Here is a 57333-nt window from a genome sequence, read left to right on the forward strand (position 1 = left end):
ATCACAGGACGTTCACTCACCCAAATCGGCTGGCCACTAGTGGACCAGCAGCGCACCGAGGTGTCAAGGTCGATCGACATACCCGGGAACTATCACCCCGATAGACATTTTCGGTTGCTCGTATACCCCCGGGATGCGATTCTCACCTCATGAGAGATTCTGTGTTGCAACGGCATCCAACTCGGAGTTTCATGCGCCTTCTTCGTCGGACCCGATAGTTCGCGCACAGTTGCCTCCGCTCCCCCGAACTGATCCGTAAAGGAACTGACATTGCACCAAGCACTGAGATCCAATGTGCCTGTCGCCGCCGCCGATGTCGAGTACGGCCGACTTCTCCGGTTGGACGGACATCGGATTGTCGTACTCGGGGCCGGAAGTGGCATCGGGGAACACACCAGTCGCATGTTGGCCTCCATGGGCGCCGAATTGGTATGCGTCGACGTCGACCCCGCGGGCGCGAAGTCGATCAGCCGAACCCTGAACTGCCCTTCGCTCTGTGCCGACGTGACGTCCGAGTCCGGCGTCGCGGAACTCGTGAAGTTCATCGAAGACGAAGTCGGGGAGATCCACGGATTTGTCGACGTCGTCGGCAGGACGACTCCGAAGCCGTTGGCGGAGTTCACCTTGGCCGACTGGGAAGACGACTTCCGTGTCAATACCCGGCACGCGTTTCTTCTCGGGCAAGCGCTTTGTCCGCTGATCGCCCGCAGCGGCGGCGGATCCATTGTCTTCGTCTCCAGCTCGTGGTCCCAGTACGCCAGCCCGGCCGCCCCCGGTTACGGTCCCGCAAAGGCGGCGCTGAACACCTGGATCAAGCAACTCGCGGCCGCATACGGTCCGGCGGGCGTCCGAGTCAACGGCGTTACCCCGGGGTTCTTCCTGACCGCCCGCATGGTCGAGACGCTCGACCGGATCGGCCGGACAGCAGCAGAATCGATCGTCAACCAGGCTCTGCTCGAGCGCTTGGGGCAGGCGTACGAGGTGGCAGGTACCATCGGATTCCTGCTGTCACCGGCGGCCGGCTACATCACCGGCAGCCTGATTCCGGTCGAGGGCGGTGCGACCTCCCGAGACCCGCTCGGGTTCGCTCGGCGCGAGTGAAATCGACAGCAGCATAACCACTTCAACCAAGTGCACCGTCGTCGACGTCACGTCGACGGCGGTGCACCCGATTCCACTGCCTCGACCGAGGCCGAGCGAAACCAGTTTTCCCAGTCAGCTTTCCAGACCTATCGAGGTGCAGATTTGAAATCGAATGAAGTATCGAGCGGCAGTAGTCAGAGGTGCCTGGTCGGTGTCCCTCGAGAATCGAGTGACGGTGAGCGCCGGGTGGCTCTGGTGCCGAAAATTGTGTCCGCTCTGATCGGCAAGGGCGTCGACGTGGTAGTCGAGTCCGGGGCCGGTATGGGGGCGTTGATTCCCGACGAGCTGTACACCGCTGCCGGGGCGAAGATCGGCGATCCGTGGACCGCTGATGTAGTGGTGAAGGTTGCACCACCGTCCACGGACGAGATCAGCCGGATCAGCGCGGGGACGAGGCTGATCGGCTTCTTGAATCCGCGCAATGCGGATAATCGGATTGCCGAGCTCGAGGCTGCCGGAATCGAGGGATACGCCATGGAGGCGATTCCACGTATTTCGCGCGCCCAGGTGATGGATGCGCTGTCCTCGCAGGCGAACGTGTCCGGATACAAGGCTGTTCTGTTGGCGGCGTCGGAGTCGACACGGTTCTTCCCGATGCTCACCACGGCTGCGGGCACGGTGAAGCCTGCGACGGTCCTGGTGCTCGGTGTCGGTGTCGCAGGTCTGCAGGCGTTGGCGACGGCGAAGCGTCTCGGTGGCCGCGCAACCGGATACGACGTGCGTCCCGAGGTCGCGGACCAGGTGCGGTCGGTGGGCGCGCAATGGCTCGACCTCGGAATCGACGCGGCCGGTGAGGGTGGATACGCCCGCGAGCTGACCGAGGACGAGCGCGCGAAGCAGCAACGGGCTCTCGAAGATGCGATCAAAGGCTTCGACGTCGTGATCACCACGGCCCTGGTGCCGGGTCGTCCCGCCCCGCGTCTGGTGACTGCTGCCGCCGTCGAAGGAATGAAGCCCGGCAGTGTCGTCGTCGACCTCGCGGGTGAAACCGGTGGCAACTGCGAGCTCACCGAACCGGGTCAGACCGTCGTCAAACACGGCGTGACCATCTGCTCGCCGCTGAATCTGCCGGCGTCCATGCCCGAGCACGGGTCCGAGTTGTACGCGAAGAACATTTCCGCGCTGATCGAACTGATGCTCCTCGACGGCGGTGCCGGCGAAGGAACGGGGAAGGTCCCCGTCCTGGCTCCGGACTTCTCCGATGAGGTTCTGGCCGGCGCGTGCGTCACCCGTGAAGAGAAGGGCGCCTGATGTACACATCGCTTCTGGCGAACATCGCGATCCTGGTGCTGTCCGGGTTCGTCGGTTTCGCTGTGATCTCCAAGGTTCCGAACACCCTGCACACTCCGCTGATGTCGGGTACGAACGCCATCCACGGCATCGTCGTGCTGGGTGCGTTGGTCGTCCTGGGCAAGGTGCACGATCCGTCGCTCGGGTTGCAGATCATCTTGTTCGTCGCGCTCGTCTTCGGAACCGTGAACGTTGTCGGTGGCTTCGTGGTCACCGACCGCATGTTGGCGATGTTCAAGGCCAAGCCGGCCGCCGCGTCTGTGTCGAAGGATGGTGACCGGTAATGGAATACCTGGTCAATGGTTTGTACATCGTCGCGTTCGCGATGTTCATCTACGGTCTCATGGGCCTGACGGGCCCGAAGACCGCGGTGCGCGGCAACCAGATCGCCGCGGTCGGCATGGTCGTCGCTGTCGTCGCGACGCTGATCTCCATTCGCGACGCGCAGATGGGGAACTGGATCCTGATCGCCTCCGGCCTCGTGATCGGTGTCTGTCTGGGTGTTCCGCCGGCACTGCGCACGAAGATGACGGCAATGCCGCAGTTGGTCGCACTGTTCAACGGTGTCGGCGGCGGCACGGTCGCGTTGATCGCGTACGCGGAATTCCTGGACTCGGACGGGTTCACCGCATTTCAGCACGGCGAATCGCCGACGGTCCACATCGTCGTCGCCTCGCTCTTCGCTGCGGTGATCGGCTCGATCTCGTTCTGGGGCAGTGTGATCGCGTTCCTGAAACTGCAGGAGACCCTGCCCGGTCGCCCGATCGGAATCGGAAGGCTCCAGCAGCCGCTCAATGCTCTGCTGCTCATCACCGCAGTCGCGTTCTCGGTGGTCATCGGCATAAGGGCGATTTCGCCGGAAGGCCCGACCGGCTCGCTGTGGATCGTGGGGGTTCTGGTGCTGTCGGGCATCCTCGGCCTGATGGTCGTCCTGCCCATCGGCGGCGCCGACATGCCCGTCGTCATCTCTCTGCTCAATGCGCTGACCGGGTTATCTGCCGCTGCAGCAGGTTTGGCACTGAACAACCAGGCGATGATCGTCGCAGGCATGATCGTCGGCGCTTCGGGCACCATCCTGACCAACCTCATGGCCAAGGCCATGAACCGATCCATCCCCGCCATCGTCGCCGGTGGATTCGGTGGCGGCGGCGGAGACGTGGCAGCATCGGACGGCGTCGTGCGCACGGCCAAGGCGACGTCGGCCGCCGACGCCGCAATCCAGATGGCCTACGCCAACCAGGTCATCGTCGTACCCGGATACGGATTGGCTGTCGCGCAGGCCCAGCACGCCGTCAAGGACATGGCGAAGTTGCTCGAAACGAGGGGCGTCGAGGTCAAATACGCCATTCACCCCGTCGCCGGGCGTATGCCCGGTCACATGAACGTTCTTCTCGCCGAGGCAGATGTCTCCTACGACGCGATGAAGGAAATGGACGACATCAACGACGAGTTCGCTCGCACCGATGTCACCCTGGTGATCGGCGCGAACGACGTCACCAACCCGGCAGCGCGCAACGATCCGAGTTCACCGATTCACGGGATGCCGATCCTCAACGTCGACCAGTCGAAGTCCGTCGTCGTGCTCAAGCGTTCGATGAACTCCGGGTTCGCCGGTATCGAGAACCCGCTCTTCTTCGCCGAGGGCACGTCGATGCTCTTCGGTGATGCCAAGAAGTCGGTCGCCGAAGTGACCGAAGAACTCAAGGCGCTGTAGCGCTCGACCTAGGACGTCCACGCGTACCGGAAGCGTTGCGCGACCTCGTCGACCGGTTTGTCCCGGTACTCGGCGTGCTCGTAGCGCTTGACCGCCGCCAGCGCTTCCACGATGAGCGGACCGAACAGGTCCCGCGCGAGTGCCGAGGACTCGAATGCCCCGAGCACGTCGGACGGCAGGGTCGGGAGGAGGTCGACGGCGTGCGCGCCTGCGAGGTTCGCCGGGTCGACCGACACCTCGTCCGGTAGTGGAAACGCACCGACGATCCCGTCGTGGGCGGCGCCGAGAATGGCGGCGCCGCTCAGGTACGGGTTCGCGGAGGGGTCGACGGGTTTGATCTCGAGGTTCGCGCCGTGCGGGTTCCCGGCGGTGTCCGTGCACAGGCGGACCGCTGCCTCGCGGTTCTCCAGCCCCCAGCAGCGCGACACCCCCGACCACATCCCCGGGCGCAACCGCAGATGCGACAGCGCCGACCCGGCGAGAACCGCCGTGAACTCGGGTAGCGCCCGCAGGATCCCGGCGACCGCGGCGCCACCGGCGGCCGTCAGCCCGTGTGGGCCCGGACCTCCGGACAGGATCGGCCGATCGTCCTCGGCGAACGACACGTGCTGGTGGGCGCCGTTTCCCGCACCGCCCGCGACGGGCATGGGCGAGAACGACGCCCGCATCCCCTGGGCACGCGCGGTCCGGCTGATCAGTGCGCGGGCCAGCACCACGTCGTCGGCCGCCGTGACGGGGTCGGCGGGGGCGAGCGACACCTCGACCTGGTTGAGCCCGGCCTCGGCGTGGACCTGTTCGACAGGCAGCCCGGCCGTCGCTGCCGCGGCGAGCAGTCGTGCGAAGAATTCGTCGTGCGCGAGAACGGCGTTCAGTCCGTACGCGGACCATTCGTCGGCCGTCGCCGCGTCGAACAGCGTGAACTCGATCTCGTGGCCGGTCCGCGCGCTCAGCCCGGATTCCTCCAGCCGCGCCGTCACCCGCCGCAGCGCATCCCGGGTGCAGGCGAGCGACGGCGTTCCGTCCTGCTCGGTGAGGCACGCCGGCGCCCAGTACGTGCCGTCGCCCAGATTTCTCACGTCGTCGGCGTCGATCCGCAGCCGAAGGTCGCCCACCACGGAGAAGGACGGCGTGAACGCGAGGTGGTCGTCGACGCAGAACACACTCCAGCTCGGCGAGGCGCCCGCACCGGCGTCGACGAACGTGGACAGCCTCGCGATGGGCAGCATCTTCGCCCGGGAGACCCCGGCCATGTCGACGATCGAGCCGACGATGCGGTCGGTGGGGGCGAAGTCGTTCCCTGCGCCGCGCATCAGTGCCTCGCCACCGCCCCGGTCACGAACCGAGCAGCTGGTGCGCCCGCAGACCGACGTACAGTTCGGCGGCGTCGATGGGGTCGGAGAAATCGCGTCCCGTGAGGGTGTGAATTCGGCGCAGCCGGTACAGGACGGTGTTGCGGTGGTAGTGCAATTGGGTGGCCGCCGCCGTCGTGGAGCCGCGGCAGGAGAACCAGGCGTCGAGAGTGGCGAGCAGGCTTTCCTGTTCCTCCGTGGGCAGGGCCAGCACCGGTCCGAGTATCTGGTTCGACGCGAGCTTCCCGGCGTCGGGAACACTGACCAGCAGCAGCGACACCGGCACCGACTCGTAGCGGGTGACGGTGCACCCGCCGTGCCCCGCGCAGCGGCGGGCGATCCGCGCCTGCTCCACGGCCCGGCTCGTCCCACCCGGACGTCCGAACGCCGAGCTGACGCCGATCCGTCCGTGACCGGTGCGGCCGAGGACGTCCAGCGCCGAATCGAGGACCTCGGCGGTGGCGGCCCACAGCAGCCCGACCCGGCCGTCGACCTCCGAGTCCCACACCGAGTCGACCCCCGCACCGCGAAGGTCCGACTGGACGACGTCCGCTGCGGACGGGGACGCCGCCGCCTCGGCGGACACGACGAGGAACGTGCTGTTCTCCGGAATCCGGAACGTGCGGAGCGCGTCGGCGGCGCCGGCCGGGTTGGCGGCATGGTCACCGAAGAGGGTGCGGATCAGCCGGCCCCGCGACTCGGCGTCCTCGCGGGCGCGCAGGTCGGCGGTCTCCCGGTAGGCCTCCGCGGCGCTGTCCGAGTAGACGTCCACCAGCGCCCACACCTGGGCGGCCATGTCGAGCAGCGCGTTGGTGGCGCGGCCCTCCGAGCGGTTCATCAGTTCGTCCCAGATCAGGCGACCACCGAGCCGGAACGCGTGGAGCAGCGCCGCGAGCGGCACCCCCTGTTCGGCCTTCAACTGTCCGGCCGCACGCGCCGCCTCCAGCCGGATCGGCGCACTGCCCGCGAGGTTGCCCAGCATCGCCGTGAGGTTGTCGACGCACGCCGCGTACAACTGCTCCGGGGTGAGGAGTGTCGCCTCCACGTAGCCGTGTTCGGCCGACAGGATGCGCGAGACGAGTTCCTCGGACAACTGGTCCACCGACTCCAGCATCGAGCCCAGAAGATCGGTGGGCGACGGCGCGACATCCGGGCTGACAGTCATCCGGCAAGACTATCCACCGGATGAAGTCGGCGCCATCCCCCGTTTGTGCGACGGCATAGCCCCGGTGCGCTACATTCACAGCCGCTGCCTATGGCGCGGCGCCCGCAACGGGGACGAGAATCGGTGTTCTACGCCACAGAAATCTTCCAATTCTGTGGCGCGGTCCACCATGTACTCGACCCGAGCGGAGCTGTCCACCGTGAGCACTTCAGAACCCGAGGTCACCTCCAACACCACCTCGCCGCACCCGGAGGTCGACGCGGCCCTCGCCGACCTCGCCGAGGGCGAGAAGACCTGGGCCGACCTCTCCCTCACCGACCGCAGGACACTCCTCGACAAGGTGCACGACCTCACCGTGCAGCATGCCGCCGACTGGGTGGACGCCGCGGTCGCGATCAAGGGCCTGGACCCGAAGTCGCCGCTGGTCGGCGAGGAATGGATGTCCGGACCGTACCCGCTGGCCACCGGCACCGCGGCACTGTCCGCGAGTCTGGCGAAGCTCGACGCCGGCACCAGCCCACTGGACGGCGCCACGTTCGGCACCGCGCCGGGCGGCCGCACCACGGTCAAGGCGTTGCCCCTGAACATCTTCGACAAGTTGCTGCTCAGCGGATTCAGCGCGGACGTGTGGCTGCAGCCGGGAATCGATCGTGCGACGGCACAGCGTGACGCCGGCCTCGCCCAGCGCGACCCGTCGCGGACGCAGGGCGTCGGCGTGGTCCTGGGCGCCGGAAACATCACCTCGATCGCCCCGCTCGACACCCTGTACGAACTGATCGCGCACAACCGCGTCGTCGCCCTCAAGCTCAACCCCGTCACCGACCGCCTGCTGCCCGTGCTGACGCGGGTCCTCGAACCGCTCATCTCGATCGGCGCGGTCCGGTTGCTGACCGGCGGCGCGGACGTCGGAACATACCTGGTGCACCACGACCTGGTCGACCACGTGCACATGACGGGCAGCGCACTCACCCACGACGCGATCGTGTTCGGGACCGGCGAGGACGGTGCGCGGCGCAAGGCGGCGAACGAACCCCTCCTCGGCAAGGCCATCTCGAGCGAACTCGGCGGCGTGTCCCCCACCATCGTGCTGCCCGGCGAATGGAGCCGCGCCGACATCAAGTTCCAGGCCGAACACATTGCGACGCAACGACTGCACAACGGCGGCTACAACTGCGTCGCGGCGCAGGCGGTGGTCGTGTCGTCCGAGTGGAAGCAGCGCGACGAGTTCGTGGCCGCCCTGAAGCAGGCGCTCGACAAGGCACCGGAACGCACCGCGTACTACCCCGGCAGCGACGCCCGGGTCGCCGGCGCCGTCGCGTCGTTCCCCACCGCGGCCCGGCTGGGCGAGAACGGCGGACGCGTCCTGGTCAGCGATCTCGAGCCCGGCGCCTACGCCCCGCTCCTGCAGACCGAGTACTTCGCGCCGGTGCTCGGCGTGATCGACCTTCCCCACGGCGGCGCCGAGTTCGCGGCCCACGCCGCCGACCTCGTCAACGCGGACTTCGTCGGCACACTCGGGATCAACATCGTCGCGGCGCCGCACACCATCCACGAGATGGGTGCGGAGTTCGACTCGCTGCTCGAGAGCCTCCGCTACGGGACCATCGCAGTCAACGCGTGGACCGGCGTCGGCTACCTCACCGCCACCGCCACCTGGGGAGCCTTCCCCGGCCACACCCTGAACGACGTGCAGAGCGGCATCGGCGTGGTGCACAACGCGCTCCTCATCGACCGGCCGGAACGCACCGTCGTCCGCGGCCCTTTCCGGCCGTCGCCGCGGTCCATCCTGAACCGCGAGATGTCCATCTCGCCCAAACCCCCATGGTTCGTCACCAACCGAACCGCCGCCACGACGGGCCGATTGCTGACAGGATTTGCCGGTGCACCCTCATGGACCCGCCTGCCGGCGATCTTCGCGTCCGCGCTGCGTGGGTGAGGGCTGCGAGTCCTCGTCCCGTCACCCCCGTCGAAGTGGAGATGAACGATGAATCAGGAACTGTCTGTGGCCGACTACGTGATCGTGGGGTCGGGTTCGGCAGGTGCGGTGCTCGCCGACCGGCTCAGCGCCGACTCCGGCAGCGAGGTCGTGGTCCTCGAGGCGGGCGGTGAGGACAAGGACAAGTTCGCGCACATCCCCGCCGCCTTCTCGAAACTGTTTCGCAGTGAACTGGATTGGGACTACCTGACGGAGCCGCAACCCGGGCTCGGCGGGCGTACGATCTACTGGCCGCGCGGCAAGATGCTCGGCGGCTCGTCGTCGATGAACGCGATGATGTGGGTGCGCGGATTCGCCGCCGACTACGACGAGTGGGCCGAACTCGCCGACGACACGTGGTCGTTCAGGGAAGTGGTCAAATACTTCCGCCGCATCGAGAACGTGCAGGACGCGTCGGACGCCGACAGCGGCACGGGCGGACCGATCGTCGTCTCGCACCAGCGGAGCCCCCGCGCCCTCACCGCGTCGTTCCTCGCGGCCGCCGAGGAGACCGGCTACCCCGTCGAACGGGCGAACACCACTCGGCCCGAAGGCTTCTCACAGACCCTGGTCACGCAGAAACGGGGCGCGCGGTGGAGTACGGCCGACGCCTACCTGCGGCCGGCACTGAAGCGGAAGAACCTGACCGTCCTCACCGGCGCCCAGGCCACCCGGGTGCTGCTCGAGGGCTCCGCCGCCGTCGGCGTCGAGTACGAGAAGGACGGGGTGCGACGCACCGTCCGCGCCGCGAAGGAAGTGATCCTCGCCGGCGGGGCGATCAACTCGCCGCAACTCCTCATGCTGTCGGGCATCGGCGACGAGGCGCAGTTGCGGGCGCACGGCGTCGCGGTGCAGCAGCACCTGCCGGAGGTCGGGAAGAATCTGCTCGACCACCTGGTGTCGTTCCTCGGCTACAGCGTCGACTCGGACTCGCTGTTCGCCGCGGAGAAGATCCCGGAACTGCTCAACTACCTGACCCGCCGCCGCGGCATGCTGACGTCGAATGTGGCCGAGGCGTACGGTTTCACGCGCAGCCGGGACGATCTGGCACTGCCCGATCTCGAGATGATCTTCGGGCCGGCGCCGTTCTTCGACGAGGGCCTCATCCCTGCGACCGGGCACGCCGCGGTGATCGGCACCATCCTCGTCAAACCCGAGAGTCGCGGCGAGATCTCGCTGAAGTCGGCGAATCCCCTCGCCAAGCCGATCATCGATCCCCGCTATCTCAGCGACAGCGGCGGAGTCGACCGACGGGCGATGCTCGAAGGACTGCGCCTGTGCGACGCCCTCGCGTCCGCGCCCGCGCTGAAGTCGCGGCTCGGCAATCTGATTCGCCCGGCAGTGGAACCGAGCACCCCGATCGACGAGATCCTCGAGCGGGCACTCCAGGAGAACGCGCACACGCTCTACCACCCGGTCGGGACGTGCCGCATGGGCAACGACGACGCGAGTGTCGTCACACCCGACCTGCGGGTTCGTGGGGTCGACAAACTGCGCGTCGCGGACGCGTCGATCATGCCCGCCATCATCCGCGGGCACACCCACGCACCGTCGGTCCTCATCGGTGAGCGGGCGTCGGATCTGATCCGCAACTCGTAGGGCGCTTCGCGCCCCGTGCGTGGTTTGCGAGTGCAGAGACTCGTTAACCACGCACGGGCGGCGGAGCCGCCTAGTAGCGGCGCGCCGCGTAGAACGGCATCGAATCGAGCGGCGACTGCTTGACGGGCTGCCCGGCGGTGGGCGCGTGGACGACCGTGCCGTTCCCGGCGTAGAGCCCGACGTGCTCCGCCCCGTTGAACAGGACCAGGTCACCCGGTTGCAGGCTGCCCTTGTCGACGGGCGATCCCCCGTTCAACTGGTCGTAGGTGGTACGGGGCACCGAGATGCCCACCTGCTTGTACGCCCACTGCACGAGGCCCGAGCAATCGAAGGAGTTCGGCCCGGTGGCGCCCCAGACGTACGGCGAGCCGATCTTCGACTCGGCGGCGGCGAGAGCCTGAGCGCCGTGGGTGGCCGGCATCGCCGGCGGGGCCGGGACCGGTCCCGGCAGTGGCCCGGGGTTCGGAGCCGGAGCGGATGGAACCGGAGGCACTGGCGGTACACCCGGTACCTCGAATGTCCCAATTCCTGGGATGGTGATCGGCTCCGCTGCAGCGGGAGCGACGGGAAGCAGGAACGCTCCCACTCCCACACCGGCGGCGATCAGAAGACCGCCGGTCGAAAACTGCAGACGATTGCCCCGACGCAATCTATGCTTGGCCATTGAGCTGAGTCCTTCAATTTTTGAGAGTCCGGCGACTTCCGTGCCGTTCGGACGAGACGTTAGATAACATCCCGGTCACGGACTCAGCGGACAACGGCCGATCGGCCCATACACATACCTGTTTTTGCAATACAGGTAGATAACGATTCGATATCGAACCGACCGGTCCGGCACGAAACACCAGAAACAGGTATGCGTTCGGGTAAATCGGCCCGTTACCGACGGCATCCCCGTCGTCCACGCTGTGTGCGTGTCACTGACCCAGAACTCAGAACCCGAGATCTTCGGGGAACCCGCAGATGCGGACGCCACGACCCTCACCGTCGTGGGTGCAGGCTCGCCCGTCGTCTTCCTGCACGGATGGGGACTCACCCCGCGGGTGTACGACCGCAGCCTCGCGATGCTCGCTCAACACGGGCATCGCGTCGTCACGCCGACGCTCCCCGGCTTCGGCGGCACCCCCGACCACGCGCCCGAGGACCGCACCTTCGCCGGTTACGCGGCCTGGCTCGGACGGTTCCTCGACGACGCGGGAATCAGTGAACCGGTCACCCTGGTCGGCCACTCGTTCGGCGGCGGCGTCGCCATCCAGGCTGCCCACGACCTTCCGGAGCGGGTCGCGCGCCTGGTCCTGGTCAACTCCGTCGGCGGCGGCGCCTGGTCGTCCGACGGCTGGCACACCCGGCCCATCGACGAGCGACCACTGTGGGACTGGGGCGCCTCGGCCCTGGGTGAGGCGCTGTCGATCCGGACCATCGCGCACACGACGGCATCGCTCGTCAACGGTTTTCTGCCCAACGCGCTACGGGATCCGGGTGCGGTCTGGCGAACGGCACACCTGGCCAGACGGGCGGATCTGCGCCACGAACTCGGCGTCCTCGCCGACCGTGGCCTACCGGTGTCCCTCCTGTGGGGTCGCGGGGACCGGACAATTCCCCTCGCCAGCTTCGAGTCGATGAGGAAGGCGCTACGCAATCCTCGCGTCATTACCGTGACAGGCAACCACGGCTGGCTGATCCACGACCCCACCTCTTTCGCCGACGCCGTCCGCCGGGCACTCCACCGCCCGTGAGTGGTCGGCGAGTGTAGGGACTCGCTCACCACGCACGGGCGGCGGAGCCGCTCAGCCTGCAGCGACCACCGGGTTTCCGTCGGCGTCACTGCCGGGCGGATACGTGCCGTTCGCGTACGGGTTGTAGTCGTTGGTGAACAGGCCCTCCGCCGTCGTCCCGCCCGGTTTCAGCACCCCCAACCGCACGCCCTGGTCGATCCAGATCTGGAATTCCCCGGGATCGATCACTCCCCCGGCCGCGGGCACGCCGGCACTCTTCCACTGCCGGACGAACTCCGTCGACTCGTTACGCCCACGACCCTCGACGATCTTCACGAAACGATCGACCACCTCCTCCTTCGGCACCGTCTGCGTCCACCGCACGGCGCGCGCGACGCCCTGCACGAAGTCGCGGACGGCGTCCTCGTTCTTCGAGATGAAATCGTTCCGGAACACCACCGCCCCGATCCCCAGCGGGCCGGTGAGATCGACATCCGTGAACAGCGGCGTCAACCCGCCCCGGCCGAGCGCGGCATCCTTGACGATCCCCCCGAGATTCCCCACGTCGATCTGCCCCGACCGCAGTGCCTGTTCCGTGTTGTTCGGCGGCACCACGGTCAGCTCCACCTGGTTGATCTCGTCGTTGGTCAGGCCGGCACGGAACAGCCATTCCTTGATGACGTACTCGTGGTAGGCGCCGAGGGTGTTGATTCCCACCTTCTTCCCGATCAGATCGCGGGCCGTCCGGATGGGACTGCCGTCGAGGACGTAGTAGCCGTTGAAGCTGTCGGCCTCGGTGTCGCCGTCCGATCCGTATACCGACACGACCCCGGTCAGCGGTGCCCCGGCATCGACGAGTTTGGCGATGGCGCCATTGAAGGCCGCCCCGAAGTCGGTCTCCCCGGTGGCCGCGGACTGAATGCTCTGCGGCCCACTCGTCGTGTCCCCCAACCACTCCAGTTGCACCTTCTCGAAGAACCCGAGATCCTCCGCAAGCTCGGGGAAGGTGACACTGGCCGGGCTGCCCTCGTACCGCAGCACCGTCTTGCCGTCCTCCGTCGTCCCGCCGCCCGAGGACGACCCACCACATGCCGCGACCACCAGCGCCACGGCCGTGACCAGCACCGCGGCGGCAAACGATCTGTTACGGCGCAACCCGATCGGCGACTCAGCCCTCATGTCGTCGTCCCCCTGGCTCAGTCGGAGCCGTGGAACGCGGTGCCGGCCACCGACCGCGACGGCTGACCGTCGACGCCGACCGGAACATCACCTTCGACCGTGGTGCGGTACAGCACCCGCACGACGTCGAGATGATCGAGATCCGCCGGCGCGAGGTGCGCGGTGATGCGGTTGTCCCACACCCCGATGCTGTTGTTCTGCCAGCGAACTCGAACCGTGTACGCCGGGTTCGTGACCTCCTCGAACAGCAGGTCGAGGATCCGGTCGCTCTGCGCCGGGGAGACGCCGAGGATGCGGCTCGTGAAGCCGGGGGTGACGAACAGCCCCCGCTCACCGGTCTCCGGATGCACGCGGACCACCGGATGCTCCGTCACGATCGGTTTCGTGGTGACGTTCTGTTCGGCGTCACTGCCCGCCTCCCAGCGCTTCTGCCGTCCCCCGAACCGGTGTTCGGCGCGCAGGCCGTCCACGAACGACTTCAACGATTCCGGCAGATTCGCGTACGCCGCCGCGAGATTGGTCCAGGTGGTGTCGCCCCCGACGTCCGGCACCAGTTCCGACCGCAGGAACGTGATCGCCGGCGGGTTCACCAGCGCCGAGACGTCGGTGTGCCAGAAGTTCGCGTAGCTGTACTTGCGGGCGCCGCCGCGGGCCGCGTACTTGCGGCTGTCCACCTCCAGGATTTCCGGGTAGCCCTCGGGGGCGTTGTAGTCGTACGGATGGGCGGGTGTCACCTTCCCGAAGTGCCGGGAGAACCGGATCTGCGCCGCGTGGTCGAGGGGCTGGTCGCGGAAGAACAGCACCTTGTGGTCAAGCAACGCCTGCCGCAGTCGTGCGGCGGTGGCCTCGTCCAGGTCACCCGCGAGATCCACACCGCTGACCTCGGCGCCGATATAGCCGGCGATGGGAGCGATCCGGAGCTCGGTGGCGACACCGGGACGGTCGTCGATAACTGTCATTTTCGTCTCCTTTATGGACTCGTGCGCCTTTCTGGTAGCGCCAGCTACCAGAAAGGCGCACGGGCGGCGAAGCCGCCTACTTCTCGCCGCGGAACGCCGCGCCGGCGATGGACGTGGATTCCTTGCCGTCGGGGCCGACGGGAACGTCGCCCTCGAGGGTGGTGCGGTACAGGACCCGGGTGACGTCGAGGTGGTCGAGGTCGGTGGGCGCGAGGTGGGCGGTGGCACGGTTGTCCCAGAACGCGAGGCTGCCCGGCGCCCAGCGGAAGCGCACCGTGTAGGCGGGGTTCGTCACCTCGGCGAACAGGAGGTCCAGCAGGCGGTCGCTCTGGGACGGCGACACCCCGACGATCCGGGCGGTGAACCCGGGTGTCACGAACAGGGCACGCTCCCCCGTCACCGGGTGAACCCGGACCACCGGGTGTTCGGTGACGAGCGGGTTCTCCCGCGTCTTCTGGGCGTAGCTGCTGTCCTCGGCCCACTGCGGGTGCCTGCCGCCGAACCGGTGCTCGGCGCGGAGGCCGTCGACGAGGCGCTTCAGTGAGTCCGGCAGACCCTCGTAGGCGGCGACGAGGTTGGTCCACTGGGTGTCGCCACCCTGCTCCGGGACGAGGTGCGCACGCAGGATAGTGCCTGCCGGCGGGTTGATCAGCGCGGTGACGTCGGTGTGCCACTTGTTGTCGTAGCTGTACTTCTTGCGCCCGAACCGCTTCTCGTACTTGCGGCTGTCGACGGCGAGGATCTGCGGGAAGCCCTCGGGTGCTTCGTCGTCGTACGGGTGCGACGGCGTCACGTCACCGAACCTGCGGGAGAACGCGATCTGTTCGGCGTGCCCGATCTCCTGGTCGCGGAAGAACAGCACCTTGTAGCGATGCAGGGCGTCGCGAACCTGTGTTACCTCGTTGTCGGCCAGTTCTTTCCGGAGGTCGATACCGGAGATCTCGGCGCCGATGTGCCCGGCGACGGGACGGACCTCGAGCGCGGTGTCGGCGGACCGATCCGAGTCGGTGGGCGCTGCGGTGGTGACGGTCATGGGTACTCCTGGGTTTCGGGCTGAATCGATACGTCGCGATCATCATCGAATCCCGAACCACGTTGCTACAACGCTTTTTTCACAATGCGAAAAAGGTTCACCCTGAGTTTTTCCCTACCGGAACGCGGGAAATGCGGTTCCGGCGCCCGCACCGATCCGCGCCGCGACGCCCCGCATCAGCGGCACGATCTCCCGCACGAGATCGTCGGTGAGTCGCCGACGGAGCGCCTGGACTCCGAGCGCGCCGCGGGGCCGTCCGTCGGCGTCGAGAACGGGAACCGCGACGGCGAGCACGTCCCGGTTCTCGGCGGAGAAGGCTGCGGCGTACCCCCGCCGCCGGACCCGTTCGAGGTCCGAGGGCACCGGCACCGAACTGCCTCGCCGGGCGGACGCCGTGCCGAACGCCAGAATCGCCATGCCCATCGCGCTGGTCTGCAGTGGCTGACGCGCCCCGGGCAGCTGATGCGTGCAGAACCGTTCGGGTGGGCGCGCGGAGAAGACGGTGACCGCGACATCGTCCTTCGCGACGCCGAGGCTGGCGGTCAGTTTCACCCGCGCGGCGAGCGAATACAGGTGCGGCGCGAACGCTTCGGCGTCGTGCCGCCCCAGCGACGGCACGGCGAGGGAGATCAGGCTCGGCCCCACCCGATAGCAGTCGGTGTGCTCGTCGCGTTCGAGCAATCCGCCGCGGACGAGGGCCTGCACGATGCGGTACGCGGTGCTGACGGCCAATCCGGTGCGGGCGGCGAGCGCGCTGACCGTCAGGTCGGTGGCTCCGCCCTCGAAGCAGGCGAGGACCGCGATCGCCCGCTCGACCGCCTGCGACCCCGACCGCGGTGAATTCACCAGGCCTCCTTACCGTCTGGACGCAGTCAGGCCGACCGCGCGGCGTCGTACTCGGGAAGCGGCACCGCGAACCGGTCGCGCAGGGTCTTCTCCGCGTATTCGTGGCGGAACAGTCCCCGCTTGCGGAGCAGGGGCACCACTTCGTCGACGAAGGTGTCGAGGCCGGACGGGAACGCGTCGGGCATGAGGTTGAATCCGTCGGCCGCCTCGGCGCGGAACCACGCCTCGATGGTGTCGGCCACCTGTTCCGGGGTGCCGATGACGGCTCGGTGCCCGCCGCCGCCGTTCAGCTCGCGCAGGAGCTGGGCGACGGTCAGGTTCCGCTCACGCGCCAGCCCGACCACCGATTCGCGGAATCCGAGGGAACCCGAGAACGTCGCCGGGTCGGGCGGCCCGTCCAGCAGCGACTGCGGGATCGGCTGGTCGAGGTCGAGTTCCGCGAGCGGGACACCGAGCGTCAGACCCAGCCGGTCCCAGCCGAACCGGGCGGGGACGTGTTCGCGGAGCTGCTCGTGTCGAGCGATCGCCTCCGCTTCCGTCGAGCCGATGACGGTGATCAGCCCGGGCAGGATCTTTACGTCGTCCGGGTTGCGGCCTTCCGCCCGCGCCACGTCCTTGACGTGCTTGTAGTGCCTGCGCGCGGAGTCGAGCGTCAGTTCCGCGGAGAATACGCCGTGAGCGGTGCGTCCGGCGAGCTCGCGCCCGGCGGGTGATCCACCCGCCTGCACGAGCGGCGGCTGCCCCTGCTCCGAGCCGGAGCCCGCAGCACGCCGTCGACGTCGAAGAACTCGCTGTGGTGCGACACCGGGACACCGCTGCGAGCGCTCTCCCACAGCGCGGTGACCACACCGACGAACGCCTCGGCACGGCGGTAGCGGTAGTCGCGGTCCGGGATCTGGTCGAAGCCGAAATTGGCTGCCGCCGTCGGTGAATACGTGGTGACCACGTTCCACCCCACCCGGCCACCGCTGAGGTAGTCGAGGGACAGGAAGCGTTCGGCGAGATCGCGCGGGTCGTTGAACGTGGTGGAGGCGGTCCCGATCAGCCCCAGATTCTCGGTGGCTGTCGCGACGGCCGCCAGGATCACCGACGGTTCCAGCGCCCGGGTCGGCTTGACCCGGGGGTTCTCCCAGAAGCCGGGACCGTCGGCGAGGAAGAACGCGTCGAGGGTGCCGCGCTCAGCGATCCGCGCGACCCTGGTGAAGTGGTCGAGATCGACGAACGAGTGGGCGTGCACGTCGTCGAGCGTCCACGCCCCGGGGGCGATGCCCACGTCGAGCACGTTCACGTTGAGCACCAGTTGGCGTCGGGAGCTACTCACGGCTTTGCCTTCCGAATCAGAAGAATCCGGTGTCGGGGAGCGGTGTCTCGTTGACCACGAGGTCGCCGATCACCCGCGCCTTGTACACCGTCGGGTTGTGGGAGAACAGGGTTCGCAGGTTCCGCCAGTGCCGGTCCAGGTGCGCGGACTCCCGGGTGGCCGAGGCACCGCCCACCTCGAACAACCGGGTGGCGGCCCGGAGCGCGACGTCCTCGATGGACACCTTCACCTTGGTGGCCAGGACCGCAGCGTCCTGCTCGAGCCGGGCGTCGACGCCGGACGTGCGGGCAGCGTCCGCGGCCACATCCTGGGCTGCGGCGGCCGCGCGGACCACCGACTCCGCCGCGAAGGCCGCCGCCGACAGCGTTCCGACGACCTCGAGCAACTGCGGGTCGTGCCGTGGTTCCTCGGCGGCGGCGAACACGAAACTGCGCTTGCGGCCGCGGATCAGCGCGGCGGACTCGGTCGTGACGGTGCGGAGGATGCCCGCCGCGATCGCGTGCAGGTACAGCTGAGGAAGCGCCTGACGCGGCCGGGTCTCCTCGTCGCCACCCCGGAACGGAAGGGTCTCGGACTCGGCGACGGCGACGTTCTCGAACACGGTCGTCCCGCTGCCGGTGTGACGCTGGCCGATTCCGTCCCAGTCGTCCTCGTGGACGATCCCCGCGCGGTCGGCGGGCACGATGGCGCTGAGTGCCTTTCCATCCGGGACGTTGGCGGAGACCCGGATGAAATCGGAGTACAGCGAGCCGGTGCTGTAGAACTTCACCCCGTCGAGGCGGTACCCGCCGGACTGCGGAGTCAGCGTGGATTCGAAACTGTAGGAGCCGACGGCGCGGGTGCTCAGTTCCGAGGACGCGCCGCCGAACAGCTTGCCCGACAGGACCTCCGGCAACCATGCGTCCTTGCGTTCGGTGCGCGGGACCCGCAGCAGCTCCTCGACGAAGGCGTAGTGGACGCGGATGATGTGCGGAACATCGGGATCGGCCTCGGCGAGGTCGATCACCAGGTCGAACAGATCCTGCAGGGTGTACCCGCCGCCGCCCTGTTCGCGGGGCACGCGCACGGCCCCGAGGCGGTGCTCGCGGATCAACTCGACGGCGCGGTGCGGTCCTTCGGTCCCGCCACCGGCACGCCGCCGCGCGGCGTCGTCGGCGATCTCGGCGATCACGGCCGCCAGTTCGGCGGAGCCGCGTGCGGGCGGACGCACCGCCTCCGGCGCGGGCGCCTCGGATACCGCTGTCATGGTGAATCTCCTGTCTTCGGTGAAATGGTCAGCTGACCGGGAACGCGCTGCGGCCGCCGGACAGCACGGTCTCCGCCGTCTGCAGACCCAATCGGTCACGCAGGGTGGGCCGCGGGTCGTGGAGTGACGGGTCGCGCCGAACCGCGTCGAGCAGGGCGGGCAGATCGGTCGCGGTGAACCCTCGGACGATCACGCCGTCGGCTTCCGTCGCAGGTGGGATGCTGCCTGGTGTCCACTGCAGGTCGATGAGCAGCGCCTGGTCCCGGGCGGCGTCCGGGTCGAAGTGCGCCCGGTACCGGCGCACCGAGTCCTCGTCCGGAAGGATCACCGCGTCGGCGGTGCGCCGCGCCGCGACCTGTTCGGCCTCGGTCGCGGGGTGCCAGAAGACGGGCGGCTTGCGTTGCGGCGGTTCGGGAACATTGAGTGGGCCGGAGACGGAGAAGATCCCCGAGTGATCGATGTGGACGATCCGTTCGGAGTCCGCGAAGATGCCGCGCTCGGCGTCGTCGACGATGCTGTCGCCGGGCCAGCTCTCCCACAACTTCCGGACGACCGACACGGCATCGACGGCCGCGTTCACCGGGCCCGACCCGATCAGCCAGCCGGCCCTGCCGTGGGATCCGTGGTCGAGGGAACCGAGCCGGCGCGCGAGATTGAACGGGTGATCGCGGACGACGGCGCCGGCCACCACCAGTCCCACCGTGCTCGTGTGCCGGGCCAGGACGGTGGCGGCCACCGTCGCATCGATCCTCGGCTCCACCTCGTTCTTGTGGTCACCACCGAGAATGAGGAAGTCGATTCCCGACTCGTCGATGCTGCGCCCGAAGTCTTCTCGCCGCGCCTGCTGCCTCGGGTCGAGCACGTGCGTGACGACGGCGGCATCGAGGTGCAGCCCGACGACGGAATGTCGGCTCATGACGGTTCCCCTCTCCGCGATTGCCTTTTACCTTCCCAGAGCGTCGCGCCCGGGACGAGCATTGCGCTCAGTGTGATTGTGGACGCGGTGTCGAATGAAACACTGTGCTCCACAGCGTCACTCACTTCCGTTCGGTCCACGTGTCGTAGAACCACGGCACGGAGTTGGCCGCATTGCGGAAATCGTGGATGTGCGGGGCGACGGCGAAGATCTGGGTGTCGAGCAGAAGCGGGATCGTGTAAGCGTTGTCGATCACGTGATCCTGAATCTGTTCGATCAGCGCGATCCGCTTGTTCCGGTCCGTCTCGGTGACCTGTGATCGGAGCAGGCCGTCGAGATACGGGTCGTTGCCTTCGAGCTGGAACAGGTCGCCCTGGTCGCTGTCGTAGTTCTGGGTCAGCCGGAAGGTGTCGGCCGTGGGCCACCCGTTGCGGCGCAGACTCAGTTTCGGATCCGCGCTCGCCTTCGGGTAGTTCGCGAAGTCGGTCTGCTTCAGCTGCACCGAGATCCCACCGCACGAAGCTGACGCTGGACGAGTTCGTACAACGGTTTCGACGTGTGGTCGTAGACGTCGATGTACAGGCTGAGTTCGAGCGGCCTGCCGTCCTTCTGCCGAATCCCGTCGGCGTCCCGCGCGGTCCAGCCCGACGCGTCGAGCCGGCGGTTCGCTTCGTCCGGGTCGAAGCGCACCTCGTCGGAGCGGTCCTTCCACCCCAGCGCGCCCTCGGTGATGATGCTGTTCGCAGGCTTCCAATTGTCCGAGTACAGGGTGGACACGATCTGGTCGCGATCGATTCCGTACATCAGCGCCTTGCGAACGTTGACGTCGTCGACGAAATCGGCGGTCTGCCGCACGTCCAGGACGTTGGCCAGACCCGGGGTGCGCAGTCCCAGAACGGTGAATCCCTCCTTCTGCAGCAGGGCCTCGTCCGGCGGCTGGGTGTACCGCAGGGCGTCGCCCTCCCCGGAGCGCAACGCACCCACGCGGATGCTGTCTTCCTCGATCGGCACTACCGTCACCGAATCGAGGTACGCCTCGCCTTGGTGCTTCGCGGTGGCGGGCGCCCAGTCGTACCCGCGGCGCTTGACGAGTCTGATCTCCTTGTTCGGAATCTCCGACTCCGCGACGAAGGGACCGCTGCCGATCAGATTGGTCACCACCGACTGATCTTCCTTGCTGGCGTCGATGGTCGCGTCCGCGACGAGCCCGGCCGTGTTCATCGACAGCGCCGCCAGGAAGGGGGCGTTCGGTTCCGCCAGGTGCACCGTGACCGTGCGTGCGGCCGCGTCCGTGTCGACCGCCGTCATCTTCGGGAACCAGGCGTTACGGGGGATGCCCTTCGGCTTGTCACCCTCGGCCAGCCACTCGATGTTGCGTTTCACGCTGGCGACGTCGAGGGGACTGCCGTCGCTGTAGGTGACGCCGTCGCGGATGACGAAGTGGTAGGTGGTTCCCGGCTCGTCGACGGTCCAGCTCTGCGCGATCCACGGCTCGAATTCGAAGGTCTCCGGGTCCTGGTACACCAGTCGGTCGAGAAGCTGATCCTTGACGAGACTGTTCTGCCAGTACGACACCTGGATCTGCATCGACGCCGTCACCTCGGCGTCGAGGTACACCAGGTCTCCCCCCGGCTTGACCTGCGAAGCCGTCTCGGTGGCACCGTGCGCCTGACTGCACGACGCCACCACCACCGCCGTTGCCGCGATGCACGCCGCCAGGCGGAAGCGTCCGAACCTGCGTGCCATGAACCGTGAACCTCCGGGTTGTGTGAAGTGGCGTCGAAAACTGTGAAGCATTCAGGCGGTGAGCGGAATCCTGCCGGGGACCGCATCGATCAGGCGCGCCGTGTACGGGTCGGCCGGGTTGCCGAAAACCTCGGCGACCGAACCGGACTCGACCAGGCGTCCGTGTTCGAGCACGGTCACCGTGTCCGAGATCTGACGGACCAGGCTGAGGTCGTGGGAGATGAACAGGTACGTCAAACCGAGTTGGGCCTGCAGATCCACCAGAAGGTCGACGATCTGCGCCTGCACGGTGACGTCCAGTGCCGACGTCGGCTCGTCGAGCACCAGGATCTTCGGGGCGAGGACGAGCCCCCGTGCCAGCACCACTCGCTGACGTTGACCGCCCGAGATCTCCAGGGGCCTCCGCCCCAGCACCTCGGCCGGCAACGCGACCTTGTCCAGCACGTCACGCACCGCGGAGTGCCGGCTCGCCCGGTCACCCGATCCGGCGATGCGCAGCGGCTCCTCGATCACGTCGGCGATGGTGTAGCGCGGGTCCATCGCGGCCAGCGGATTCTGCTGCACCGTCTGCAGCACCCGGGAATTCTGGCGGTACGACCGCGGGTCGGTCTTCAGTGGCCGGCCGTCGACGAACACCTCACCGGAGTCGAACGTGCTGAGTCCGGTGATGATTCGCGCGGTGGTGGTCTTTCCGGAGCCCGATTCGCCGACCAGTGCGTGGGTGCTGCCACGGGCGACGGCGAACGACACCGAGTCGAGTGCGGCCACCGTCGCCTGCCCGCCCTTGCCGCGCCTGCCGGTCGCGAACGTCTTCGTCAGGTTCCGGACCTCGAGCAGCGGTGCCGCCGACGGGGCCGCGCCGGGGTTCCGGCCGGCGTACTTGCCCGGTGAGAGCGCGGGCGCGTCGCTCATGAGCTGCACGGTGTAGGGGTCCTTCGGGTGATCCAGGACGTCGCCGGCGGGTCCGGCCTCGCGGACGCGCCCCTCGTTGAGGACCAGAACCGAATCACTGTGGTCACGCACCAGTGCCAGGTCGTGGGTGATGAAGAGGATGCCGAGACCGAGTTCTTCCTGCAGGTCGGCGAGGAGGTCGAGAATGCGCTTCTGCACGGTGACGTCGAGCGCCGACGTCGGTTCGTCCGCGACGAGCACCGCGGGTTCGACGGCGATCGCGATGGCGATGAGAACGCGCTGCAGCTGGCCACCGGACAGCTGGTGCGGGTACGAGCGTGCGCGTTCGGCGGGATTGCGGATCCCCACGCGGTCGAGCAGGCGCGTCACCTTCGACCGGACGTCCCGGCGGGTGGCCCGCCCGTGCACGAGGAGGGTCTCCGCCACCTGGTCGCCGACGCGTTGCAGGGGGTCGAGTGAACCGAGCGGATCCTGCGGCACGAATCCGATGGTGCCGCCGCGCAGATCGCGCCACTGCTTCTGCCCGTACCCGGTCACGTCCCGGCCCAGGATGTGCACGCTGCCGGACGAGATCCGTCCGTTGCCCGGCAGGAGTCCGATGGCGGCCCGCGCGATGGTCGTCTTCCCCGAACCCGACTGGCCGACCACGGCGAGTGTCTGCCCGCGCTCGAGGTGGAAGCTCACGTCGTTCACCACCTGCGCGGCGGGCAGGTGCGGGGAGTCGGGCGCGTACTCGATGTGCAGGGACTGCGCAACGATCAACGGACCGTTGTCGTGCTGCCCGGCGGAACTCGTGACCGGTGCTTCCGCGATCGCTGTCATCAACCCACCTGCTTTCGGACGATCTGATTCAACTTGCCGACACTGAGCACAGTCAGGATGATGACCACGCTCGGGAACGCCACCAGCCACGGCGCGGTGGCGATGTAGTTGCGGCCCTCCGCGATGAGAAGGCCCCATTCCGGGTTCGGCGGCTGGGCGCCGTACCCGAGGAAGCTCAGCGCCGCGATGGAGAGGATCGCGGAACCGAACTGCAGCGCCGCCAGGGACAGCACCGACGAGTACGCGTTGGGCAGGATGTGCCGCCCCAGCAACCACACCTTGTTGGCGCCGAGGTGTTCACTGGCCTCGACGAACGGCTGATGCTTGATCGTGAGGACCTCCGAGCGCATCAGCCGGCAGAAGACCGCGACGGAGGAGACCCCGACGGCGATCGCGGCGTTGACGGTTCCAAAGCCCAGCGCGACGATGATGGTGATCGCCAGCAGCAGCGCCGGAATGGACAGCAGGACGTCGACGACGCGGCTGACGGTGGTGTCGTAGGCGCGGCCGAAGTACGCCGACGTCAGACCGAGCACACTGCCGACGACCAGTCCGAGGATTACCGCGATGACCGAGCCGCTGATGGTGGTCGCCGCACCGTGGATGACGCGGCTGAGCACGTCGCGGCCGATGTAGTCGGTACCGAACGGGTGGCCGAGGCTCGGACCCTCCAGCGGATGCTCCGGTGACTCGGCGAGCGGATCGAACGGCGCCAGCACACCCGGCAGCAGAATGCACAGCAGCACCAGGAGCAGGAACAGCACGGACAGGACGTCGCCGGCGCTCAGCCCGTGCCTGCGTGCCCACGACAGGCGCGGGGCCGCGGCGGGGCCGACCGGTGCGCGCCGCACAGGCGCGTCAACACTCATGCTGTGACCACTTTCTTGTCCGGCGCGAAGGAGATCCTCGTGTCGATCAGCGGGTACGCGAGATCTGCGAGCAGGTTCGCGACCACGAAGATGACCGACACCAGAATCACCACCGCCTGGATGATAGGGGTGTCCTGATTGCGGACTGCCTGTTCGGTGAGGTATCCGATTCCGGTGCGGGAGAACACCGTTTCGGTGATGACGGATCCGGCGAGCAGCTCCCCCACCGTGATGGCGACGATCGTGATGGTCGGGATCGACCCGTTCTTGAGCACGTGCCGGAAGATGATCCGGTTCTCCGACAGCCCCTTCGACCGCAGTACGTCGACATACGGTTGACCCGACGCGTTGTGCAGCCCCTGGATGAGCACCTGCGCGATGGGCGCGGACACGGGGATCGCCAGCGCGATGGCCGGCAGAATCACCGAGCGCACCCCCTCGTCCCTGATGGCGGAGACAAGTCCGAGTTCGAACGCGAAGAACTGCAGCAGCAACAGGCCGACGATGAACGAGGGCGTCGACAGAAACGCCGCCGGTACGGCGCGCGCGGCCTCCCGGACGCGTGCGGCCTTCGCGAACACCGCGGTCAGCGCGATGGCGAAGGCGAACACGATGGCGAGCAGCAACGCCGTGGACGCCAGCTTCAGCGTCGAGGGAAGCGCCGAGAACAGCAGGTGTTCGACAGACTTGCCCGACGTCAGCGAATAGCCGAGGTCGCCGTGCACGACCAGTCGTTGCACCGAGAGCGCGAACTGCTCGAACGCCGATTTGTCGAGGTTGTAATAGGCGATCAGCACTTCGGCGTCCTCCGCCGAAATCGGGTTCTCGGGACTGTTGATCTGCGATTCGATCGGGTTGCCGGGAAGAACGTTGAGTACGAAGAACACGAGGGTGTAAGACAGGGCGATCACGACGAACGCCTGCCCCACCCTTCGCGCCAGGTACCAGTAGTTCGGTCTCATTGCGCGCACCTTCGGGACATGCTGCCGGATGTGGGAATTCTGCGAAGTTTCTCGCACGGCCACCGTAGGCTCAGGGCCACCGGTTATCCGAGTCTTCCACTCGTCCTGATTTCAACACACGGCTTAAATGTCTGGTGTCCAACACCATTCATGTACCCGTCGACGCGTGCACGTGCGGAAACGGTGTTCCGCTCACGCTGCGGGGAAGGCTGTACGACCCCACCGTCGCCGCCGTAACGTCGCCCGTGTGGTCACCGTCTGGATCATCGCGGGTGCGTTCCTCCTGTTCCGTGGGGTTCCGGGCGTCGCCGCGCTGTGGCGGTCCCGGTCGTGGACCGGGTCCGAATGCTCGGTCGTCGACGTACGACCCGCGGTCACCTACGCGTACCGGGTCGGGGGCGACGAGTTCACCGGCCGGCGAGAGACATTCGATCCCGGTCCGGGATCCGGTGCCGCCGCGTCCGGTGCCGGCAGGAACGAATTCGTTGCCGGACAGGTCCTCTGGCTGTGGTACGACCCGCAGGATCCGCGGTCCAGCGTCCTCCGGCGCAGTGCGTCCGTATCGATGTTGCTGGTCGCCCTGGGGCTGACGTCCCTCGCCCTCGCGACATCCACCCTCTTCTCAGGAGATGCCCCTTGACATCACGACAGCAGACCCTCGAACCGACACCGGGAGACCTCGGATGAGTGTGATCCAGCGCAGCAGGACCTTCTACGGACTCGCGCTCGGTGAGCACCTGCTCGTCGACGCCATCCGCCGCGGCCGGGTCGACGAACTCGCCGCGTTCGTCGACCGAACCGGGGCGGACTTCGTTCTCGTCGGTGTCGAACGGGTGTCGCGGACCGCTCCCCGCCCCACCGCGGCCCTGTCCCCCAGCGTGTCCGCCGCGGCGCTGATCGCCGCCACCACCGACGTCGGTGTGTTCGTCACCGCCGTCCCCCACCTCGACCACCCGTACAACCTGGCTCGCCGCCTGGCCTCGCTGGACCACACCAGCCGCGGCCGCGTCGGCTGGCTCACCGGGGTGGAGGACCGGTCGGCGCCGGGCAACCTGACCTCGGCGGGGGTGTGGATCGAGGCCGGGCCGAGCCCTGCGGTGACGACGGACGCGATCCACGCCTCCCGCACATTGTGGGAGAGCTGGCCGGCCGACACGATCCGTGGACGCCCCGGCGACGTGCGCTTCGCCGATTCCGACCGCATCGTCTACGCCGACCACCAGGGGGTCTTCGACATCGCCGGCCCCCTCAACGTCCCGACACCGCCGCAGCAGAAGATTCCCGTCGCATGGTGGGCGGAGGAGGGCGACGACATCGTCTCCGCCGCCGAGGTTTCCGATATCGTCGTGCTGTCCGGCGGCGACGTCGACCGGCACGGCACGGCCGTGCGTGAGCGCGCCCTGCTGTTCGTCGTCGACGATCCCGACGCCACCGACGTGGACGGTCACATCGCGACCGTCACCGACCTCGACGCCGGCTTCTCCGCATGGGCGCGGCCGCCTCGGCCCCGCGGGTACCGGCAGCGGTCGCTCCGGGCGACGCTGCGGCTACCCGATCCGGCGGCTGCCCCGGCCCACCGCCGTCCGGTGTATCCCGGGTAGCGAGCGCACCTTCTGATCAAGTCGATTCTTACACATGACTTTCCGTTTACCCACGCCTATCGTTTCGGGAGCCCACTGGCCCACCCACAGGCCAGGACTCCCTCCCGGCGGCCGACCCGCGGTGCCGTCATCCGATACAGGTGGTGCAGCATGATCGAAGTCCGTTCCGTCACGAAACGATTCGGGAAGAGAGCCCGTTCCGTCGAGGTGCTCCACGACATCGACTTCACCGTCGGCACCGGCCAGATCGCCGCGGTGATCGGCCAGAGCGGGGCGGGCAAGACCACGCTGTCGCGCATCATCAGCCTGCTCGAGCGTCCGTCCGAGGGTCGCATCCTCCTCGACGGGACGGACGTCTCCGGGCTGTCCGAGCGGCGATTGCGGGAGCAGCGCCGCGCGATCGGCACGATCTTCCAGGCGTCGAGCCTCCTCGCCCGCCGGACCGCCGCCGAGAACGTGGCGCTGCCGCTGGAATTCGTCGGCATCGGCCGCACCGAGCGACGGGCACGGGTGGCGGAGCTGCTCGAGCGGGTGGGACTGTCCGACAAGGCCGACCTCTACCCCCGGCAACTGTCGGGCGGGCAGCGGCAACGCGTGGGGATCGCCCGCTCGCTGGCACTGGCGCCCAAGGTCCTGGTGTCCGACGAGGCGACGTCCGGACTGGACCCCGCCACCACCCGATCCATCCTCGCGTTGCTACGCGAACTGCGCGACGACCTCGGGCTGACGATCGTGCTGATCACCCACGAGATGGACGTCGTCCGCCAGGTCGCCGACGTGGTCACCGTCCTCGACGCGGGACGGGTCGTGGAATCGGGACCGGTGATCGACCTCCTGCGCGACCCCCGTTCCGAACTCGGCGTCGGGCTGCTCCCCGACCGTTCCCACATCACCGCGGAGGACCGGGACGTGCTGTGGCACGTCACCTACGGCTCCGACACCGTCCCCACCAACTGGATCGAGCGTCTCGGCACGGCGACCGGCCGGTCGATCGGGGTGCTCTCCGGGACCGTGGAGTCGGTCGGCGGACGCCCGGCGGGCCGGGTCACCATCTCGGTCGCCGGTGACCATCCGTCGGTCGGGGAGCTTCTGTCCTCGTGGGGCCTGCACGGGACACGGGTCGACGACAGCGCGTCCGCCCCGGCCACCGAGGAGGCGGCCGCATGAGCGCCGACAGCGTCGTCCTCGCCATCTCGACCCCCGTCGAGGAACTTCCCGAATTGTTCCTGCCCGCCCTGCAACAGACCGTGCAGATGGTCGGGATCACGGTGATCCTGGCGATCCTGCTGGGCACTCCGCTGGCGGTCATCCTGCACAACACCGCTCCCCGCGGGCTGTTTCCCAACCCGGCGGTCAACGCGGTCGCCGGTTGGGTGGTCAATCTCGGACGATCGCTGCCATTCCTGGTGCTGATGGCCGCCATCATCCCGTTCACCCGCTTCGTCGTCGGCACGTCGCTCGGGGTGCAGGCGGCGGCCGTACCGATGACGCTGGCCGCAACCCCGTACGTCGCGCGCCTGATCGAGAACTCGCTGCGCGACGTTCCGCCCGAAGTGGTGGAAGTGGGACGCGCGTCGGCCGGCTCGAACTTCCAGATCATCCGCAAAGTGCAACTCCACGAAGCGGTCCCGACCATCATCGGCGCCCTGACGATCGCGTTGATCGGCATCCTCGACATGTCGGCGATCGCAGGCGCCGTGGGAGCCGGCGGCATCGGCAACCTCGCCATCGCCTACGGCTACAACCGATTCGACAACACCGTGATGATCACGACGGTCATCGCGCTCGTGGTGCTGGTCCAGGTCATCCAACTCGTCGGCGACCTGGCAGCCCGCCTCACCAACCGACGCTGAGCCTTTCACTCCCACCCAGATCAGAGGACTACACCCATGACGACTCGACCCCGCTCGGTGACGCGCGCCCGCGCTGTCGCGGCAGGCGGACTGACGGCCACACTGCTACTCCTCCTGACCGCGTGCGGCGCGGGAGGTGGCAACGACCGCACCGAGGGCGACGGTCCGCAGACCACGTTCAAGATCGGGTACACCGCCGGATCGATCCTCGACGAGAAGCTCGCCAAGGAGGTCGCGAAACTCGCACCCGACCACGGCATCACCGTCGAACCGGTGCAGATCGAGGATTCGAAGCTCAAGAACCTCGCGGTCTCCCAGGGCGACATCGACGCCAACCACAGCCAGCATCAGGAGTGGATGCGGGTGCAGAATGAGGACGGCAACCTCGGACTATATGCGGCCGGCGACTGGTACGTCCTGAAGTTCTCGGGCTATTCCGAGAAGTTCGACAAGCTCGAGGATCTCCCCAAGGGCGCCAAGGTCGCCATCCCCGACGACCCGTCGAACCAGGCGCAGGCCCTGGAGACCCTGCAGGACCTCGGCCAGTTGACGCTGAAGGACGGAGTCGACCCGTCCCGCGTGACGATCCGCGACGTCAAGGACAACCCGAAGTCGTTCGAATTCACCGAGGCCGCGCTGGCGCAGTTGCCGCGCACGCTCCCCGACGTCGACCTGGCGCTGGGCTGGCGTTCCAACTTCGATCTCGCCGACGTCCCGGACGACAAGATCGTCTTCAACGCCCCCGCCTACGAGCTGTATTGGATCGAGGTCGTCATCAACGAGAAGAACAAGGACAACCCCGACTTTGCGCCGCTGCTCGACACGTACCACGATCCGCGGATCGGTCAGCTGATCGACAGCGACCCGTTCTTCTCCCGGGTGGCGCAGAGCATCGAGTCGGCGCGGGCCACCGACCGGAGCCAGACGAACGTCGACGGCGCCGCCGCGAAGCCCGCCGGCTGATGCCCGCGCAACGAGAGGTCATCCTCAACGTCAACGTGCTGGACGTGGGTTTCCACCCGTCCGCGTGGCGGGCCCCCGATCTGCACCCGACGTCGTTCATCGACCCCGACTACTACGCCGAGGTCGCGAAGATCGCGGAGCGCGGCACCCTGGACGCGCTGTTCCTCGCGGACGGTCCCGCGCTCCGCGAGGATCCCGCCGTCAAACCGACCCGGGCGCTCGAACCCACCACCGTTCTCGGGGTGGTGGCGAGCGCGACGGAGCACCTCGGGCTGATCGGCACGGCGTCGACGACGTTCAACGACCCGTTCGACCTGGCGGACCGGTTCCTGTCCCTCGACGTCGTGTCCGGCGGGCGGGTGGCGTGGAATGTGGTGACCACGTTCCACGCCGGGACGGCCCACAACTTCGGTCTCTCCCGGATCCCCGACCGCGAGGCGCGGTACCGCCGCGCCACGGAGTTCGTGGACGTCGTCACGGCGCTGTGGGAATCGGCGGCCACCCGGGTGCAGGTGCACCACGACGGGGAGTTCTTCCACGTGCACGGTGTGCTGCCCGTGCCGCCGTCGCCGCAGGGCCGCCCGCTGCTAGTGCAGGCCGGTGGTTCCCCGCAGGGCCGCACCCTGGCCGGACGCAGCGCCGACGCGGTGTTCTCGGCGGAGCTCACACTCGACGCCGGTCGGCAGCACTACCGGCAGGTGAAGGACGTCGCGCGCGCGGCCGGTCGCGACCCCGGGTCCGTGAAGATCCTGCCCGGCCTCGTCACGGTGGTAGGCAGCACCGAGGCCGAGGCGATCGCCCGGTACGAGGATTGGGAGTCCAAGGCCGCCGACGGCTTCTCCGCCGAGCGGCTCGGCGGGATGCTCGGCGTCGACCTCAGCTCACTCGACCCGGACCGGCCGATCCCGGAGGACCTGCTGCTGGCGCCGGTCGACCCGTCGTTCTCCGGTTCCCTCGGGTTCCGTGAAGCCGTCGTGCGACTGGCACTGGAGAGCCGGTACTCGGTGTCCGAACTTCTGCGCAAGGCAGGCGGCTTCGGCCACCGGCTCGTCGTCGGCTCCCCCGAACAGATCGCCGACACCATCGAGGAGTGGTTCGTGGCGGGCGCGGCGGACGGATTCAACCTGATGCCGGACGGATTCCCCTCCGGCCTCACCGATTTCGTCGACCACGTCGTACCGGTACTCCGCGAGAAGGGGATCTTCCGGCACGAGTACGCCGAATCGACACTCCGCGAACGCTTCGAGGGCGCTCCGCTCCCCGTGCGTGGTTGACGAGTGCAGGGACTCGTTAACCACGCACGGGCGGCGGAGCCGCCTACGCGGGTGTCCGGACCACGGTGAGGGCGGACTGCCGGCGGAGGGTGAAACCCAGGCTCTCGTACAGCCGGATCGCCGTCGTGTTCGACTGCGCGGCGTGCAGGAACGGCGTCTCCCCGCGTGCGTGGATACCGGCTCCGACGGCGCGGACGAGCCGGGCACCGAATCCGCGGCCCCGGAAACGCTCGTCGGTGCAGACCGCGCTGATCTCGGTCCAGCCGGGCGGATGCAGCCGCTCTCCCGCCATGGCGACGAGTTCGCCGTCGACCCGAAACCCGAGGTAGGTCCCCATCTCGATGGTCCGCGGAAGGTACGGTCCGGGCCGGGTGCGGCCGATCAGATCGAGGATCTCCGGAACATTGTCCGCGCCGAGGACCTCGGCGTCCGGGTCCGGTACGACGTCCAGCGCGGTGCCGTCCATCTGGACCAGGCCGAAGGAGTCCAGAACCTCCCAGCCCGGCGGCGGCGTGTGCCCGAATCCGCGGAGCGCGGCCGTCGCCGACGGGCCGAGCAGTGCGGCCAGGTCCGCCCAGTCCTCGTCCACCAGGGTGTCCGGGTGGCCGACGTGCGGCGCGACGTCCGGGTGATACCGCGCCACCCGGCCCGACCACCGGGCGAAATGCGCGTGCTCGCCGCGCAGGGATTCGCGAATCGCGTCGTCCAGAGGATGGACGTCCGTCTCGGCCGGGGCCGTCAGTTCCGTGGTCATCGCACTCGGTTACGACGCGACGGTGCGGAGCCAGCGGAACCGGCTGCGGTGGAACACGATCGGCTCGATCTCCGACTGCACCCGCAGCTCGTTGATCCGCAGGACCACGATCGCGTGATCGCCCGCGGGCACCTGCTGGGTGACGGTGGTGTCCAGCCACACCGACGCTCCGTCGATGAACAACGCGCCGCCGTCGGTGGTTTCGGTGTCGAGGCCCGCGAACCGGTCACCGGTCTTCGCGGCGAGGACCCGGGCGGCCGCGTCGTGCGCCTCACCGAGCACACTGATCCCGACGTGCTCGAGGTCCGCGAGCTTCGGCCACGTCGTGGACGTGTTCTGCACGCAGAACGCGACGAGCGGCGGCTCCAGCGACACCGGCACGAACGTGCTCGCTGCCATCCCGACCCGTTCACCGTCGACTTCGGCGCAGACGGCGACGACACCGCTCGGGAAATGTCCGAACGCCTCTCGGAGCGAAGTCTTGTCCAGTGTGCCGTCTGCCTGCGTCATGAGAGTTCCGTCCGGGTCCGGGCCGCCGCGGTGAGGATCGAACCCCACCGCTCGGCGTAGTCGGCGATGCGCGTGTCGGTCGTGTAGGCGGTGTCGATGAGGTAGAGGCCCGGCGCGGAGGCTGTCGCGCCCAATTCCACGAGCACCGGCTTGAGCAGCAGGTCCGGCGCCATGGCGTGTGCCGGGCCGGCCCCGAGCATCAGCGGCACCACCACGACGTCCTTCAGGCCGTCGCCGGTCGCGAACTGGTCGAGGAACAGTTTCAGCACGCCCGTGTACGACGCCTTGAACGTCGGGCTGGCGAACACCACGAGATCCGACGAGGCCACGGTCTCCACGGCCGCCGCGACCTTCTCGTCGCCCCACCCGAGCAGTCCCGGACCGAGCTCGATCACGTCGACCGTGGAATCCACGGCGGCGCCTGTCACCGCGGCCGCGACCAGACCGGCCGCGTCCAGCGTCCGTGAACCGGGCTTGGGATTGCCGGCCACTACCGTTACCTTCATTGCCTCATCACCTCTCGCATGCCTACCCCGCCACCCTAGAGCACTCAGTGGTTCCGGTCGAATACTGCAGGGCAGGAACGGAAGTCGAGGCACGTTCCTTCGAATCACGGCGATCGAAACCATTCCGCACCGCGCGCGGACGGGCTACGTTGTCAGCGGCCACACTCCGTGGTCAGCAGATCGATCGTGGGGATTTTTCGTGAAGTTCAGCCGTTCTCTCGCCCTTGCCGCCGTTCCTCTCCTGGCGGTACTGACAGCGTGCTCCGGTGGATCCGGCGGCGCCGACGGCGACACGGTTCGGATCGGAACCACCGAGGCCAGCGACCTTTCGTGGGAGATCTTCGAGGAGAAGGCGAAGGACGCGGGTATCACGCTCGACGTCGTGAACTTCTCCGACTACTCGCAGCCGAACATCGCCCTGTCGCAGGGGCAGATCGACGCCAACCTCTTCCAGCACCTGCAGTTCCTCGGCGAGTACAACACCGGCGCCGACGACGACCTCACCCCGATCGGCGCCACCCAGATCGTGCCTCTCGGCCTGTACTCGCAGAAGCACCAGAGTGTCGCCGACATTCCGCAGGGCGGGGAGATCGCCATCCCCAACGACCCCAGCAACCAGGCTCGTGCGCTGTTCGTGTTGAAGGGCGCCGGCCTGCTCACCCTGACCGGCGACAACCCGTCCCCCACGCCCGCCGACATCGACGCGGGTAAGTCCAAGGTGAAGGTGACGCCGGTCGACGCCGCGCAGACGGCGCTGTCGCTCGCGTCCGTGGACGGTGCGATCGTCAACAACACCTTCCTCGAGCGTTCGGGCATCGATCCCGAATCGGCCCTCTACAAGGACGACCCGTCGAGCCCCGCCGCCGAGCCGTACATCAATACGTTCGTCACCCGCGCCGAGGACAAGGACAACGCGACGTACCTCGAACTCGTGAAGATCTGGCACAACCCCGAGATCCAGGCCGCCGTGCGCGAGGAGTCGAAGGGAACGTCGGTCGAGGTGGAACGCGACGGCGCGCAGCTGCAGCAGATCCTGTCGCGGGTCGAAGAGGGAATTCGTTCGGCCAAGTAGATGACACCGATCGTCCGATTCGAATCCGTCACCAAAACCTTCCAAGCCGGAAAGAAGACGCTCACCGCCGTCGACGCCGTCGATCTCACCATCGAACGAGCTGAGATCTTCGGGGTCATCGGCTACTCGGGGGCCGGGAAGAGCACGCTGGTCCGGCTGATCAACGGCCTGGAACGCCCCACCGGTGGGCGCGTCGTCGTCGACGACGTCGACATCACCGCGCTGCCGGAATCGAAACTCCGGCACGTGCGTGCGAAGATCGGCATGATCTTCCAGCAGTTCAACCTGTTCCGCTCCCGCACCGTCGCCGGGAATGTCGGATACCCCCTCGTCGTGGCGGGCTGGCCACGGCAGAAGCGCCGCGAACGCGTCGCCGAACTGCTCGCGTTCGTCGGCCTGTCCGACAAGGCGCGGGCCTACCCCGACCAGCTGTCCGGCGGGCAGAAGCAGCGGGTCGGGATCGCCCGCGCGCTGGCGACGTCGCCGGACCTGCTGCTCGCCGACGAGTCCACCAGCGCCCTGGACCCGGAGACCACGCAGGACGTACTCCGCCTGCTCCGCAAGGTGAACCGGGAACTCGGGGTCACGATCGTGGTGATCACGCACGAGATGGACGTCGTCCGGGCCGTCGCGGATCGTGTCGCCGTGCTGGCGGAGGGTCGCGTCGTGGAACTCGGCACCGTGTTCGACGTCTTCTCCGAACCACAGGCGCCGGCGTCGAAGAGCTTCGTGAGCACGATCCTGCGCAACCGCCCGGAACCGGCCGACCTGGAGCGGCTCCGCGCACGTTTCGGTGGCCGGATCGTCACCGCCGACGTGCGGGACGGCAGCCGGATCGGCGACGTGCTCTCCGATGCGGGAGGGCACGGTGTCCGGTTCGAGATCGTCTACGGCGGCATCACCACCCTGCAGGACCGCTCGTTCGGCAGTCTGACGCTCGAACTCGTCGGTCCGGACGACGGTGTCGACGACGTCATCCGCCGGTTGCGGACCGTCACCGACGTCGAGGAAGTACAGGCATGACCACGAACTGGGACAAACTGCGCCCCGTACTGTTCGAATCCATCGGCACCACCATCTACATGGTGGTGATCACACTGGTGGTCGGCGGGCTGATCGGGCTCGTGGTGGGGACGCTGCTGTACGCCACGCGGAAGGGCGGGATCCTCCAGAACACGGCCGCCTACACGGTCCTGAACATCCTCGTGAACATCGTGCGGCCGATTCCGTTCATCATCCTGCTCGCCGCACTGGGGCCCGTCACCCTCGCAGTGGTGGGCCGGACCATCGGAACCGAGGCCGCGATCTTCGTGATGATCATCGCGTCGTCGTTCGCCATCGCGCGCATCGTGGAACAGAATCTGGTGACCGTCGACCCCGGTGTGATCGAAGCCGCCCGCGCGATGGGTGCCGGTCCTCTACGGATCGTCGTCACCTTGCTGATCCCGGAAGCCCTGGGCCCGTTGATCCTCGGATACACCTTCGTCCTCATCGGCATCGTCGACATGTCCGCGATGGCCGGCACCATCGGCGGCGGCGGGCTCGGCGACTTCGCCATCGTCTACGGCTACCAGCGCTTCAACTGGCAGGTGACCGTCGTCGCCACCCTCGTCATCATCCTGCTGGTACAGGCCTCCCAGTTCTTCGGCAACTGGCTGGCGCGAAAGGCATTGCGCCGCTAGCGCCCGTGAGTACTTGTTAACCGCCCGCGGTTAACAAGTACTCACGGGAGGCGGAGCCTCAACTCCCGGCGACGCTCGCGGGTCACGGCGCCACCACTCAAGGTGGGCGCCGATCCGACGAGGAGCGCGGTGTAGGGGTGCTGCGGATCGGAGATCACCTGATGGGTGGGTCCGTCCTCGACGATGTTGCCGCGGTACAGCACGACGATCCGGTCGACCAGCGCGGCGACGGCCCCCAGGTCGTGCGAGATGAACAGCTGAGCGAGTTGCCTCGAATGCCCGAGTTCGGTGAGCAGTTTCAGGATCTGGATGCGGTTGACCGAGTCGAGGGCGCTCACCGGTTCGTCGAGCAGCAGCAGCGCCGGATCCAGGACGAGGGCCCGCGCGATCGCGATCCGCTGACGCTGCCCGCCCGACAGTTCGGCGGGAATCCGCGCCGCGATGCCGGCGTCGAGCCCGACACTGCTCAGCACCGCTGCCACCCGCGACCGCACGACGTCACGGTCCAGCCCGCCCCGCACGATCAGACCCTCGGCGATCGACTCGCCCACCGGGATGTCCGGGTCGAGGCTCAGCAGCGGATCCTGGAACACGTACTGGACGGTCCCCGTGCGCCGGTGCGCCCGGCGTTGCGCCGCGGGCAGGTCGTCGACGCGCTGCCCGCGGATCTCGACCGACCCGGCCGCCGGGGTGATCAGACCGAGAATCGTGCGGGCCAGTGTCGTTTTCCCGGAGCCGCTTTCACCGATGAGTCCCACCTTCTCGCCGGCATCGATGGTGAGGTCGACGCCGTGCAGGATCTGCTTGCGGGCGCCGCGGAGCCCACGCTCCACCCGGACGTCGGTCATGCGCAGCAACGGTTCAGACACGAGCCGCCTCCTTCCCGATGAACGACTCGAGCCCGTATTCCCGATGGTTGTCGACGAGTTGGCGGGTGTACTCGTGCCGGGGCGCGGTGAGCAGGTCGTCCGCCCGCCCGGACTCGACGACGGCACCGTCCCGCATCACGATCACGCTGTCGCAGACCTGAGCGACCACGGCGAGGTCGTGCGAGACGAGGACGAGGGCGAGGCCCAGTTCTTCGCGCAGGTCCTCGAGCAGGTCGAGGACCTCGGCCTGGACGGTGACGTCCAGGGCGGTGGTCGCCTCGTCCGCGATGAGGAGTTCCGGTTCCGCGGACACCGCGATCGCGATGAGCACCCGCTGGAGCATGCCCCCGGACAGTTCGTGCGGGTACTGGCGGTACACGGTGTCCGCGTCGGTCAGCCCCATCTTCCGGAACAGTTCGAGGCCGCGCCGCTTGGCGTCGGCGCGGGACAGTCCGAGCGTGGACCGGAGCGCCTCGGCGAGTTGTTCACCGACGCGGATGGACGGGTTCAGGTAGGACGCCGGGTCCTGGAACACGGCGGCGATGCGGGTGCCGCGCAGGGGTCGCCACTGTTTGCGCCCGAGGTCGGTGAGTTCGATGCCGTCGAAGTCGATCGAGCCTGCGGTGACGTCGATTCCGCCGGGCAGGATTCCGAGGATGGCGCGGCAGGTCAGCGATTTGCCGCTTCCCGATTCGCCGACGATCCCGAGTGCTTCGCCGGGCGCGAGGGAGAAGTCGACGCCGCGGACCAGTTCGGTTCCGTCGTCGAGGGCGATACGCAGATCGCTGACGGTGAGCACCGGCCTGCGGGGGCGTGTGGTGTCCGGTGCCGAAGTGGCATCGAGTGTGTCAGTGGACATCCGAGGTGACCTCCTGTTTCCTGGGGGCGCGTCGTGCGGGGCGGCCGGTTGCATCGCGCAGTGCGTCGGCGATGGCATTGAGCGCCCACACGGTCGCCACGATCAGCAGCGCGGGGACGACGGGACCGAACGGAACCTGGTAGAGGTACTGCAGTCCGCTGGCGAGGAGTCCGCCCCAGGTGGGGTCGGGCGGGACGACGCCGATCCCGAGGAAGGTCAGCGAAGACACGATGACGAGGCTGGCCCCGGTCATGGCGGCGAATGTCACCCCTACCGCGGGCAGCACCTTGCGCACCGCGTGGCGGCGGATGATCCAGGACGTGTCGGCGCCCATCAGTTCGGCGGCCTCGACGTACTGGGAGTTGGCAACGGTCAGCGCCGCGGCGCGAGTGACCCGGTAGAACGCGGGCGCGATGAGGATGCCGACCGCGAACATCGCCTGCGCCAGCCCGTTTCCGAGCAGCGCGGTCATTGCGACGGCGAACACGAGGAACGGCAGCGTGATCAGCGCATCCATCAGCCGGAGTGTGAACCATTCCACGCTGCGCCCCAGATACACCGACAGGAAGCCCGGGATCACTCCGAGGAGGAATCCGACGACGACGCATTGCAGAGCCGACAGCACCGACACGGTCGAACCCGCAAGCAGCCGGCTGAACACGTCCCGCCCGACGTTGTCCGTTCCGAGCCAGTGAGTTCCGCTCGGGCCCTGCAGGATTGCCGACGTGTCCTGTTCGAGCGGGTCGAACGGCGCGAGAACGGGCCCGAAGAGCGCGAGGGCCACGATCAGGCCGAGGACGATCACCGCGGCTCGGGCGGAGTGATAGCGCAGAATTGCTGTGAGCATGGGATGTCAGTCTCTCCGCTTGGTGGCCGGCTGCAGGACGCTCTGGGCGATGTTGACGACGATGTTGCAGAACAGCACGAACACGATCGCCACGACGAGCGTTCCCTGGACGATCGGAACGTCCCCGCGCAGCGCGGAGTCGGCGGCGAGGCGACCGAAGCCGGGCATGGAGAACATGGTCTCCATCACGACGGCGCCGCCGATGAGCGTGGGGATCTTCATGCCCAGGATCGACAGGGCGGGACCGCTGCCGTTACGCAGGGCGTGCACGAACAGGATCCGTGACGGACCGATGCCCCGCACCACCGCGCCGGTGACGTAGTTCTGATCCAGTTCCGCGACCAGGCCGGTGCGGAGTTGCCGCGCGATATCGGCGACGACGTCCATGCTCAGCGCGATCGCGGGCATGATGATCAACGACAGCCAGCGGCCGAAGTTCTCGTCCGGCGGGACGTACCCGGCCGACGGCAGCCAGTGCAGCCCGACGCTGAAGACGAGGATCAGTCCGATGGAGATGACGAACGGCGGCAGCGTCGACGCCACCGACGTGTAGGCGGTGATCGCCCGGTCGAGCAGGCTGCCCTTGTAGACGGCGGCGAGCACCCCGAGCCCGACACCGAGGACGAGTCCGATGACCAGCGCGACACCCGCGATGGAGGCGCTGACGGCGAGCCGCTCACCGATCAACTCGCTGACCGGGATCTTGCTGAACCACGAGACACCGAGGTCGCCGCTCAGCATGCTCGACATCCAGTCGACGTACTGCTGCCAGACCGGCTTGTCCAGCCCGAACTCGGCGTTGATCCGGGCGATCGTCTCCGGGGTCGCGGCGTCACCGGCGATGCCGGCGGCCGGATTCAGCCCGCTGGCCGCACCGAGCAGAAACGTGATCAGGGTGGAGAACAGGAAGACCGGGACCACGATCAGCACGGTGCCGAGCACGATCCGCGCCGCCGTGCCGAACGCGCCCGCAGGCACCGGGAGAGCGAATGTCCTCCCGGTGCCTGCGGCCTCGATGTCTGCGGTGGTCACGAGACCGTGACGCCTTCCCAGCGAACCTGGGACGGCAGGATGTTCAGGTTCTTCAGGTCCGGGTTGGACACGATGATCCACGGGTTGCTGAAGAGGTAGTTCGTCGGCGACTGCTCGACACCGACCTTGACGGCCTGCCACAACCGCGGCTTGTACTCCGGGTCCTCGAGCGGGGTGCGGCGCACGGTGTCGAGTGCGGCGGAGAACTCCGGCGACGCGTGCGGGCCGCTGAGGTTCATGATGCCTTCCGGACCGTAGACGGCGAGCAGGTTCTGCACCGGGGATTCACGTCCGATGGTGCCGTCCGTGGCCAGCTGCGGGTTCTTCGCGATGTAGACCTCGCTCTGCCACGTCGACGATCCCGGCGGGACCACCTTGATCGTGGACTCGACGCCGATCTTCTTCAGCTGCGACTGCACGAGTTCCGCACGGTTGGTGGCCGCCGACTGCGCCGTGATCTCGATCGACAACTGCCCGGGCGCGTAGCCCGCCTCGGCGAGGAGACGAGATGCCTTGTCGGGGTCGTAGTTCCAGAGCTTCTCGATCTCCGGGTTGAACGCGAGGTAGCCGTCGGGGAACGGCTGGCTGGTGGTGCTCCCCAGCCCGTTCGTGATGACGTCGACGAATGCCTGGCGGTCGAATGCGTAGCGGAACGCCTCGACGATCTTCGGGTTGTCGAACGGGGCCTTGTTGAGGTTGATGGACACGTCGTTCGCTGCGAGCGACGGCTTCACGGTCACGTCGAGGCCGGCGGCCTCGGCTTCCTTGGACTGCAACGCAGGCAGCGTCGCGAAGTCGATGGAGCCGGACTGGACACCGGCGACGAGAGTGGCCGGGTCCGGGGCGACGCTGAGTTCGAAGTGGTCGATGTGAATGTTCTCGGCGTCCCAGTAGTTCGGGTTCTTCTCGAAGTACGCGTGATCCTCGGCGACGAAATCGGTGATCGTGAACGGACCGGCCCCGACCGGCCACACGCTGAGCTTCTGCGGGTCGGCGGCCGCCGTCGGGCTGGCGATCGCACCGGTGCGCCCGGCGACCAGGTACGGGATCTGGTAGTCGGCGTCGGCCAGGTGCAGCGTGACGTCGGTGGCGGTGTCTGCCGTGACCTCGGTGACGCCGGCGAGCTGATCGCGCAGGAACGAATCGTCCTGGGTCTTGCCCCGGTCGAAGAACGCCTTCACTGCCTGCGAATCGAGGGTGGTCCCGTCGGAGAACGTCAAACCGTCACGCAGGCTGAACGTCACCGCGGTGCCGTCGGCGTTGTACTTCCAGCTCTCGGCGAGCGACGGTTCGACGTTGCCCTCGGCGTCGAGCCGGGTCAGCGACGCATACGCGAGGCTGATGGTGTTGATGTCGTTTCCGGTCCGGCTCGTCACCGGATCCCACGAGGTGGGGAGGTTGAACGCCCACTTGACCTCGGCGCCGTCCGAACTGCTGCCACCGCCGCACGCGGTGGCCACGAGACCGACGATCACTCCGAATATTACGGCGCCGGCGATCCGCCGGCTCTTCTTGCTCACTGGGTGCTCCTGACCATGCAAAGGGGGGTGGTGATTCAGACGCTCGCGGACAGCGACGCGGTGGTGCCGGGCAGCGGGGCGGGGTCGATTCCCTCACGCCGCGCACGGGTGTAGCGGTTCTCCGCGAAGGGCAGGCCGAGGTTGCCGCGCAGGGTGTCCTGCTCGTAATCCTCCCGGACCACCCCGCGCTCGCGCAGGATCGGCAGCACCTCGTCGACGAAGCGGCGGAACTGCGCCGGGTGACCGATGTGGATGTTGATGCCGTCGAGGGCGTGACCGTCCAGCCAGCGCTGCAGTTCGTTCGCGACGGTCTCGGCGCTGCCGGTGAACGGCGACGTCTTCGGCGCGTTGAGCGCCTCGACGGTCTGCCGCAGCGTCAGCCCGCGGCCGACGGCGAGGTCGGTGATCTTCTTCGCCTGCGTGTAGAAGCTCCGCTCGGCGTGCTGCAAGGCCTCGGTGGGGAACGGCGCGTCGAGGTCGTACTGCTGGAAGTCGTGCCAGCCGAACGGCCGGCCGAGTTCCCGCAGGGACCTACCGAAGTCGTTGTCCGCCAGCTGGGTCGTGCGTTCGATCTCGCGGGCGTCGGCGTCGGTGTCGCCCACGGTGACGGTGACGCCCGGCAGGATCACGATGTCCTCGGGGGCGCGCCCGTACGCCGCGGCCCGGTTCTTGATGTCAGCGTAGAACGCCGCTCCCGCTTCGAAACTCGGGGCATGCGTGAAGATCCCGTCGGCGATGCGCGCACCGAGGTCGCGGCCCTGGTCGGAGTCGCCGGCCTGGAAGATCACCGGCTGGCCCTGCCGTGAGCGTTCGATGTTGAGCGGGCCCACCACCGAGAAGTGCTCACCCCGGTGGTCGAGGGTGTGCAGCTTGTCCGCGTCGAGGAAGCGGCGGGCGTCCCGGTCGCGCGGAAACGCGTCGTCCTCGTACGAATCCCACAGCGCCTTGACCACCTCGACGTGTTCGAGTGCCCGGCCGTAGCGGGTGGCGTAGTCGTAATGCTCCTCGAGGCTGTAGTTTCCGGCGGTGCCCGAGTCGCCGCTGGTGACCACGTTCCAGCCTGCGCGGCCGCGGCTGATCAGGTCGAGGGACGCGAACCGTCGCGCGAGGTTGAACGGCTGGTTGAACGACGTGGTCAGGGTGCCGACGAGCCCGATGTGCTCGGTGGCCACGGCGAGCGCCGACAGCAGCGTCAGCGGCTCGAGCCGGTTCAGGTAGTGCGGGGGCGAGTCGGGGGTGATGAACTGGCTGTCGACGATGAACACGAGGTCGAACCGCGCCTGCTCGGCGAGACGCGCGTACTCGATGTACCAGTCGATGTCGACGCTGGCGTCGCCGGGGATCTCCGGGTCCAGCCAGGTGTACGGGTGCCCGGGACCACCCGTGGGGGTGAGGACAGCTCCCAATTTCAGTTGCCGTCTCGTCATGTTCTCGCTCCTTCGTCGTTCGCCGTCAGGCACCTGCCTCGGCACGCCGCGTTGAAGTGTATGGAGCAAACAGACGCGTGCAGAGTATTAAATTCTCGATGTTTCAAAACATATTTCGTATGTCCCGCAGTGCTGCCGAACAAAGTCCGATCAGTCGAAGAACTCGCGCGACGACTCCGCGACCGCCGCCGCGACGACATCGGCGAGCTGCCCGATCAGCTCGGCGTCGTCGGGCAATTGAGTGGCCGACAGGCGCAGGAGTTGCCGTGCGGGTGACCGCACGAACGACCGCGATCCCGCCCCCACGGAGATGCCCTGCCGCGCCAACGCGACCAGCGCCGCGGTCTCGTCCGACACCGTCACCCACACGACCAGACTGTGCGGGCCCGCGAAAGCCTCGATATCGCGGTCGATCAGGGCCCCGAGCAGCGTCGTGCGCCGCGCGGCGTAGCGTTCGTGCGCCGCCGTGACCGCGTGTTCGGCGTCGGCGCTGCCGATCAGGTGGGCGAGGGTGTTCTGCAGGATCCGGCTGTTCGAGCCGACGCCGTGACTGCGCACCTTCATGGCCTTCTCGATCAGCTCGCGGGAGCCGCCGAGGACGGAGGTCCGCACGTCGATCCCGTACGCCTTGCAGTAACTGCGGATCCGGACGACACGCTGCGGCAGTTCACAGCCCAGCGTCGGCGGTTGCTCCGGTTCGAGCGGTCCGATCGAGTCGTCCTCGACCACCCACACCGCCGGATGCCGTCGCAGCACGTCGGCGAGTTCGCGGGTGCGCCACGCGCTGACCGCGTGGTCGACGGCGAACGGCGCCCCGGGCTGGAACACGAACGCGACCGCACCGGCCGTCAGGGCCTCGTCGAGCGCGTCCGGCCGGGGACCGTCGCGGTCGGCGCCGACGCCGACCGCATCCAGACCCAGATCGCGGAGGGTGTCGAGCACGCCCGGCCCGAGTGGCTCGTCGACCGCCACCCGGGACCCGGGCGGCGCCGCCGCCTCCACCGCCAGCAGCAGCGCCTCGGTGCCGCCGCCCGCGGTCGCCCACGCCTCCGGTTCGAACGGCCACCCCGGAGCGACGGCGTTGCGGAGACGCTCGGTCATCAGTTCCCTCCCGAACACATTCAACGTCTCGGCGTCCAGACTGGACAACAACGCGTCGGACAGGGACGGCTGTAGCGCCAGATCCGGTGCATTCTGCGCCAGGTCGACGCCACGCCAATCGGGGATGCCGCGCTCGGGCACACTGTCGAGCGGCGGGAGTACGACGGTGCCGCCGCGGCGGCGGGTCTGCACGAAACCTTGCTCCTGCAACCGGCCCCACGCGCTGACGATCGCACCGACACTGAGATCGGTCGCCTTCGCGAGTGCGCGGACGGTCGGCAGGCGGTCGCCGGGGCTCAGCTCACCCGACCGGATGAGGTCGGCGACGGCATCGGCGAGTTCCGCGGTGCGGCCGTCGATTCGTTCGAGCAACCACTCCGGAGCAATCGTCTCCGACTCCAGCACCGCTGACATCCACACCCCTTCGATCGACAACCACTACCGGCCCCGCCCCGGGCCGGTTCATTGCGCGAGTGCGCCCGCCGGTTCGCGAAGGAGGACGTCGGGCGTGCCGGGCAGTCGCAGACGCTCGAGGAACTGCACGATCTCGGCGGCGACGGACCGGTGGGACACGTCGTTGAGAATGTCGTGCCGCCCGCCGTTCACGACGACCACGCGGGCGCCCGGCAACGCGGACGCGACGGCGAGGACCTCCGCCGGCGGGCTGAGGACATCGGCGCCTCCGTGGACGACGAGGACTGGAACCTGCACGTGGGTCAGTGAATCCGCGGTGGCGACCGGCGACTCCGCGCCGAGCGTGCCGCGGTCGAGAGCATCGTCCGCGGCCAGGACGCCCCGGTGCACCGGACACGCGGAGCGGATCTCGAGTTCGCCGTCCCACCCTCCGGTGAAGGCGTCGGTGCCCGCGATGAGGAGACCGGCGGCCACGACCCCGGACACGGCCGGATGGGTGGCGGCGAGGTCGAGCGCGGTGAGAGCACCGCTGTCCGACCCGACGACGGTGAGCGGGAGACCGGACTCGGCGTCGGCGATCACCCGAGCGGCCGCGGCGGGGTCGTTCTCCACCACCGCGACGCGGTAGCCGTCGAACGCGATCCGGCGGGCGAACCTGCGGTACACGTGAGCATGCTCACCTCGGCCGGCGACGACGATCACCGAGCCACGCGCGGTCGCTTCGGGTTCCAGCCAGTCGATGTCCACTGATTACCTCACTCGGGGTGGTTGTTCGCAGGATTGACTGCGTCACCCTGACTCACCCGCGCGCGGTGAAACAAGAGTAATGCTCGAGCAGAACAAAACGCGTGTCTTCTCGTCGCACTTCGTGTTTTGTTCCGAACATATTCGTTTTGTGATCGACCCCCGGCCAATCAAGAGTATCGACGAAGGGACAGGCACACCGATGCCCGAGACCACAGGGTTCGCGACCCGGCAGGTCCGCACCGGCTATCAACCCGGCACGCCGCAGAACACCGCGATCCCCCCGATCTACCAATCGGTTGCCTACGACTTCGGCAGCTTCGACCAGGCACGGGACATCTTCTCCCTGCGCCGCAAGGGAAACCTGTACAGCCGCACCGGGAACCCCACCCAGGCCGTGCTCGAGCAGCGCCTCGCCGACCTCGACGGCGGTGTCGCCGCGCTGGCCACCGGGTCCGGGCAGTCCGCCGTCGCGGTCGCACTGCTCACCCTCGCCAAGTCGGGGCAGCACATCGTCGCGGCGCGGCAACTGTACGGCGGCACGGTCGACCTGCTCACGGACACGTTCGCGGACTTCGGGATCGACGTCACGCTCGTCGACCAGGACGACCTCGACGCCTGGCGTGCGGCCGCGCGCCCCGAGACCCGGGCCTTCTTCGCCGAGACGATCGGCAACCCCGTCGCCTCCGTCCTCGACGTCCGGGCCGTCGCCGACATCGCGCACCAGGCCGGGGTACCGCTGATCGTCGACAACACGATCGCCACCCCGTACCTGCTCCGCCCCAAGGACTTCGGCGCCGACATCGCCGTGTACTCGGCCACCAAGTTCATCGGCGGGCACGGAACGTCGCTGGGCGGGGTGATCGTCGACCTCGGTACATTCGACTTCGGCGCGGAGTCGCGGCGCTGGACCCAGTTCACCGAGCCGTATCCGCGGATCGGCGACCTCGTGCTGTGGGACGAGTTCGGACGCGACCGGAGCGCCTACCTCGTGTACGCGAAGACGAAGGTCGTCCACGACCTCGGTCCCGCACTGTCCCCGTTCAATTCGTTCCAGCTGCTTCAAGGGCTGGAGACGCTGGACCTGCGGCTGGAGCGGCAAGTCGGTTCGGCGCTGGCGATCGCACAGTTCCTCGACGGTCATCCCGCGGTCGCCAAGGTCAATTACCCCGGACTGCCGGAGAACCGGTGGCACGAAGCGGCCCAGCGGTACCTGCCGCGCGGCGCCGGCTCGGTCTTCTCGTTCGACCTCGCCGTCGACGACACGAAGGTCGCGAAGTTCGTCGACTCGCTGCAACTGTTCGCCATCGTCGCCAACATCGGCGACGCCCGCTCGCTGGTGGTGCACCCCGCCACCACCACGCACAGCCACCTCGACGACACGCAACTCCGCGACGCCGGATTCGGCTACCGCACCGTCCGATTGTCCATCGGACTGGAGAACCTGGAAGACCTCGTCGACGATCTGCGTGCGTCGCTCGACGCCATCACGGAGGAATGACATGCATTTCGGCTACTGGACGCCCATCTACGGCGGGTTTCTGCGCAACCTGGGCGACGAAGGCATGCCCGCCACCTGGGACTACGTCAAAAAGCTGTCGCAGCTGGCGGACCGGCTCGGATACCACACCACCCTCGTCCCCGAGCTCTACCTCAACGACCGCAAGGGCGTCGACGCACCCAGCCTCGAGGCCTGGTCGCTGTCGTCGGCGATCCTCGCGGTCACCGAACAGCTCCGGGTGATGACGGCGGTGCGACCCGGATTCCACCTGCCCGCGGTCACCGCGAAGGAATCGGCCACCATCACCGACATCGCCGGCACCACCGACGCCGGTGCGGCACGGTTCGCGCTCAACGTCGTCGCCGCCTGGTGGGAGGAGGAAGCCCGGCAGTACGGCGGCGCGTTCACCCGGCACGACGACCGGTACCGGCAGGCCACCGAATTCGTCGACGTACTCCGCGGACTCTGGGAGCACACCCCGTTCACCTACCAGGGCGAGCACTTCAGCGTGCGCGACTCGATCCTGTCGCCGAAACCCGCAATCCATCCCCCGGTCTTCGCGGGCGGCGAGAGCGAGAGCGGCCGCGAATCGATCGCGACGTTCGCCGACTCGTACGTGCTGCACGGCGGCACCGTCGACGAGGTGCGCACCAAGATCGCCGACATGAACGCGCGGTCGCAGCGAATCCACCAGCGGGACATGGCCGAATTCGGCATGTCCACCTACATCATCGTGCGCGACACCGAAGCCGAGGCCCGCGCCGAGCTCGAACGCATCACCACCGTCGACCCGCACTCGCCCGGGTACGCGTCGTTCGAGGAGTTCGTGAAGAACTCCGAACTCGACGTCGAACTGTCCAAGCGCGAATACTCCGTCGGCACCCGCGGACTGCGCCCCGACCTTGTCGGCACACCGGAACAGGTCGCGGAGAAGATCCGGGCCTACCAGAACGCCGGCCTCACCCTGCTGCTCATCCAGTGCTCCCCCGCGCACGAGGAACTCGAGCGCATCGCCGAGCAGGTGTTCCCGCTCGTCCCCACCCGTGAGTACTTGTTAACCACCGGCGGTTAACAAGTACTCACGGGGGCCTTGACCGGACCCCTCGTCGCGAGTAAGGATCGAAGAGCGCGAGGGGATTCGTCATGGCAGACATCGAAGTCGACTATTGCGTCGTAGGAGCCGGATTCGCCGGACTGACGGCGGCGTTGCGTCTGAAACAGGCCGGGCACACGGTTGCACTGATGGAGGCCCGCGACCGGATCGGCGGGCGCACGTTCACCGAGACCCGCGACGACGGTTCGTGGATCGACCGCGGCGGCGCGTGGATCGGGCCGGGGCAGGACCGGATCTACGCCCTGATGGACGAATTCGGCGTCCCGAGTTACAAGCAGTACACCGACGGCGACGCCATGATGGTCGTCGACGGCAAGCAGTACCGGTACAAGGGCACGATTCCCCTGACGATGAGTCCCTGGGCCACGGCGAATCTCGGCGCCGTATTCTTCGAACTCGGCCAGATGTGCAAGACGATCCCGCTCGAGGCGCCGTGGGAGGCGAAGAAGGCCGCCAAGTGGGACGCGATCAGTCTCGCGAAATGGCTCGGCGACAACACGTTGTCCAAGCCTGCCCACGACCTTCTCGAGACCGCCGTCGCCGGTTGCTACACGTCCGCCGCATCCGAGGTGTCGATGCTGTTCGTGCTGTATCAGATGGCCTCCGGCGGCGGTCCCGGTTTCGTTCTCGGTGTGAAGGACGCGGCCGAGGATGCGCGGCCGGTCGGCGGGATGGGGGCCGTCTACCGTCCGATGGCAGCCGAGATCGGCGACGCGCTCCACCTGTCGCAACCCGTCCGGGACCTCGCCCAGGACGGCGACGGCGTGACCGTCCGCTCCGCGGACCTGGCCGTGCGGGCGCGGAGAGCGATCGTCGCGGTGCCTCTCGCCATCGCGAGCCAGATCCTCTACGAGCCCCTGCTCCCGATGGATCGGTCGTTCCTGCACCAGAGGATGCCGAGCGGCGCCGTCATGAAGATCGCCGTCGTCTACGACGAACCCTTCTGGCGCGCCGACGGATTGTCGGGGCAGTCGGCGGCCCCCGACTCCCCCGCGACGATCACCATCGACGCCTGCACCGACACCGGACGTCCCGGCGTTCTGTGCGTGATCGTCGAGGGACCGATCGCCCGCACGCTGGGGACGCTGCCGGAAGCGGATCGGAAGAAGGCGGTGCTCGGCGAGTTGACCGCGAGATTCGGAACCGCAGCGGCCTCCCCCGTCGACTACATCGAGCAGAACTGGAGCCTGGAGCGGTACTCCGGCGGCGGCATGCTCAGCCACGCACCGACGGGAGTGCTCACCCAGTTCGGCCACGCCCTCCGCGAGCCGTGCGGTCGCATCCACTGGGCGGGCACGGAGAGTTCGTCCGTGATGTGCGGCTGGGTCGACGGCGCCGTCCGCTCCGGTGAACGCGCAGCCCGCGAAGTCACCCAGCGCGACGGCGTGCTGTCACCCGCCCACGCTCAGTAGTAGACGGCGCCCGGCGCACCCCCACCGACCGCAACCGCGTCGCCGGTGATCCCGACGCTGCGCGGCGACGCCAGGAACGTGACGACGTCCGCGACCTCGCTCGCGTCGATCAACCGGTGGATCGAGTTGGTCGCCAGCCGCGACTCCAGTTCGGCAACGGGCACCCCTTCCGCCTCGGACTGCTCCGTCAGCCGGTCGACGAGTCGTTCCGTCCGCGTCAATCCGGGATGCACCACGGTGACGTTGACGCCGTGCGGTCCGAGTTCGTCGGCGAGGTTCTTCGTCAGCGCCGACACCCCGACGTTCCGGACGGTCTGCGCGATGGAGTTGGCCTGGCGTGCACCGAGCCCGCTGATGTTGATGATCCGTCCCCACCCCTGCTCGACGAGGTGCGGTGCCACCGCGCGGGCGGTCCGCAGATAGCCGAGCACCTTGATCTCGAGTTCGCCGCGGACCACGTCGTCGGTGGTGGACGCGAAGTCGCTCGGCTTGCCCGCACTCCACGGTGTGGCCGCCGCGTTCACGAGAATGTCGACGCCGCCGAGTTCGTCCACCGTTCGCTGCACGAGGGCGCGCACCGACTTGTCGTCGCCGGTGTCGGTGGGTACCCCGATGACCCTCCGGCCGGTCTCCTGCGACAGCGTCTTCGCCGCCAGTTCCAGCGCCTCGGCGCCCCTGGCCGCGAGCACCACGTCGACCCCCTCCGACGCGAGGCTGCGCGCGATCGCGAGACCGATTCCGCGGCTGCCGCCGGTGACGACGGCCCGTTTGCCGCTCAGACCGAGATCCATTGTGTTCTCCTCATCTCCGCTGTCCACCCCTCGATTCGAGGGTAGGACCGCGACGGCGGGGAGTCACGGATTCGGTTCAGCGTGAGGCCAATTGCGCTCTGCACCCGTGCGCCTTTCTGGTAGCAGTCACTACCAGAAAGGCGCACGGGCGGCGAAGCCGCCTACCGTTGGATCGACTTGATCTCGAGGAACTCCTCGAAGCCGAGGACGCCCGCCTCGCGACCGATGCCCGACTGCTTGTACCCGCCGAACGGGGCGTTGGTGTTGAACGCGCCGCCGTTCACCTCGACCTGGCCGGCGCGCAACTGCCGCGCGACCCGGTCGGCCCGCTCCTGGTCTCCGGACCACACGCCGGCGGCGAGCCCGTACTCCGTCGCGTTGGCGATCCGCACGGCGTCGTCCTCGTCCTGGTATCCGATGATGGACAGGACGGGACCGAAGATCTCCTCCTTGGCGATGGTCATGTCCTCGGTGACACCGGCGAACACGGTGGGGCCGACGAAGTAGCCGGAATCCTGGCCGGTCTCCCGGCCGTCGAGGACGGCGCGCGCGCCTTCCGCGATGCCCTGTTCGATGTAGCCGCGGACCCGCTTCAGCTGGTTCGAGTTCACCAGCGGCCCGAGCACCGACGTGGCGGCCGTCGGGTCGCCGACCGAGTAGTTCTGCGCGACCTTCGCCGCGATGGCGGAGGCCTCGTCCACCTTGTCCGCGGGGACCAGCATCCGGGTGAGCGCCGAACAGGTCTGGCCGGAGTTGAGGAAACACTTGGCCACGCCGTCGGTGACCGCCTTCGTCAGGTCGGCGTCGTCGAGGATGACGTTGGCGGACTTGCCGCCGAGTTCGAGTGCCACCTTCTTCACCGTCTCGGCCGCGACCACCGCGACCCTCTTGCCCGCCCGGGTGGAGCCGGTGAACGAGACCATGTCCACCTCGGGGTGGCCGGCGATCGCCTCGCCCACGACGGGCCCGAATCCGCTGACGAGGTTGAACACGCCTGCGGGCAGACCGATTTCGTCGAAGATGTCGGCGAGCGCGTAGGTGGCGAGCGGCGCGACCTCGGTCGGCTTGAGCACCACGGTGCAGCCCGCGGCCAGCGCACCGCCGACCTTCAGCACCACCTGGTGGAGTGGGAAGTTCCACGGGGTGATCGCACCGACGACCCCGATGGGTTCGCGCACGATCAGCGAGTTGCCCACCTCGTGGGCGTCGAAGTCGTAGGTGGCGGCCAGTTCGGCGAACGCGGCGAGGTTCGCGAGGGGCATCCCGATCTGGATGGGCTTCGCGAATCCCAGCGGCATGCCCATGTCGCGGGACACCAGGGCGGTGAAGTCGTCGAGGCGCTCCTTGATCAGGGCGGCCGCCTTCCGGAGGTACTCGCCGCGTTCCGTGCCGCTGAGCGCGGACCATGCGGGGAAGGCGGCTCGTGCGGCAGTCGCGGCGCGATCGACGTCGTCGGGGGTGCCCTCGGCGACCACCGCGATGACGTCCTCCGTGGCCGGGTTGACCACGTCGATCCGGCCCGTCCCCTGCGAATCGACCCAGGATCCGTCGATGTAGATCTTGGTCCGGTCCAGAACTTCGCTCATCGATCTGCCTCCAGTGAAAGTGTCGCGGAAACCTTGCGCCCGCAGCCTACGACCGGAGCCCGCCTGTTCGGGGCGAATGCGATCTCCCCGAACCACCCACCGGGACGCCGCCGATCGCGGACCATCGACGTACGCCGCACAGTCAGCAGGAGGAGCGATCAGATGCGCACCCAGTCACCGGCACGCACCCTTCTCGGAGTACTCGGTATCGCCGCCGCACTCACCGCCTCGGCATGTGGCTCGACGGACGAGTCGGGGACCGCCGAACCCTCGCCCGGCGGCCTCACCTCGACGACTTCGGAGGCGGCCACCACGACCACCACCACCACGTCCGCTCCGACCGAGACGACCGCACCGCATCCCGACCGCTGCCTGATCGGCGAACTGCAGGTGACGCTCGGCCAGCCCAGCGGGGCCGCCGGATCGCAGGAGATCCCGCTCGTCTTCACCAACACCGGCACCCGCGACTGCATCCTCCACGGATACCCCGGGGTGTCCTACGTCGCGGCCCCGGACGGCCCGCAGGTGGGTGCGGCGGCCGAGAGGGACGGCGGAACGGAGACTCCCGTGACGGTGGCTCCGGGCGCGCGGGCCACCGCGGCGGTGCGTGCGACGGTGGTGCAGAACTATCCCGCCGACACGTGTGGCCCCACGCCGGTCGCGGGTTTCCGGGTGTATCCGCCGAACGACACCGGTTCGGTGTTCCTCCCCTACCCCACCACCGGCTGTTCGCAGACCGGCGTGAAGCAGCTGTCGGTGCAGCCCGTCACGGGGTGACCTTGTTCACCCGCACCGGGTGAATCGGCTCACCCCGGGCCCGACCTACGGTCGGGATAGACGTGGTCGCGCAGGAGGAGGGCGGAGGCATGTTCGAGATCATCCGCGAAGTGCATTCCGAGGTTCGGCACCGCCGCGGCCCGCGGCATCACCATCATCTCCTCACTCGGCCGGAGCGCCGGTGGCGGATCATGAGACACCTCCTGATGTGATCCTCGGGGGCGGGAATCCCTCCCACCAGGACTGTTCCTTGCCTTCGCTCACCATCGGCGCGGATGGGTACTATCCGACGTCGTGACTGACAGCAGGCTGGAATCGGCGAATGTGTCCAGAGACGACTCGGACGAGTCGCCGATCGGGACCCCGCCGCAGTCGTCTCCTCTCGGTCAGTCGGTTCGCTCCGCCCGTCCCCTCGCCATCGTCGCGTCCCTCTTCGGTGTACTGCTCACCTTGTCGCTCCCGTTCCTTCCGGTCGAGGAGGACAGCGCCACCCTCACCTGGCCGCAGAACGGCAGCACCGGAAGCGTCGAGGCACCGCTCGTCTCCTACGCGCCACTGAGCCTCGACGTGCGAATCCCCTGTTCGACGGTCGGCGAACTCGCCGACCGCGGCGGGCTGCTGACCTCCACCGCCCCCGCGGGTGCCCCCGACGCCGGGCGGTACGGACTGGTCGCCAGGGTGAATCCGGCGACCGCGGACGGTCCCGCCGGCGTCGAGGTGGTGCTGCGGAACCAGGTCCTGCTGTCGTCGCCGTTGGACGGGCTACCCGCCGATTGCACGCTCGTGGTGTCCTCGGATTCGACGCGGACCACCGCCGGTTTCGTGACGGCGGGCCAGGACGCCCCGACCGTCGTCGACGGCGACCTCCGCCCGCAGATGGTGGGCATCTTCAGCGACCTCGACGGGCCGGTGCCCGACGGACTGCAGGTGACCGCGCAGATCGACAGCCGGTTCTCGTCGACGCCGTCGACGATCAAATTCGTCGCCATGGTGGTGGGTGCGCTGGCCACGATTCTGGCCCTGGTGGCACTGCACCGGCTCGACAACGTGGACGGTCGCCGGGCACGACGATTCCTGCCCACCCGCTGGTGGTCGTTCGGGGCCGTCGACGCCGTCGTTATCGGCACGCTGGTGCTGTGGCATTTCATCGGCGCCTCCACCTCCGACGACGGCTACCAGTTCAACATGGCCCGCACGTCCGAGGCCGCGGGCTACATGGCCAACTACTTCCGCTGGTACGGCGTCCCCGAGGCGCCGTTCGGGTCCCCCTATTACGACGTCCTCGCGGTGCTGGCGAACATCACACCGGCCAGCCCGTTCGTGCGCCTGCCCGCGCTGCTCGCCGGCATCGTCGCGTGGCTGGTGATCAGCCGTGAGGTGGCACCGCGACTCGGCGCCGCCGTCCGGGGCAACCGGCTCGCACTGTGGACGGGCGGGCTGGTGTTCCTCGCGTTCTGGCTCCCCTACAACAACGGTCTGCGGCCCGAACCGATCGTCGCGGTGGGCGTGCTGCTCACGTGGTGTTCGGTGGAACGCGCCGTCGCGACCCGTCGGCTGCTGCCCGCCGCGGTGGCGATCCTGGTCGGCGCGGCCACGCTGACCGCGGGACCGTCCGGGTTGATCTGCTTCGGCGCCCTCGTCGCCGGCGCCCGGCCGATCCTGCAGATCGTGATCGCGCGGGCCAAGACCGTGGGCTATCTGGCACTGCTCGCGCCGCTCGTCGCGTCGGGAACCGTGATCCTGGTGGCGGTGTTCGCCGACCAGACCCTCGCCGCCGTCATGGAGATGCAGCACGTGCATGCCATCGGCCCAACGTCCCCTGGTTCGACGAGTACCTCCGCTACCAGTACCTGTTGAACATCTCCGTCGACGGTTCGCTGTCGCGCCGGTTCGGTGTGTTCGTGATGGTGCTGTCCCTGGCGGTGACGGTGCTGGTGATGCTGCGCAAGGGTGGCCGGATTCCCGGGACCGCGGCCGGACCGTCGCGGCGGCTCATCGGCATCACGCTCGCCGCGATGGGCCTGATGATGTTCACGCCCACCAAGTGGACGCACCACTTCGGTATCTACGCGGGACTCGCCGGGTCGCTCGCCGTCCTGGCGTCGGTGGCGGTGAGCGCCTCCGTGGTGCGCTCGCCACGCAACCGCGCCCTGTTCGCGGCCGCCGTGCTGTTCCTGCTGGCGATGTGTTTCACCAGCACCAACGGGTGGTGGTACGTGTCCAGTTACAGCGTCCCGTGGTGGGACAAGCCGGTGTCGATCGCCGGACTCGGTGCGGGCACGATCCTGCTCGGCGCCACCCTGGTGATGCTGCTGATCGCGGCGTGGTGCTACTTCCGCGAGCCCTACACGCGCAACGACTCCGTGCGCAAGCGCCGCGTGTGGGCGCTCCCGCCGTTGACGGTGGCGGCCGCCGCGATGGTGCTGTTCGAGGTGCTGTCGATGGCGAAGGGCGCGGTTGCGCAGTACCCGGCGTTCTCCCTCGCACGCTCCAATGTCGACGCCGTCACCGGCGCACCGTGCGGCCTCGCCAACGACGTCCTGCTCGAAACCGATCCCAACGCGTCACTGCTGCAACCGCTGTCCGGTGACGCGGCGACCGCCCTCGCGGGCACCGGCAGCGTCGGCTTCACCCCGAACGGTGTCGCCGGAGACCTGAGCGCCGACGAGGAATCGTCGGATGCGGGTGTCGCCAACTCCGTCAAGACCGACAACACCGAGCAGACGGCGTCGAGCAACGCCGCGGGCACCGGCGGCGGCGCCGGCGCGGTGGGTGTCAACGGCAGTGCCGTGGCATTGCCGTTCGGACTGGACCCCGCGAGCAGCCCGGTCCTCGGCAGTGACGGCAGCGACGGCGACGCGTCGCTGACCACCGGCTGGTACCGGCTGCCCGGTGCCGAACCGGATACCGGTGCCGGTGACCTCGTCTCCATCGCCGCGGCGGGTCGCATCCGCTCCGTCGACGCGGACGGCGTCGTCACCTACGGCCAGAACCTCGAGGTGGAGTACGGCACCGCGCAGCAGGACGGCACGGTCGCGGTCGCAGGACGGGTGACGCCGATCGACATCGGTCCGGCGCCGTCGTGGCGCAATCTGCGGGTTCCGCTCGATTCATTGCCGGCCGATACGGATGTCATCCGGCTAGTGGCGTCGGACACGGACAGCGATCCGCAGCAGTGGCTGGCGGTGACACCGCCGCGGGTTCCGCGGACGCAGACACTGAACGACGTGATCGGATCCGAATCGCCGGTCATGATCGACTGGGCTGTGGGCCTTGCGTTTCCGTGCCAGCGACCGTTCGATCACCGGGCCGGTGTCGCGGAGGCGCCCGAGTACCGGATCCTTCCGGACCGTCCCGGCGCGATCATGACCAGCCTGTGGCAGGACCGGTACGGCGGCGGCCCCCTCGGCTGGATCGAGATGACCCGGGCGAGCCGAACCATACCGTCGTATCTGAAGAACGACTGGGACCGCGACTGGGGCGGAGTGGAGCAGTACTCCCCCCTCGACGCGGGTGCGACGGCCGCGGAGATCGACACCACCCGGACTCAGCGTTCGGGACTGTGGAATCCGGCGCCGATCATCACCGCCTACTGAGCGTCGGTGACGCGCCCGCACCGGGCGCGTCACCGTTCACCTCAGAGTTCGAATTCGGCCGGCGCGATGCCGACGGCGAAACAGGCGTCCCGCACCACGTTTCGCTCGTTCTGGTCGAAGTTGCCGTCGGCGCCGCCGATGACGATGCCGATCTGGATGACGGCCCGAGCCTGATCCTGCTTGGTCTTCAGCTTCGCGATGGTGGCGGTGGCCTCGATCTTGCCGAACTCGAAATCGGACTGCAGCTTGCTGCAGTACCAGTCGAACTTCTGGCTCAGCTCGTCCGACGGGAACACACTGAGCGCCTCGTTGCTGGTGATCAGCCCCGCAGTCTTCTGCCGCTCGGACGGGTCGATGGTCCCGTCCGCCGCGGCGATGAGGGCGCACATGGCCATCGAGGCGTTGGCGAACTCCTTGTTCTGGAACTGCGCCGTCTTCGTCTTGAGCTGGCCGTTCATCTCGAACGCCTTTGCCTTCAGCTGATCCCAGAAAGCCATTGGACTCCTTCTTCGTGTGCCCACGCACGGTGCGTGTGGTGTCCAATTTGCCAGGTTTCGTGGGCGGACGTCGCCGCGGTCGGTCTACCAGCGCAGTCGCACGCGGCTAGCTCTGGGTCTGGCGGCGGACGATCTCGTTGATCCAGATCGGCGCGTACGGGGACGTGCAGTTGGGCGGGGTCGGGTAGTCCTTCAGGACTTCGAGGCGTTCGCCGATGCCGACCGCGCGGGCACGAAGCTCGGGGTGATGGATGCCGATGTTGGCGAGGCATTCGTTCATCGCCCACTGCAGGCGGTCCGGCGCATCCTTCATGTGCGCCTCGATCAGGTCGAGGAGTTCGGGCAGATCGAGGTCGCCGGAGTCCTTCGCCACGCGGTCGCTGGTCAGCGCCCACCCCGCGCTGGCGACGACAGGGTCGGCGTCGGCGAACCACGCGACGCGCAGTTCTTCGACGTGCGGGCTCTTCTTGACGACGTAGCTGACGAGCCAGCCGTGCACCTTGGGGACGCGTGCTTCGCGGAGCATGGCGTCCAACTCGGACGCGGAGTACGCCTTGGGGCGGCAGATCAGGATCGCAACGAGACGGGCCGCGGTGTCACCCGTCCCCCACAGCTCACCGGAGAGGTCGTGCTGGGTCTTCAGACTCTTCGCGACTGCGCGCAGCTTGGTGAGGTTGACACCGTGATCGTCGCCGTGGCGTTCGTTCACGGCGCGGATCTTCGGATCTTCCAGGGCCGCCAGTTCCGCCATCACGTCGCCGACACTGGCCTGCGGTACGGCACGAGTCGCCACAACGATCTCCTCTACTTCTCCGCCCGACATCGCGCCCAGCTTACGTCGACCGTCTTCCGTGACCTCTAAGGACGCAGCGACTGCAGGCCTGCAGTCGGCACGTGAATCCACCCCTCCCGCTCGGCGACGTCGCGGTCGCCACCTTCGGGTAGTGCCGTGCAGCCGAGGGCCGCGGCCCGCGCGATGACGGCGGCCAGCACGGCGTCGAGGGCGTCGTCCGATTCACGGCAGATCGTCTGGAATGCACCGAGTTCCATCCAATCCGCGGCAACGAGGAACGCGTCGACCAACTCTCCCAACGTCACCCGGTTCTGCACACTCTTGTACCCGCGTGACACCAGCCCCCAGGTGCGGAGCGCTGCCGCCGGATACGCCTCCACCACCCGCCCGTCGACGCGGCCGACGTCGACGCCCAGGTCGCCGAGTTCGGCGAGGATGCCGGCGCAGCGCAAAGCGACGTGTGCGATGAGGTCCGCCGACACGCTGAGCGGCGCTATTCCCGTCGCGGCCTGCACCACGAGGTCGGTGCGCCGCTTGGTCAGCGGACGACGTCCCTCGCGGTTCGCGAGACCGACGGTCGTGGGAAGCCGGCCGGCGTGGTGTTCGGACACCATCCGGACGAACGCGTCGGGCCAGCCGAACGGTGCGTCGATACCGGCCCTGTCGCACGCCAGGACAGCCTCGGCGATGGCATCGTTCCCGACTCCCAGCCTGATCGACTCGACGCGGGCCACGCCGTCGGACCAGTCGACAACGGCCAGGGCCGTCTTCTTCGGCTCGGCCGCCAGGTCGACTCCCACGGTGCGCACCGGACCAGGTTAGACCGCGGCCCGGGAATCGGTGCTGACCTGGCATTACGGTTACATTCGCGTTACTGCTCGCGGCGGTTTCCGCTCCGACCTGCTGAATCTGCGGAAGTGATGCAACGCGAGGCCGGCCTGGTGGTGCCCGGGCCCGTCTACCTGCTCCTGGCGCATCGCGGTCCCGGCCGCTCGGGCAGGGTTTCGCCGTTGTCCACCGCGGGATCGCGGCGGCCCTTTAGGGTCGGAGGACACCCGCGTTCACCGGAGCAGAGAGTAGTCGCAGATGTCCAGTTTCCCGGGCCTCACCCACGTCGCGATCACCGTGTCCGACCTGGCGGCCAGCACCGCCTGGTACACAGCATTGTTCGGTTCGGCACCCGTCCTGGACGAGGACGAGGAATCGGGCACGTTCCACCACACGGTGTTCGCCCTCGACGGGGGCATGCTCTTCGGCCTGCACACCCATCCCGACAGCGGCGCCCCGGCGAGGTTCGACGAACGGCAGGTCGGGCTCGACCACATCGCATTCCAGTGTTCCCCCGACGCACTGCCCGGGTGGGTGGAGCGACTCGACGCACTCGGAATCGAGCACGGGGGCATCAAGACGGCGCACTACGGGTCCGGAATCTCGTTCCGCGACCCCGACAACATTGCGCTGGAGTTCTTTGCGCCTC

At 68.1% G+C, this 57333-nt stretch carries 52 protein-coding genes and 2 pseudogenes (1 of these 54 running past the window's edge); 22 read left to right on the top strand and 32 right to left on the bottom strand.

Annotated elements, in window-relative coordinates; translation table 11 throughout:
* Positions 1-294: 294 nt before the first annotated feature.
* The 4 genes from CJ179_RS45800 to CJ179_RS45815 all read left to right on the top strand — a co-directional run bounded on the left by CJ179_RS45800 (position 295) and on the right by CJ179_RS45815 (position 4147).
* Positions 295-1101 carry an SDR family NAD(P)-dependent oxidoreductase gene (locus tag CJ179_RS45800; protein WP_257016222.1) on the top strand — a complete coding sequence of 269 codons (807 nt, stop codon included), beginning with the start codon at positions 295-297 and terminating at the stop codon, positions 1099-1101.
* A 144-nt stretch (positions 1102-1245) separates the two neighbouring features.
* Positions 1246-2394 carry a Re/Si-specific NAD(P)(+) transhydrogenase subunit alpha gene (locus CJ179_RS45805; protein ID WP_095865848.1) on the top strand — a complete coding sequence of 383 codons (1149 nt, stop codon included), beginning with the start codon at positions 1246-1248 and terminating at the stop codon, positions 2392-2394.
* Positions 2394-2717 (top strand): NAD(P) transhydrogenase subunit alpha, encoded by a 324-nt coding sequence (locus CJ179_RS45810; RefSeq protein WP_072944158.1) that lies wholly within the window; start codon positions 2394-2396, stop codon positions 2715-2717. The genes CJ179_RS45805 and CJ179_RS45810 overlap by 1 nt, the downstream gene beginning before the upstream one ends.
* Entirely contained in the window at positions 2717-4147 is a 1431-nt protein-coding gene (locus CJ179_RS45815; protein WP_095865849.1) for an NAD(P)(+) transhydrogenase (Re/Si-specific) subunit beta, read from the top strand. Before CJ179_RS45810 ends, CJ179_RS45815 begins: the two co-directional genes overlap by 1 nt.
* 8 nt (positions 4148-4155) lie before the next feature.
* Here CJ179_RS45815 and CJ179_RS45820 read toward each other — a convergent pair whose 3' ends face one another.
* Together CJ179_RS45820 and CJ179_RS45825 are read right to left on the bottom strand one after the other, a co-directional pair.
* The gene (locus CJ179_RS45820) at positions 4156-5457 is read right to left on the bottom strand and encodes a glutamine synthetase family protein (protein ID WP_095865850.1); all 1302 of its coding nucleotides are present in this window, start codon (positions 5455-5457) and stop codon (positions 4156-4158) included.
* A 22-nt stretch (positions 5458-5479) separates the two neighbouring features.
* Positions 5480-6661, bottom strand: a complete 1182-nt coding sequence (locus tag CJ179_RS45825; protein WP_095865851.1) for a CdaR family transcriptional regulator — start codon at positions 6659-6661, stop codon at positions 5480-5482.
* A gap of 199 nt (positions 6662-6860) precedes the next feature.
* On the opposite strand from CJ179_RS45825, the gene CJ179_RS45830 reads away from it, so the two are divergent.
* Complete coding sequence (locus CJ179_RS45830) at positions 6861-8597, top strand: aldehyde dehydrogenase family protein (protein WP_095865930.1); 1737 nt, start codon at positions 6861-6863, stop codon at positions 8595-8597.
* Between the two features lie 48 nt (positions 8598-8645).
* Positions 8646-10235 (top strand): GMC family oxidoreductase, encoded by a 1590-nt coding sequence (locus tag CJ179_RS45835; RefSeq protein ID WP_095865852.1) that lies wholly within the window; start codon positions 8646-8648, stop codon positions 10233-10235.
* A gap of 70 nt (positions 10236-10305) precedes the next feature.
* Here CJ179_RS45835 and CJ179_RS45840 read toward each other — a convergent pair whose 3' ends face one another.
* Positions 10306-10899, bottom strand: coding sequence for a C40 family peptidase (locus tag CJ179_RS45840; RefSeq protein ID WP_095865853.1), 594 nt, complete (start codon positions 10897-10899; stop codon positions 10306-10308).
* A 244-nt stretch (positions 10900-11143) separates the two neighbouring features.
* Between CJ179_RS45840 and CJ179_RS45845 the strand changes: the two genes are divergently transcribed.
* Positions 11144-11971, top strand: coding sequence for an alpha/beta fold hydrolase (locus tag CJ179_RS45845; protein WP_179377900.1), 828 nt, complete (start codon positions 11144-11146; stop codon positions 11969-11971).
* Positions 11972-12022: 51 nt separating this feature from the next.
* On the opposite strand, the gene CJ179_RS45850 is transcribed toward CJ179_RS45845, so the two are convergent.
* The 12 genes and pseudogenes from CJ179_RS45850 to CJ179_RS45900 form a co-directional block, all read right to left on the bottom strand.
* A complete protein-coding gene (locus CJ179_RS45850) occupies positions 12023-13129 on the bottom strand; it encodes an ABC transporter substrate-binding protein (RefSeq protein ID WP_072944146.1) in 1107 nt (368 codons plus the stop codon).
* A gap of 17 nt (positions 13130-13146) precedes the next feature.
* Positions 13147-14088, bottom strand: a complete 942-nt coding sequence (locus CJ179_RS45855; RefSeq protein ID WP_072944144.1) for a TauD/TfdA family dioxygenase — start codon at positions 14086-14088, stop codon at positions 13147-13149.
* Positions 14089-14164: 76 nt separating this feature from the next.
* A complete protein-coding gene (locus CJ179_RS45860; RefSeq protein WP_095865854.1) occupies positions 14165-15121 on the bottom strand; it encodes a TauD/TfdA family dioxygenase in 957 nt (318 codons plus the stop codon).
* 114 nt (positions 15122-15235) lie between these two features.
* Positions 15236-15967, bottom strand: coding sequence for an IclR family transcriptional regulator (locus CJ179_RS45865; protein WP_072944141.1), 732 nt, complete (start codon positions 15965-15967; stop codon positions 15236-15238).
* A gap of 26 nt (positions 15968-15993) precedes the next feature.
* Positions 15994-17249: pseudogene (locus CJ179_RS45870) on the bottom strand (LLM class flavin-dependent oxidoreductase).
* A 55-nt stretch (positions 17250-17304) separates the two neighbouring features.
* The gene (locus tag CJ179_RS45875; protein WP_095865855.1) at positions 17305-18534 is read right to left on the bottom strand and encodes an acyl-CoA dehydrogenase family protein; all 1230 of its coding nucleotides are present in this window, start codon (positions 18532-18534) and stop codon (positions 17305-17307) included.
* Between the two features lie 28 nt (positions 18535-18562).
* Positions 18563-19450 carry an LLM class flavin-dependent oxidoreductase gene (locus tag CJ179_RS45880; protein ID WP_095865856.1) on the bottom strand — a complete coding sequence of 296 codons (888 nt, stop codon included), beginning with the start codon at positions 19448-19450 and terminating at the stop codon, positions 18563-18565.
* Positions 19451-19571: 121 nt separating this feature from the next.
* Positions 19572-19952 carry a hypothetical protein gene (locus tag CJ179_RS53500; RefSeq protein WP_257016207.1) on the bottom strand — a complete coding sequence of 127 codons (381 nt, stop codon included), beginning with the start codon at positions 19950-19952 and terminating at the stop codon, positions 19572-19574.
* The gene (locus CJ179_RS45885) at positions 19943-21196 is read right to left on the bottom strand and encodes an ABC transporter substrate-binding protein (protein ID WP_257016208.1); all 1254 of its coding nucleotides are present in this window, start codon (positions 21194-21196) and stop codon (positions 19943-19945) included. The genes CJ179_RS53500 and CJ179_RS45885 overlap by 10 nt, the downstream gene beginning before the upstream one ends.
* Positions 21197-21247: 51 nt before the next feature.
* Positions 21248-22930 (bottom strand): ABC transporter ATP-binding protein, encoded by a 1683-nt coding sequence (locus CJ179_RS45890; protein ID WP_257016209.1) that lies wholly within the window; start codon positions 22928-22930, stop codon positions 21248-21250.
* Positions 22930-23799: an ABC transporter permease gene (locus CJ179_RS45895; protein ID WP_179377901.1), complete on the bottom strand. Its 870-nt coding sequence runs from the start codon at positions 23797-23799 to the stop codon at positions 22930-22932. Before CJ179_RS45895 ends, CJ179_RS45890 begins: the two co-directional genes overlap by 1 nt.
* Positions 23796-24761: an ABC transporter permease gene (locus CJ179_RS45900; RefSeq protein ID WP_179377902.1), complete on the bottom strand. Its 966-nt coding sequence runs from the start codon at positions 24759-24761 to the stop codon at positions 23796-23798. Before CJ179_RS45900 ends, CJ179_RS45895 begins: the two co-directional genes overlap by 4 nt.
* Before the next feature lie 247 nt (positions 24762-25008).
* Between CJ179_RS45900 and CJ179_RS45905 the strand changes: the two genes are divergently transcribed.
* The 6 genes from CJ179_RS45905 (at position 25009) to CJ179_RS45930 (ending at position 30452) form a co-directional block, all read left to right on the top strand.
* Positions 25009-25401 (top strand): DUF3592 domain-containing protein, encoded by a 393-nt coding sequence (locus CJ179_RS45905; RefSeq protein ID WP_095865858.1) that lies wholly within the window; start codon positions 25009-25011, stop codon positions 25399-25401.
* A 43-nt stretch (positions 25402-25444) separates the two neighbouring features.
* Entirely contained in the window at positions 25445-26362 is a 918-nt protein-coding gene (locus CJ179_RS45910; protein WP_095865859.1) for an LLM class flavin-dependent oxidoreductase, read from the top strand.
* 150 nt (positions 26363-26512) lie between these two features.
* Positions 26513-27529, top strand: coding sequence for a methionine ABC transporter ATP-binding protein (locus tag CJ179_RS45915; RefSeq protein ID WP_095865860.1), 1017 nt, complete (start codon positions 26513-26515; stop codon positions 27527-27529).
* A complete protein-coding gene (locus tag CJ179_RS45920) occupies positions 27526-28215 on the top strand; it encodes a methionine ABC transporter permease (protein WP_072944128.1) in 690 nt (229 codons plus the stop codon). The genes CJ179_RS45915 and CJ179_RS45920 overlap by 4 nt, the downstream gene beginning before the upstream one ends.
* A 36-nt stretch (positions 28216-28251) precedes the next feature.
* Complete coding sequence (locus tag CJ179_RS45925; protein ID WP_095865861.1) at positions 28252-29178, top strand: MetQ/NlpA family ABC transporter substrate-binding protein; 927 nt, start codon at positions 28252-28254, stop codon at positions 29176-29178.
* Positions 29178-30452 (top strand): NtaA/DmoA family FMN-dependent monooxygenase, encoded by a 1275-nt coding sequence (locus tag CJ179_RS45930; protein ID WP_095865862.1) that lies wholly within the window; start codon positions 29178-29180, stop codon positions 30450-30452. Before CJ179_RS45925 ends, CJ179_RS45930 begins: the two co-directional genes overlap by 1 nt.
* Positions 30453-30495: 43 nt before the next feature.
* On the opposite strand, the gene CJ179_RS45935 is transcribed toward CJ179_RS45930, so the two are convergent.
* Genes CJ179_RS45935 through CJ179_RS45945 form a run of 3 tightly spaced genes read right to left on the bottom strand, consistent with a single transcriptional unit; the run spans position 30496 to position 32222 of the window.
* Positions 30496-31206 (bottom strand): GNAT family N-acetyltransferase, encoded by a 711-nt coding sequence (locus tag CJ179_RS45935; protein ID WP_095865863.1) that lies wholly within the window; start codon positions 31204-31206, stop codon positions 30496-30498.
* A gap of 9 nt (positions 31207-31215) precedes the next feature.
* Positions 31216-31716, bottom strand: coding sequence for a flavin reductase family protein (locus CJ179_RS45940; protein WP_072944120.1), 501 nt, complete (start codon positions 31714-31716; stop codon positions 31216-31218).
* Complete coding sequence (locus CJ179_RS45945) at positions 31713-32222, bottom strand: NADPH-dependent FMN reductase (protein ID WP_095865864.1); 510 nt, start codon at positions 32220-32222, stop codon at positions 31713-31715. Before CJ179_RS45945 ends, CJ179_RS45940 begins: the two co-directional genes overlap by 4 nt.
* Before the next feature lie 199 nt (positions 32223-32421).
* Here CJ179_RS45945 and CJ179_RS45950 point away from each other — a divergent pair, with 199 nt between their 5' ends.
* The 3 genes from CJ179_RS45950 to CJ179_RS45960 are packed head-to-tail and all read left to right on the top strand — an operon-like array spanning position 32422 to position 34976.
* Positions 32422-33294, top strand: coding sequence for a MetQ/NlpA family ABC transporter substrate-binding protein (locus tag CJ179_RS45950; protein WP_095865865.1), 873 nt, complete (start codon positions 32422-32424; stop codon positions 33292-33294).
* Positions 33295-34317 carry a methionine ABC transporter ATP-binding protein gene (locus tag CJ179_RS45955; RefSeq protein WP_095865866.1) on the top strand — a complete coding sequence of 341 codons (1023 nt, stop codon included), beginning with the start codon at positions 33295-33297 and terminating at the stop codon, positions 34315-34317.
* Positions 34314-34976 (top strand): methionine ABC transporter permease, encoded by a 663-nt coding sequence (locus tag CJ179_RS45960; RefSeq protein ID WP_095865867.1) that lies wholly within the window; start codon positions 34314-34316, stop codon positions 34974-34976. Before CJ179_RS45955 ends, CJ179_RS45960 begins: the two co-directional genes overlap by 4 nt.
* Positions 34977-35017: 41 nt before the next feature.
* On the opposite strand, the gene CJ179_RS45965 is transcribed toward CJ179_RS45960, so the two are convergent.
* From CJ179_RS45965 to CJ179_RS46000, 8 genes are all read right to left on the bottom strand, one after another.
* Positions 35018-35845: an ABC transporter ATP-binding protein gene (locus CJ179_RS45965; protein ID WP_095865868.1), complete on the bottom strand. Its 828-nt coding sequence runs from the start codon at positions 35843-35845 to the stop codon at positions 35018-35020.
* On the bottom strand, positions 35838-36704 hold the full coding sequence (locus tag CJ179_RS45970) for an ABC transporter ATP-binding protein (RefSeq protein ID WP_072944108.1): 867 nt from the start codon (positions 36702-36704) through the stop codon (positions 35838-35840). The genes CJ179_RS45965 and CJ179_RS45970 overlap by 8 nt, the downstream gene beginning before the upstream one ends.
* Positions 36694-37551, bottom strand: coding sequence for an ABC transporter permease (locus CJ179_RS45975; protein WP_072944107.1), 858 nt, complete (start codon positions 37549-37551; stop codon positions 36694-36696). Before CJ179_RS45975 ends, CJ179_RS45970 begins: the two co-directional genes overlap by 11 nt.
* Before the next feature lie 6 nt (positions 37552-37557).
* Positions 37558-38583: an ABC transporter permease gene (locus tag CJ179_RS45980; RefSeq protein ID WP_095865869.1), complete on the bottom strand. Its 1026-nt coding sequence runs from the start codon at positions 38581-38583 to the stop codon at positions 37558-37560.
* Positions 38580-40103, bottom strand: a complete 1524-nt coding sequence (locus CJ179_RS45985; RefSeq protein ID WP_072944104.1) for an ABC transporter substrate-binding protein — start codon at positions 40101-40103, stop codon at positions 38580-38582. The genes CJ179_RS45980 and CJ179_RS45985 overlap by 4 nt, the downstream gene beginning before the upstream one ends.
* A gap of 35 nt (positions 40104-40138) precedes the next feature.
* A complete protein-coding gene (locus CJ179_RS45990; RefSeq protein WP_072944102.1) occupies positions 40139-41530 on the bottom strand; it encodes an LLM class flavin-dependent oxidoreductase in 1392 nt (463 codons plus the stop codon).
* Positions 41531-41680: 150 nt separating this feature from the next.
* Positions 41681-43045: an aminotransferase class I/II-fold pyridoxal phosphate-dependent enzyme gene (locus CJ179_RS45995; RefSeq protein WP_095865870.1), complete on the bottom strand. Its 1365-nt coding sequence runs from the start codon at positions 43043-43045 to the stop codon at positions 41681-41683.
* A gap of 48 nt (positions 43046-43093) precedes the next feature.
* Positions 43094-43792 (bottom strand): alpha/beta hydrolase, encoded by a 699-nt coding sequence (locus CJ179_RS46000; RefSeq protein ID WP_095865871.1) that lies wholly within the window; start codon positions 43790-43792, stop codon positions 43094-43096.
* A 199-nt stretch (positions 43793-43991) separates the two neighbouring features.
* Here CJ179_RS46000 and CJ179_RS46005 point away from each other — a divergent pair, with 199 nt between their 5' ends.
* The 3 genes from CJ179_RS46005 to CJ179_RS46015 all read left to right on the top strand — a co-directional run bounded on the left by CJ179_RS46005 (position 43992) and on the right by CJ179_RS46015 (position 47816).
* Complete coding sequence (locus CJ179_RS46005; RefSeq protein WP_095865872.1) at positions 43992-45290, top strand: O-acetylhomoserine aminocarboxypropyltransferase/cysteine synthase family protein; 1299 nt, start codon at positions 43992-43994, stop codon at positions 45288-45290.
* Position 45291: 1 nt separating this feature from the next.
* A complete protein-coding gene (locus CJ179_RS46010) occupies positions 45292-46362 on the top strand; it encodes an LLM class flavin-dependent oxidoreductase (RefSeq protein WP_095865873.1) in 1071 nt (356 codons plus the stop codon).
* A gap of 71 nt (positions 46363-46433) precedes the next feature.
* Complete coding sequence (locus tag CJ179_RS46015) at positions 46434-47816, top strand: FAD-dependent oxidoreductase (protein ID WP_095865874.1); 1383 nt, start codon at positions 46434-46436, stop codon at positions 47814-47816.
* On the opposite strand, the gene CJ179_RS46020 is transcribed toward CJ179_RS46015, so the two are convergent.
* The gene (locus CJ179_RS46020; protein ID WP_072944092.1) at positions 47810-48607 is read right to left on the bottom strand and encodes an SDR family NAD(P)-dependent oxidoreductase; all 798 of its coding nucleotides are present in this window, start codon (positions 48605-48607) and stop codon (positions 47810-47812) included. The two genes, CJ179_RS46015 and CJ179_RS46020, sit on opposite strands and share 7 nt — an antisense overlap.
* Positions 48608-48768: 161 nt before the next feature.
* A complete protein-coding gene (locus tag CJ179_RS46025) occupies positions 48769-50193 on the bottom strand; it encodes an aldehyde dehydrogenase family protein (protein WP_072944090.1) in 1425 nt (474 codons plus the stop codon).
* Positions 50194-50355: 162 nt separating this feature from the next.
* Here CJ179_RS46025 and CJ179_RS46030 point away from each other — a divergent pair, with 162 nt between their 5' ends.
* The gene (locus tag CJ179_RS46030) at positions 50356-50970 is read left to right on the top strand and encodes a DUF4232 domain-containing protein (protein ID WP_095865875.1); all 615 of its coding nucleotides are present in this window, start codon (positions 50356-50358) and stop codon (positions 50968-50970) included.
* A gap of 29 nt (positions 50971-50999) precedes the next feature.
* Here the strand turns inward: CJ179_RS46030 and CJ179_RS51895 are convergent, their stop codons facing one another.
* Positions 51000-51170 (bottom strand): hypothetical protein, encoded by a 171-nt coding sequence (locus CJ179_RS51895; RefSeq protein WP_167372207.1) that lies wholly within the window; start codon positions 51168-51170, stop codon positions 51000-51002.
* A gap of 124 nt (positions 51171-51294) precedes the next feature.
* Here CJ179_RS51895 and CJ179_RS46035 point away from each other — a divergent pair.
* Positions 51295-54566: pseudogene (locus CJ179_RS46035) on the top strand (arabinosyltransferase domain-containing protein).
* 41 nt (positions 54567-54607) lie between these two features.
* Here the strand turns inward: CJ179_RS46035 and CJ179_RS46040 are convergent.
* The 3 genes from CJ179_RS46040 to CJ179_RS46050 all read right to left on the bottom strand — a co-directional run bounded on the left by CJ179_RS46040 (position 54608) and on the right by CJ179_RS46050 (position 56665).
* Positions 54608-55063 (bottom strand): tellurite resistance TerB family protein, encoded by a 456-nt coding sequence (locus CJ179_RS46040; protein WP_072944086.1) that lies wholly within the window; start codon positions 55061-55063, stop codon positions 54608-54610.
* 106 nt (positions 55064-55169) lie between these two features.
* Positions 55170-55814: a DNA alkylation repair protein gene (locus CJ179_RS46045; protein WP_244163867.1), complete on the bottom strand. Its 645-nt coding sequence runs from the start codon at positions 55812-55814 to the stop codon at positions 55170-55172.
* A gap of 107 nt (positions 55815-55921) precedes the next feature.
* Positions 55922-56665: a DUF429 domain-containing protein gene (locus tag CJ179_RS46050; protein WP_095865876.1), complete on the bottom strand. Its 744-nt coding sequence runs from the start codon at positions 56663-56665 to the stop codon at positions 55922-55924.
* 277 nt (positions 56666-56942) lie between these two features.
* On the opposite strand from CJ179_RS46050, the gene CJ179_RS46055 reads away from it, so the two are divergent.
* Positions 56943-57333, top strand: the 5' portion of a protein-coding gene (locus CJ179_RS46055; protein ID WP_072944081.1) for a VOC family protein. 23 nt of this gene lie beyond the right edge of the window; 391 of the gene's 414 nt are visible here — the first part of the coding sequence; its start codon is at positions 56943-56945; its stop codon lies off the right edge, out of view.

Source organism: Rhodococcus sp. ACS1, assembly GCF_002300155.1.
Lineage (GTDB): Bacteria > Actinomycetota > Actinomycetes > Mycobacteriales > Mycobacteriaceae > Rhodococcus_F > Rhodococcus_F koreensis.

What these genes read in the sequence shown, in the direction of transcription:
- CJ179_RS45810 (WP_072944158.1), top strand. Translation starts at nt 2,394, where the DNA reads ATGTACACATCGCTTCTGGCGAACATCGCGATCCTGGTGCTGTCCGGG.
- CJ179_RS45815 (WP_095865849.1), top strand. Translation starts at nt 2,717, where the DNA reads ATGGAATACCTGGTCAATGGTTTGTACATCGTCGCGTTCGCGATGTTC.
- CJ179_RS45820 (WP_095865850.1), bottom strand. Translation starts at nt 5,457, where the DNA reads ATGCGCGGCGCAGGGAACGACTTCGCCCCCACCGACCGCATCGTCGGC.
- CJ179_RS45825 (WP_095865851.1), bottom strand. Translation starts at nt 6,661, where the DNA reads ATGACTGTCAGCCCGGATGTCGCGCCGTCGCCCACCGATCTTCTGGGC.
- CJ179_RS45835 (WP_095865852.1), top strand. Translation starts at nt 8,646, where the DNA reads ATGAATCAGGAACTGTCTGTGGCCGACTACGTGATCGTGGGGTCGGGT.
- CJ179_RS45840 (WP_095865853.1), bottom strand. Translation starts at nt 10,899, where the DNA reads ATGGCCAAGCATAGATTGCGTCGGGGCAATCGTCTGCAGTTTTCGACC.
- CJ179_RS45850 (WP_072944146.1), bottom strand. Translation starts at nt 13,129, where the DNA reads ATGAGGGCTGAGTCGCCGATCGGGTTGCGCCGTAACAGATCGTTTGCC.
- CJ179_RS45855 (WP_072944144.1), bottom strand. Translation starts at nt 14,088, where the DNA reads ATGACAGTTATCGACGACCGTCCCGGTGTCGCCACCGAGCTCCGGATC.
- CJ179_RS45860 (WP_095865854.1), bottom strand. Translation starts at nt 15,121, where the DNA reads ATGACCGTCACCACCGCAGCGCCCACCGACTCGGATCGGTCCGCCGAC.
- CJ179_RS45875 (WP_095865855.1), bottom strand. Translation starts at nt 18,534, where the DNA reads ATGACAGCGGTATCCGAGGCGCCCGCGCCGGAGGCGGTGCGTCCGCCC.
- CJ179_RS45880 (WP_095865856.1), bottom strand. Translation starts at nt 19,450, where the DNA reads ATGAGCCGACATTCCGTCGTCGGGCTGCACCTCGATGCCGCCGTCGTC.
- CJ179_RS45885 (WP_257016208.1), bottom strand. Translation starts at nt 21,196, where the DNA reads ATGGCACGCAGGTTCGGACGCTTCCGCCTGGCGGCGTGCATCGCGGCA.
- CJ179_RS45890 (WP_257016209.1), bottom strand. Translation starts at nt 22,930, where the DNA reads ATGACAGCGATCGCGGAAGCACCGGTCACGAGTTCCGCCGGGCAGCAC.
- CJ179_RS45895 (WP_179377901.1), bottom strand. Translation starts at nt 23,799, where the DNA reads ATGAGTGTTGACGCGCCTGTGCGGCGCGCACCGGTCGGCCCCGCCGCG.
- CJ179_RS45900 (WP_179377902.1), bottom strand. Translation starts at nt 24,761, where the DNA reads ATGAGACCGAACTACTGGTACCTGGCGCGAAGGGTGGGGCAGGCGTTC.
- CJ179_RS45910 (WP_095865859.1), top strand. Translation starts at nt 25,445, where the DNA reads ATGAGTGTGATCCAGCGCAGCAGGACCTTCTACGGACTCGCGCTCGGT.
- CJ179_RS45915 (WP_095865860.1), top strand. Translation starts at nt 26,513, where the DNA reads ATGATCGAAGTCCGTTCCGTCACGAAACGATTCGGGAAGAGAGCCCGT.
- CJ179_RS45920 (WP_072944128.1), top strand. Translation starts at nt 27,526, where the DNA reads ATGAGCGCCGACAGCGTCGTCCTCGCCATCTCGACCCCCGTCGAGGAA.
- CJ179_RS45925 (WP_095865861.1), top strand. Translation starts at nt 28,252, where the DNA reads ATGACGACTCGACCCCGCTCGGTGACGCGCGCCCGCGCTGTCGCGGCA.
- CJ179_RS45930 (WP_095865862.1), top strand. Translation starts at nt 29,178, where the DNA reads ATGCCCGCGCAACGAGAGGTCATCCTCAACGTCAACGTGCTGGACGTG.
- CJ179_RS45935 (WP_095865863.1), bottom strand. Translation starts at nt 31,206, where the DNA reads ATGACCACGGAACTGACGGCCCCGGCCGAGACGGACGTCCATCCTCTG.
- CJ179_RS45940 (WP_072944120.1), bottom strand. Translation starts at nt 31,716, where the DNA reads ATGACGCAGGCAGACGGCACACTGGACAAGACTTCGCTCCGAGAGGCG.
- CJ179_RS45945 (WP_095865864.1), bottom strand. Translation starts at nt 32,222, where the DNA reads ATGAAGGTAACGGTAGTGGCCGGCAATCCCAAGCCCGGTTCACGGACG.
- CJ179_RS45955 (WP_095865866.1), top strand. Translation starts at nt 33,295, where the DNA reads ATGACACCGATCGTCCGATTCGAATCCGTCACCAAAACCTTCCAAGCC.
- CJ179_RS45960 (WP_095865867.1), top strand. Translation starts at nt 34,314, where the DNA reads ATGACCACGAACTGGGACAAACTGCGCCCCGTACTGTTCGAATCCATC.
- CJ179_RS45970 (WP_072944108.1), bottom strand. Translation starts at nt 36,704, where the DNA reads ATGTCCACTGACACACTCGATGCCACTTCGGCACCGGACACCACACGC.
- CJ179_RS45975 (WP_072944107.1), bottom strand. Translation starts at nt 37,551, where the DNA reads ATGCTCACAGCAATTCTGCGCTATCACTCCGCCCGAGCCGCGGTGATC.
- CJ179_RS45990 (WP_072944102.1), bottom strand. Translation starts at nt 41,530, where the DNA reads ATGACGAGACGGCAACTGAAATTGGGAGCTGTCCTCACCCCCACGGGT.
- CJ179_RS45995 (WP_095865870.1), bottom strand. Translation starts at nt 43,045, where the DNA reads ATGTCAGCGGTGCTGGAGTCGGAGACGATTGCTCCGGAGTGGTTGCTC.
- CJ179_RS46005 (WP_095865872.1), top strand. Translation starts at nt 43,992, where the DNA reads ATGCCCGAGACCACAGGGTTCGCGACCCGGCAGGTCCGCACCGGCTAT.
- CJ179_RS46010 (WP_095865873.1), top strand. Translation starts at nt 45,292, where the DNA reads ATGCATTTCGGCTACTGGACGCCCATCTACGGCGGGTTTCTGCGCAAC.
- CJ179_RS46015 (WP_095865874.1), top strand. Translation starts at nt 46,434, where the DNA reads ATGGCAGACATCGAAGTCGACTATTGCGTCGTAGGAGCCGGATTCGCC.
- CJ179_RS46020 (WP_072944092.1), bottom strand. Translation starts at nt 48,607, where the DNA reads ATGGATCTCGGTCTGAGCGGCAAACGGGCCGTCGTCACCGGCGGCAGC.
- CJ179_RS46025 (WP_072944090.1), bottom strand. Translation starts at nt 50,193, where the DNA reads ATGAGCGAAGTTCTGGACCGGACCAAGATCTACATCGACGGATCCTGG.
- CJ179_RS46030 (WP_095865875.1), top strand. Translation starts at nt 50,356, where the DNA reads ATGCGCACCCAGTCACCGGCACGCACCCTTCTCGGAGTACTCGGTATC.
- CJ179_RS46040 (WP_072944086.1), bottom strand. Translation starts at nt 55,063, where the DNA reads ATGGCTTTCTGGGATCAGCTGAAGGCAAAGGCGTTCGAGATGAACGGC.
- CJ179_RS46045 (WP_244163867.1), bottom strand. Translation starts at nt 55,814, where the DNA reads ATGGCGGAACTGGCGGCCCTGGAAGATCCGAAGATCCGCGCCGTGAAC.